The organism is Bacillus sp. CCB-MMP212 (genome assembly GCF_022748145.1).
GTDB lineage: Bacteria > Bacillota > Bacilli > Bacillales > Bacillaceae_G > Bacillus_A > Bacillus_A cereus.
Genome location: NZ_JALDQE010000002.1, coordinates 459,296 through 516,966, shown reverse-complemented (window position 1 = coordinate 516,966; position 57,671 = coordinate 459,296). Strand labels below are relative to the sequence as shown.

The window sequence follows — 57,671 nt, the reverse complement described above, 5'->3', positions numbered from 1 at the left end:
TTCTCTTGTTCACGTTTTATATTGTAAGCAAACGTTACTTCTTCTTCGTTTTGTTTAATCGGTTCTAACTTACCTTGAATTAATAAAGGTACTGTTTTAGATAAAAGGTGTGCTCCAGCTTCACTTAATTTATCAAATAATGAGCCTGTCGTTTCACGCTCTTCAATTTCCACTTCCACTTGCGTTAAGATATCACCAGCATCCAATTTTTCTACCATATACATAATTGTAATACCAGTTTTTTCTTTACCTTCCATAATTGCATAATGAATTGGTGCACCACCACGAAGTTCAGGAAGTAAAGAAGCGTGGACATTAATACATCCATACTTCGGTGCTTCTAAAATTTCATTTGGTACAATCTGACCAAATGCAGCTGTTACAATTAAATCTGGCTCTAATGCCAATACTTTTTCATATTCATCTTTTTCACGAATTTTTAACGGCTGTAACACAGGGATACCATGTTTTTCCGCTTCAACTTTAACAGGTGTAGGTGTTAATACTTTTTTTCTACCTACTGGACGATCGGGTTGCGTCACAACACCTACTACCTCATAGCCATCTTCAATAAGACGACGAAGCACCGGCACTGAAAAGTCCGGTGTTCCCATAAACACTACTTTTATCATTTAAAAACCGCTCCTTTTAACACCTATTCTAGTTCGTTTTCTTCATAATATCTTGTCACTTTCGATGTAAATAAAACACCGTGTAAATGATCGATTTCATGTTGAATTGCACGCGCTAAAAATCCTTCCGCTTCTAATAAAAATACTTTCCCACGGCGATTTTGCGCTCTTACTTTAATATAATCGGCACGTTCTACTTCACCATAAAGTCCCGGGAAGCTTAAACAGCCTTCGGGACCTACTTGTTCACCACGTTTTTCTAATATTGATGGATTGATTAACTCGATTTTCCCAGTATCATCATCGACATCAACAACCGCTACTTGCAAGCTTACACCTACTTGAGGCGCAGCTAAACCGACTCCGTCCGCAATTAACATTGTTTCATGCATATCTTTCAACAATTTCACTAACTTTTTATCAAAGTTAATTACTCTTTCGCATGGTGTTTCTAACACTTCATTTGGATGCTTTATTATTTCTAAAACTGCCATATTTCCCTCCGCTACATTAACATTGTTGGATTAAAATCAATTGAGATTTGTAGCTCTTTTTGCATTTCTGCTTGATAATGTTCATTTACCATTTTGAGCACGTTCTTTAAGTTTGGTTCCCGTTTGTATTTTATCATGCATTGATAACGATATCTATCTTTTATCCTTGGAATTGCTGAAGCAACTGGTCCTAACACCATTGTTTGCTGTGAGCAATGCGTTCGCAAATACGAGGCAATTTTTTCCGTCACTTGCACCGCTTTTAATAATTCTGGATGAGATACGGTTATGAGTACAACATAGTAATATGGGGGATATTGTCTTGTTCGCCTCATTTGCATTTCTTGGTCAAAAAACACATCATATTGTTGGTTCTTCGCTAACTCTATACTGTAATGTTCTGGCGTATACGTTTGAATCACAACTTCCCCTGGCAATTCATGTCTACCCGCTCGTCCACTTACTTGCGTCAATAACTGATATGTCTTTTCACTTGCCCGAAAATCAGGTAAGTGAAGCATCGTATCTGCAGTTAAAACCCCAACAAGCGTTACTTTCGGAAAATCTAATCCTTTAGCAATCATTTGTGTTCCAAGTAGTATATCTGCTTTTTCTTCCCCAAACGCCTTTAATAATTTTTCATGCATTCCTTTTCGACTTGTCGTATCTACATCCATTCGAATGACTCGCGCCTCTGGAAATAGTTTTGTAATTTCTTCTTCTACCTTTTGTGTACCTGTACCAAAGAAACGAATGTATGTACTTTGACAAGCTGGACACTCAGTTGGCATATTCTCTTCGTAACTACAATAATGACATTTTAAACGATGATTCATTTTATGATATGTCAATGAAATATCACAATGCGGACATTGTACAACATACCCACAATCACGGCACATAACAAATGTAGAATGACCTCTTCTATTTAAAAAGAGTACCATTTGTTCTTTCTTTTCTAATCGATCTGCTATTTTTTCATGCAGCGCCTTAGAAAACATTGATCGATTCCCGTCACGAAGTTCTTCTCGCATGTCAACAATCTCTACCGTTGGTAAAGCTTGTTCATTCATACGTTTTTCCATTGTTAGTAGTTTATAAACACCTTTTTTCGCCCTTGCAAACGATTCAAGTGTTGGTGTCGCACTACCAAGAACGATAGGACATTTATGATATTGCCCTCTCCAGACAGCTACATCTCTTGCATGATACCTCGGATTATCTTCTTGTTTGTAACTTGATTCATGCTCTTCATCAATAATAATAATCCCTAAATTCTCAAAAGGCGCAAAAACGGCTGAACGCGCACCAACTACAACTTTCACTTCTTTTCTTAAAATCTTACGCCACTCGTCATACTTTTCTCCAACAGACAACGCACTATGAAGAACTGCAACTTGCGAGCCAAACCTACCTTTAAAACGATCCACCATTTGGGGCGTTAGTGCAATTTCAGGAACAAGAACGATAGCTTCTTTTCCTTTCTCGAGCACTGCTGCTATAGATTGTAAATATACTTCTGTCTTTCCACTTCCTGTAACACCATATAGTAAAAATGGATTATAAGTTTCATTTGTAATTGATGATAAAATCGGTGTAATAACTTGTTTTTGTTCCTCCGTAAGTGGAAATGGTTTCGTTTGTTCAAAATCATCATCGTCATACGGATTTCGGTATACTTCCACATACTTTTCTGAAATGAAGCCCTTTTTAACAAGTGCTTTTATTGGAGCATCTGTTATTTGTAACTCTTCTGTAATTATTTTCAACGGTACACTTTTATAATTTTCCACAAAATAATAAAGTACATCTTGTTGTTTTTTACTTTTCAGTTCAAATGCCGCTAATTCCAATTTATCTTCTGGCAACTCCGGCTGAACAACTCTTTGCTTCTTCTTTTGTACTTTATCTTTCACTTGATAAACGACTTCAACCGTACCATTTTTAATTTCTTGTTGAATAGTCCGGTATAAATGTGGCTGCTGCTCTATTACTTCAAAATCAATTGCTTCTTTATCCTGAAATAAATATAGTATTTCAGATGCTATTTCTTCCTGTTTACAAAGTTGTAGACGTTTTTTATACGTTGCTTTTATCGCAGTTGGAAGCATCACTTGAAAAGCTGAAATCATGTAGCATAACGTTTCACTTGTAAGCCAATATCCAAGCTTTAATAATTCATCATTTAAAACCGGTGTTACATCTAATATTTCATGGATTATCTTTAACTTCTTACTTTCTACATCCACCGAATCTTTAATCCCAATAATAAAACCTTGTAATTTCCTTGGCCCAAACGGAACTACTACACGCATTCCTGTCTGTACAATATCTTCCCATTTTTCAGGGATAATGTAATCAAATGGTCGATCTGTCTGACGGGCAGGTACATCAACAATTACACTTGCAAATTTCATAAACGATCATCTTCTAACATCATTTCAATTTGCTTTAATATTTCACGAGCTACCTCTTTTTTCAGTAAAAGTGGTAACTCAATAACTTTTCCATCTTTTCTATACATTGTTACAATATTCGTATCCGTGCCAAATCCAGCTCCTTGCGCTTTTACATCATTCGCGACAATCATATCTGCATTTTTCTCACGTAGTTTTTTCGTTGCATATTCCTCTACATTTGTCGTTTCAGCAGCAAAACCGATAAGTAACTGTTGATCCTTTTTCTGACCTAACGTTTTTAAAATATCCACCGTTCTTTCGAGTTCAATGACAGCATCACCATTTTGCTTTTTCATTTTATTATCATGAACATATTTCGGACGATAATCTGCAACTGCTGCTGTTTTAATGACAACGTCTATGTTTTGATAATGTTGAAGAACTGCTTCTAACATATCTTGTGCAGATTCCACTTGCACTGTCGTTACATGTAACGGTGGATTTAATGCTGTCGGTCCTGAAACGAGTATAACATCAGCGCCTAAATTCGCCGCCACTTCTGCAATCGCATACCCCATTTTTCCAGAAGAAAAATTCGTCATAAAACGAACTGGATCAACTTTTTCACGTGTTGGGCCAGCAGTTATTAATATTCTTTTTCCCTGCAATGGTTTGTGTTCTGAGAAAGCTTCCTCTAACCGTGCAATAATCGCTTCAGGTTCTTCTAGTCGTCCCTTCGCTACATATCCACATGCTAAAAAGCCTTCCCCAGGCTCAATAAATGTATATCCTAGCGTTTTCAATGTCATCATATTTTTTTGAACAATTTTATTTTCATACATATGCACATTCATAGCAGGCGCAATCCATACCGGGGCTGTAGTAGCTAACAGAGTAGTTGTAATCATATCATCTGCAATACCACCAGCTAACTTTCCAATACAATTGGCAGTAGCAGGTGCGACAAGTACAACATCCGCCCAATCTGCTAAATCAATATGAGCAATAACAGCCGAGTCTTTCTCATCAAACGTATCCGTATATACATCATGGCGAGAAAGCGCTTGGAATGTAAGAGGCGTAACAAACTTCATTGCCGACTCACTCATCATTACTTTTACAATCGCGCCAGATTGTGTCAATTTACTCGTTAACGCAGCTGCTTTAAAAACCGCAATGCCTCCTGTTACACATAGAAGTATCTTTTTCCCTTTTAGCATATGACTCGTCCTCTTTCTTTTTCAAACTTATAATACTGAAATAGAATTCCCAGCTCGTCAGTACCAATATTTCATTCCTTTCGTAAAAAAATAACAACCTACTTGTAAATAGGTTGTTACCGTTACATAGAAAATTATAAAGTCTATGTTTTATTTTGTCGAAGGCAAAGGCTTATTCAGCTACTTTATCTTCACTTGGTACGTAGCTTAATGCTTCTGCATCGATTTCTTCTAATGCTTTACCTACACATTTATGAGAAACAGGTTGCTCTACAACACAGTTATTAGCAAGTTGCATTTCACGTGCGCGTTTTGCAGCCACTGTTACTAATGTGTACTTAGAATCGATTTTTTGTAGTAATGAGTCAATTGATGGATTTAACATAATTATAGACCCTCCGTCATTTCTTTATAATATTTTGCTACCCTTTCGCGGCGGCAATGTTCGCCAACCACAATCGCTTTAATTCTATCACAAGCTAATTCAACTTGATCGTTTTCTACTACATAGTCGTAAGCGTCCATCATCTCGATTTCTTCTTTCGCTACAGTTAAACGATTTTCAATAACATCTTCAGTCTCTGTACCACGTCCGACAATACGGCTCTTTAGTTCAGATAAACTTGGAGGTGCTAAGAAAATAAATACACCTTCTGGGAAAGCTTTCTTAACTTGAATTGCTCCTTGCACTTCAATTTCTAAGAATACATCTTTTCCTTCTTGTAATGTTTTTTCAACATAGTCAATTGGTGTTCCGTAATAATTACCTACGAACTCAGCCCACTCAAGTAATCTTTCATTACGAATCATTTCCTCAAATTCTTCTCTTTCTTTAAAGAAATAATCCACACCATCTACTTCACCTTCACGCGGCTTACGTGTCGTTACTGAAATAGAGTACTGAAAACGTGTATCCTCATGGCTAAACAGCTCTTTACGAACCGTTCCTTTTCCAACCCCAGAAGGCCCTGAAAGAACGATGAGCAATCCTCTTCTACTTCTCATAAATATGTAAAACCTACCCTTCCTCACTTAAATCTTCTTTATTATTCAAACGATGTGCAATCGTCTCTGGTTGAATTGGACTTAATACAACATGCCCATCATCCATAACAATAACCGCCCTTGTTTTTCTCCCATACGTAGCATCAAGCAAAGCATTATGTTCGCGTGCTTCTTGTACTGTTCGTTTAATAGGAGCTGACTCCGGACTTACAATAGCAATAATTCGATGAGCAGATACAATATTTCCGTATCCAATATTTAAAAACCGCATGGCCATAGTTTGCGCCTCCTAGTAAGTCTATCCGATTTCTCCACCACGTATAACTTTATATATTTTTTGAAAGCTACTCAATATTTTGTACTTGTTCACGAATTTTTTCAAGGTTATTTTTCATTTCTACAACATATTTTGAAATTGTTAAGTCATTTGCCTTAGAACCAATCGTATTAATTTCTCTATGCATCTCTTGCACGATGAAATCCATTTTCCTTCCAACAGGCTCTTCAATCTGCAATGTTTCACGAAATTGCTCTAAATGACTTTGCAAACGAACTAACTCTTCATGAATATCACAACGCTCTGCAAAGATTGCGACTTCTGTTAGCAATCTTTGTTCATCTAACTCTTGATTATGTAATTCTTTTAAGCGATTTTCTAATCGTTCACGATATTTTTGTGTAACAATTGGTGCATGTGGAATAATTGCATTTACACAATTGCTAATCTCTTGTAAACGATACGCTATATCTTTATGTAATCGTTCTCCTTCGTCATCTCTCATCGTTTTCAACATATGAGCAGCTTGACGAACAGCCTCATATAAACTGTTCTCAAAATGTTCATTTACATTTTCTATTTCTTCAATTGCTGTTACTTCTGGCATTGCCATTAATTGCTCGAGTGTAATAGAATCTTGTAATTGAAACTTTCCTTTTATATCTTCCATCATCGATTGGTACTGCTCAAGAAGTGACCAATTCACACTTAATTTTCTTTCAACAAGTCCTTCACCTGCTATACTAATAGACACTTCAATGCGTCCACGTCGAACTTGCTGTGCAATTATTTTACGAATTTTGTCCTCAAATACCATCATTTGCTTAGGAAGTCGAATACTCATCTCTAAAAAACGGTGGTTCACCGATTTCATTTCTACTGTAATTTGAAAAGTATCACTTTCTACTTTCGATCTTCCAAACCCTGTCATACTAGAAATCATTTTTATCACATCCAAGCCATAAAATAACTCAATGAAAAAGGTAATAGAGACAAGGCTCTACTACCTTCTGTAAATTATATCACATTTTCATAACATTGACTATTTCAAGTTTAATCCCTTCTTATATAACATTGGCTTTTTCTTTTTCGCCTTTTTCCCTGTTAATAAAGAACCTACTAGTAAGAAAGTCGGAATTGATGACAAACCTCCAATTAATAACCAATCTCTTGCTTGTATCGGCATTGTGCTAAAAATCGGTTGTAACGGTGGATAATATATCACCACTAGCATGAGTAGTAATGAAATGATAACCGCCCCTACTAAATACACGTTCCCAAATGGATTACGATGAAAGACAGAATGCTCACTACGACAATCAAATACATGAATAAGCTGAGCAAGTACCAACGTCGCGAACGCTACAGTTTGTGCATATTTCAGTTCATTTGGATGTTGGTTATACGCAATAATAAACGCTACTAACGTCACTGCCCCAATTAAAAAACCTCGACTTATTATTTTCCACGCAAGCCCTCTAGCGAATACCCCTTCTTTCGGGTGGCGCGGCGTTCTCTTCATCACATCTCCTTCAGCCTTATCCAAACCTAATGCCATCGCTGGTAAACCATCAGTAACTAAGTTCACCCATAAAATTTGAATAGGAACCATCGGCAGGGGTAATGCAAGTAACATCGCAAATAACATAACTAAAATTTCTCCAACATTTGATGCTAATAAATATCGGATGAACTTACGTATGTTCTCGTATATATTTCTTCCTTCTTTAATCGCTGACTTAATTGTAGCAAAATTATCGTCTAGTAAAACAAGTGAAGAGGCTTCTTTTGCAACATCTGTCCCTGTAATCCCCATCGCTATCCCAATATCAGCTGTTTTTATAGCTGGAGCATCGTTCACTCCATCACCTGTCATCGCTACTATATGCCCTTGATTTTGCAGTGCCTTAACAATTTTTAATTTATGTTCAGGTGATACACGAGCGAATACATACGTATCTTCTACAACATTTTCTAATTCCTCCACATCCATATTCGCGAGTTCTACTCCTTCAACAACGCGTCCATCTGGTGGCAAAACTCCTAATTGTTCAGCAATCGCCATTGCTGTCACTTTATGATCACCTGTAATCATTACTGTTCGAATACCAGCTTCTTTACACTCTTTTACCGCCTGCGCCACTTCTGGTCTTGGTGGGTCAATCATACCTTGTATCCCAACTAACATAAAATCTTTTTCAACGTCTCTTTCATGTTCAATAGAATCCGTTATTTTTAAAGGTTTAAACGCAACTGCAATTGTTCGAAGCGCTTGACTACCTAAACTATGAATAGCCGCCTGTACTTCTTTTCTATATAGCTCACTTAACGGCTGTTGCTTATCCCCCCATAAAATCGTTTGACTCATTTGTAAAAGAACATCCGGTGCTCCCTTCGTAACAATAAACTTTTTCCCCTCTCGATCTCGTACAATAACACTCATCATTTTTCGAGTTGAATCAAATGGAAATTCACGAATAACTTCAAATTTCCCTTTCAATGCCTCACGTGTTATCCCAGCTTTCATTGCTGCAGCTACAAGCGCTCCCTCTGTTGGATCTCCATCTAATACGTACGCCTTTTTCTTTTGAATAATATTTGCATTGTTACATAGTGAACCAAATGTAAGTAGCTGATAAAGTGCTTTTGTCTTAGCTGGATTCACTTCTTTTTCACCTTTCATAAAAGAGCCATTAGGTTCATATCCTTGCCCTGTCACTTTCCACAATTCTCCGCCTGACCACATATGTGTTACCATCATTTTGTTTTGCGTCATTGTTCCCGTTTTATCAGAACATATAACGGAAGCACAACCTAACGTTTCTACGGCTGGTAACTTTCGTACAATTGCTCTCTTTTTTATCATACGCTGTACACCAAGTGATAAAGCTACTGTAACAATTGCCGGCAACCCTTCTGGAATAGCCGCAACAGCCAGAGACACACCAGCTAAAAACATATGATATACTTCATTCCCTTGATACACACCAGCTAATACAACGAGTGCTGTCAAAATAAGAGCCACAATAATTAATATTTTTCCGAGCTGTTCTAACCTTCTTTGCAGTGGTGTTTCCATTTGCTCTGCATTTTGTAACATATTTGCAATTTGCCCCATCGCTGTATTCATACCAGTTGCTACAACGACTCCTGTACCAGATCCTCGCGTAATCATTGTCCCCATAAAAGCCATATTTTTTTGATCACCAATTGCAACATCTTGCCCTTGCAATGCTTCTACCTTCTTTTGTACAGGTACGGACTCCCCTGTCAAAGCAGACTCTTCAATATATAAACTTGATGCTTCAACAAGACGCACATCAGCCCCAATACGATCACCACTGGAAAACTTAATAATATCACCTAAAACAAGTGCTTTAGATGGTGCTTTTACCCACTTTCCATTCCGCATTACAGTAACTTGTGGAGCGGCTAGTTCCTTTAAAGCTTCCAATGATTTTTCAGCTTTTCTTTCTTGAAAAAATCCGAGAATACCATTGATAATAACAATGGCAACAATAGCAATAGAATCAATGTATTCACCTAAAAACGCAGAAACAATTGTTGCTCCAAACAAAACGAGTACCATGAAATCTTTAAACTGTGCTAAAAATACCATTAGTGCAGAAGGCCTTTTTGCTTCTTCTAATTCATTAGTACCAAATTTCTTTACGCGCCCTTCTGCTTCTTTCTCTGTAAGTCCAACCTTTACATTCGTATTCGTTCTTTCTTCCACTTCATGTGCCCGCATTCCATACCAGTTCATCCTGCCATCGACCTCCTGATTCCAGACATACTCTATTGAAAGCTTATTCAGCCTCGTCCAAAAAAATGCTATAATTAACTTTTAGTTAGAAAGGAGTGTTCATTTATGGCATTCGATGGATTATTTACAAGAGCAATTACACATGAAATTGCAAATTCTCTTTATACAGGAAGAATTTCCAAAATATATCAACCTTCAAAGTATGAGATTTTATTACATATTCGAGCAAACGGAAAGAACCAAAAACTAATTCTTTCGTCTCACCCTACATATGCGCGTCTGCACTTAACGAATCAAAACTACGATTCACCAGCAATACCGCCAATGTTTTGTATGCTTCTTCGTAAACATTTAGAAGGTGGGTTTATTGAAAAAATTGAACAAATTGACTTAGAACGTATTATTCAAATTACAGTTCGCAGTCGGAATGAAATTGGAGACGAATCATTAAAAACATTAGTAATCGAAATAATGGGCCGACATAGTAACATTATCTTAGTAGATACGAAAACAAATGTTATTTTAGATAGCTTAAAACACATATCTTTAGCGGTAAACCGCCATCGTACTGTATACGCTGGAGCTGAATATATTGCACCACCAGCACAACATAAAATTAACCCACTTCAGATTGAAACAAATGATGAATTTATTAGACCACTAGACTTTCTATCTGGAAACATGGATAAACAGCTTGTCGGCACCTTTACGGGAATATCCCCGTTATTCGCAAAAGAAGTAGTGAAAAAAGCTGGTATGGTAAATGAAAAAGCATTAGCGGATGCATTTTTCTCCATACAAAAACCATTATTAACTCATACATATTCACCAGCGATGACTACTTCAAATGGGAAAGAATTCTTTTATCTTTTCCCTCTTGCACACTTGCAAGGAGAAGATAAGACGTTCTCATCTGTTAGTGAATTGCTTGATCGTTTCTTTTTCGGAAAAGCAGAGCGCGATCGTGTAAAACAACAAGCTCATGATTTAGAACGCTTTATGCAAAATGAAAAAAATAAAAACGAGAAAAAACTCATTAAACTCGAAAAAACACTGCAAGATGCTGGAAAAGCAGATAAATATCAACTATTTGGAGAGCTACTTACAGCTAATATGTACGCTTTGAAAAAAGGCGATAAAGATATTGAGGTTGTTAATTATTACGATGAAAATGGCGGAACTGTAAAAATCACATTAGATCCTTTAAAAACACCATCTGAAAATGCACAACGCTATTTCCAAAAGTATCAAAAAGCAAAAAATTCAGTTGTTGTTGTAGAAGAACAAATCGAAAAAACCAATGAAGAAATTCTTTATTTTGATAGCTTACTTCAACAAATGGAAGCTGCTTCTTCAAAAGATATTGAAGAAATTCGTGAGGAATTAGCTGAAGAAGGTTATGTGCGCAATCGCAAAACGAAAAACGCAAAGAAAAAGCCTACTAAGCCAGTATTAGATAAATATTTAGCAAGTGATGGCACAGAGATTTTCGTTGGTAAAAACAATAAACAAAATGATTATTTAACAACGAAGTTTGCCCGCCGTGATGAAATTTGGTTACATACGAAAGATATACCTGGCTCTCACGTTGTCATTCGTTCTTTAGAGCCTGCTGAAGAAACTTTACTAGAAGCTGCCAAAATTGCCGCTTATTACAGTAAAGCGAAAGAGTCTAGCTCTGTACCTGTTGATTTCACTAAAATACGCCATGTGAAAAAACCGAGTGGTGCAAAACTTGGTTTTGTTACGTACGACAATCAGCAAACCGTATATGTAACACCAGATGCTGATATTGTAATGAAATTAAAAGCGTAAATACAAAAATGCGTTGCTTATAAGCAACGCATTTTTTATATTCGTTCACACTAGTTCATATACCCATTTACTAATTCATAACATCTTGCTTTTGTCATCTTATATTTCTCTTCTGAAGCTTCTATACGCCTCATCGTTCCGTTATTTGTATCAGTACCAATTGCTTTAACTTTACTTTCTTTTTCTTTAACCCACGCAATTTGTTTCGTTTTTAACGACTGAAACGCATCAGGTGACATCGTACTTTTTAATGTACTGTAAATTTCATTTAGTTTATTATCCCACAGTTCATAATTTCCTTCTATTTCATTTACTATATCATTGGTTGACATAGCATTCGTATGTTTTTCTTGTTTATCTATAGCAGCTAATTCACTTAAAACATTTGCTCTATCTATCTTTGAAGAAGATTCTTTTTGCGATTGTTTCTCTTCTTTTGAGCCTGTATACGCACTCGAATCCTTTCTCTGTACTTGTTCTGTTTCTTGAATATTTCTTTCTTTCGTTACCTTTTCATACCTATTTTTATCTACATTGTATGAAATAAGAGATGTTTTCGCATTTACAGTAATTAATCCGTTACTATCTTTGAATATGTATTTCTTATCGCCACTATTTTCTTCACTTACAAATGACACATTCTTATCGTCTGGCATTTTTAAAATTCTATTTGCTTCTTCTTTTGTAAGTTTTAAATCTTCAGGAAAAACGAATGACCATTTATCCATTAACCATTCCCCTTCTTTATACACCAAATGAAATTCCCAATCTTGGGCCGCATGACCTATTTCATCTTCTAAACTTAATGTATGTACCGTTAAATTTTCTTTATCTTGTGAAGAAGAAAATCTTATTTCAGTTTGAAAATAATTTGGGAATGGTAACATATCAGTCTCTCTCGATCTATTAAAGTTAGCAAGCAATTCAGGAAGCTGATTCTCTACAAACTTTTCTGAAACCAATCCTTTAACTCCTTTTTTAGCTGTCTCTAAATCCCCAGGATTATTTCGGCTCCATCCATTTTCTTTTTCCATCTCACTAAACGCATTTGCTATTCCATCTACACTCTTTCTTACAATCTTTTTCGCTTCTTTTTCTGTCACTTCTGGCGCTTCATCAAGCTGTTCAATCGTTTCATTTACTTGAACTTTGTGTTCACTTGTTTCACACCCCGTTATAACAAGCATACTAGCGCCCAAACAAAATGACATTACTTTACTTAATTTCTTCATACACTCACATTCCTTAACCCAGTTTTTTTCGTTACATCTCTTTACCTATAAAAAACGTAACAATCCCTTATTATACCAATTAACTTAATTTATTTATACAAAAAATATAATATTTAAATTAAAAAGATTTTCGTTTGCGAGTTTATATTATTGTTCAGTCACATAAAAACTTACTGTAAAAATTTTATATATATTTATTTTACATTCGTCTAGTTTTTTTGACACACAGCTACCCTCTTCTCTTTTATTCTAAATAAATATACTGGCACAATTCTTGCTTTATTAATGTAAAAAGGAGGAATTAAAATGAATGTAAGAATAACTAACATCCAAAAACAACTACATAATTACGGAATCGACGGGTTACTTATTACAAAAAAAGAAAACCGTCAATACGCAACAAACTTTACAGGTAGCGCAGGCGTTGTCTTAATCGCTGCGCATAAAGCTATTTTCATTACTGATTTCCGTTACGTAGATCAAGCAAAAAAGGAAATAAAAGCAGCAGAAATTATTATGCATAAAGGAAATTTAGAAGAAGAAGTTGCAAATCAAGTATCAAAATTAAACATTCAAAAACTTGGTATAGAAGACAATAATATGACTTTGCAACAATTTAAGAAACTACAAAAATATATACATACAGAAATGGTTCCAGTGTGTGAGATTATTGAAGATATTCGACTTATTAAAGACACATCTGAAATAGAAACAATGAAAATCGCAGCTACAATCGCTGACGAAGCATTTCACCATATTGTTACATTTCTAAAGCCTGGAATAAGCGAGACTGACGTTCGAGATGAGTTAGAATTTTTCATGCGAAAAAAAGGGGCTACATCTTCTTCATTCCAAATCATTGTAGCCTCAGGCGTTCGTTCTTCACTTCCCCATGGAGTTGCATCAAATAAAATAATCGAACGAGGCGATATCGTTACATTAGACTTCGGTGCACTTTACGACGGATATTGTTCCGATATAACACGTACCGTAGCAATCGGGGAACCATCGGAAGAATTCCAAAAAATATACAATGTTGTACGAGAAGCGTTAAAGCGTGGGACTGAAGCAATTAAGCCTGGAGAAACTGCGAAAAGTATCGATGATATAACGAGGAATTACATTACAGAACATGGATACGGTCAATACTTTGGCCACTCTACCGGGCACGGTCTTGGGTTAGAAATACATGAACCACTTCGCTTATCCCAAGAAAGCAAGGCAACTTTACAAGAAGGTATGGTTGTTACAGTTGAGCCGGGCATTTACATACCGAACTGGGGCGGTTGTAGAATCGAAGATGATATTGTCATCACCAAAGATGGTTATGACGTTATTACAAAATCAAATAGAGAACTAATTATAATCCCTTGTTAATATTATGAAGGTTTAAACAAAACTTTTTTTGCACATAGAATTCCTTCTCTGGAGTATTCATTTAAAGAGGGGGAATTTTAATTGAATTTTGTAATTGATAAATTGGAGGGTTTACATGTAGAATTTTCAAAGCTTGTTTCCATGATGAATTACGCTCGCTATACAACAATGCAAGCAGTGGAAAGTTTAACAATTGAAGAACTTGATTATTTATATGATAAGGAAGCAAATTCAATTGGCATGTTATTGTATCATATGGCTGCTATTGAATTTTACTACCAGATTCATACTTTTGAAGACCGTGAACCAACGGAGGCTGAATTAGAACGCTGGTTACCTGGCATTGAATTAGGCGATCTTGGGCGTGAGAAAATAAAAGGAAACGCTATAGAATTTTACATAAATACATTACAAGAAGTACGTTCCAAAACAATCGAGACTTTTCAATCGTTACCTGATGAATGGTTATTTAAAACGACAGACTTTTGGTATGACAAACCAGCAAATAACTATTTTAAGTGGTTTCACGTTTTTGAAGATGAAATCAATCATCGTGGACAAATTCGTTTAATTAAAAAGATGCAAAAAGCTCATGCAGTAAAATGAGGAAATGCCACCGAATAAGGTGGCATTTTCTTTTATTCATTAACGAATAGCTTTTCGTTTACTATTTTAGTGACTACCACTACCAACATTAAAATGCATATTAAATATAGCATTTTCGCAATAAACAACCACCCTTGAAACATTACAATTCCATCTATTATCTCATTTCCTTTCCATAACAAAAACGGAATTGTGCTGATTATAATGACAAATTCGATGCTGAAAACCATTTTCTTTTTTCGACTATATGCTTTCCATTCATTCCAGCGATACATAGGAGCAAAAATCAATACTCCTATACATAATATAACTGGTACCCATTCACTGTTAAGAAATTGTCCTGAAATAATTGATAATAGTAAACAAACTAGCACACCATAATATCCTATTTTTTCTCTCATTCGTACTCCCCCATTCTACTTCTCCTTTAATATGTAACTTGCTATACTTATAACAATTCTTAGAAAAATAACAACTATTATTACAAGATAAAGACCGTTTGCAGAAGACATCCATTCTTGAAAAATAGACATTTTCTCCATTTGTTTCTGACCCTCTATTAAAATAACCCCTGCGAACAATGAGCAAACAACGATGATACCTATCATAATTCCGATACTTTTTACTGTATTGTTTCATACCATCCCAGTTATATAAAAGTATAAATACAAACCCGAAAACAGGTATAATACTTATCCATTCATTGTTTGTAAATAGCTTTAAAATGATTAATAGACTACAAGATATGATAAATCCCAAAAATCCAATTTTTTTGTGCATAAGCCCTCCTCGAATTCCATTTTTAGGATTAATTGTATTTTAACATCCATTTTTATCCTTACCATTGCAGTACATGAAATTTTACCTTTTTTTCTGTTTCTTATACTCACATACTTTCCCTACTTTCATACAATAAACTACACGATTGCCTAAGGATGTGAATGTTATGGGAGTTGAATTAACGCTATTACACGCTCTCTATGTTATTTGTTTACTCACTATTATTACCTTTTTTATTCTCCGGAAAGATACTACAATTATTTGTATCGTTTTTATCTTTTTATTAGCATTAACTGCTACAAGTTCTATCCCTCTTGCCGTTAGCGGCATTTTTCAAAGTTTTATTTACGCCATTACTGAGCTATTACCAACTATATTAATCATTTCTATTATTGTATCCATGAGCAATTTACTCGTTCATACCGGTATAAATGATACAATGATTTCACCATTTACAAAGATGATCCGTACCCCTACCCTCGCCTACTGGATTATTGGCCTTTTGATGATGACAATTTCTTTCTTCTTTTGGCCTTCTCCCGCTGTCGCCTTAATGGGAGCTATTTTATTACCGGTTGCTGTACGTGTCGGTCTTCCTCCAATTGGAGTAGCAATTGCTATGAACTTATTCGGTCATGGGATTGCTTTATCCGGCGACTTCGTTATACAAGGCGCACCAAAATTAACCGCAGACGCTGCTGATCTCCCTGTTTCCAGCGTCGTATCTGCAAGTGTTCCACTCGTTATCGTTATGGGCGTTGTGACAACTTGCGTCGCTTTTTTCTTCTTACGAAAAGAGTTTCATACAGGCTTAGCTATACAAGAATCTATTCTATCAACTGAGTCTTCTAAAACGCTCACTTCATTATCTCCTCGCACAAAGAAATGGCTCGCTATTTGTATCCCTATCGTATATATCATTGATATCCTTTGCATGATTCAATTTCAACTACAAGGAAGCGACGCAACTGCACTTATCGGCGGAACAACTGTTATTATGATTATCATCATTTCTCTCATCGCCTACAAAGGTAATGGACTGAATAAAACGACCGATTATTTCATAGAAGGGCTCCAATTTGGCTTTAAAATTTTCGGACCAGTTATTCCTATCGCTGCACTCTTTTATTTAGGAGATAGTGGCTTTGTGAAAATTATCGGAGACTATTTACCGAAAGGTTCACACGGAATCATTAACGACTTAGGCATCGCTTTATCTCAAACTGTTCCTTTAAATCAATATGTATCGGCAGGGACATTAACCATCGTGGGTGTCATTACCGGCTTAGATGGATCAGGTTTTTCAGGTATATCACTTGCTGGTTCCATTGCCAATCTTTTTGGAACAGCACTTGGCCATGGAACAGCTACATTAACAGCACTCGGGCAAATTGCAGCTATATGGACCGGGGGCGGGACGTTAATTCCTTGGGCACTTATTCCTGCTGCTGCGATTTGTAAAGTCGATCCATTTGAACTTGCACGCCGAAACTTTTTACCGGTTGTTATCGGTTTAATTGTCACCACGATCGTTGCGATGTTTATCCTATAACGTAAGCAAGTGTTCTCTTGCTTACGTTTTTTGCTTGTAAAATTCATCATGAATTATCAGTTTTCAAGAGGGATTCGTTATTACTTAGCGAAATTATATTAGGAGAGTAATTATTTCAAAACGTTTACGAGAAACAGATTACTGCAATTAGAAAAGGGGACATACCTATGAATGAATTGATTTTCGTCTTATTAATTTGTCCATTATTTATCTTTATCGTATCTGTTATTGGAACACGCAAAACGAAAACGTATTACGTAATGCCGATTGTAACGTTTGCTAGTTTTTTAATAATAGGTGTTATCGCCTTTACTCCAAAATTTTTCTTTTGGGTTGGCATGTACAGCATCTTCTCGTTTATCGTTTCTTATATGACGCTATTGTTTGTGAAAGGATATGAGGTTGCTGAAAACGCTAAATAGTTGTTAGCAAGGAGACAGCAATATGATTTTCTTTGATATTGATGGAACTTTACTTGATTATGAGGCTGCTGAAAGAAATGGTATTATAGATTTTTTTCAAATATATATTTACTTCTAGTGAACTTGGTATATCGAAACCAGATCCTGAAATTTTTCACAGAACCGTATTACAATCGAACCTTGAAATGAAAGATTGCTATTATATTGGCGATCGATTAGAGACTGATGCGATTAATAGTACAGCAGCTGGGATGCAAGGGATATGGTTAAATCGAGATAACTCACAACTCAAGTACGATATTCCTACTATCTGTTCTTTACATGAAGTTTTAACAATAATATAAAAAACGACCGCGTTCCCCCGCGGTCGTTTTTTTCATGTTACGCTGTGATCCAAGCTTCGTTAGCTGGATTTTTACGCCACTCTTGTAATTTTTTCGTTTCAGCTTGTCCGATCATACCTTTTTCTGCTGCAACTTCAGTTAATGCACTGTAATCACTTAAAGAATATGATGCTACGTTAGCTGCTTCTAGCTTTTCTTTTCCTGCTTCTAGCTCGTATGTGAAGATTGATACGATTCCTAATACTTCACAGCCAGCTTCGCGAAGTGCTTCTACACATGTAATTGCACTTCCGCCAGTTGAAATTAAGTCTTCTACTACTACAACTTTTTGACCTTTTTCAGCTTTTCCTTCAATTTGATTCCCTTTACCGTGGCCTTTTGCTTTACTACGTACGTAGCACATTGGTAAATCCATACGATCGCTTACCCATGCAGCGTGCGCGATACCAGCAGTTGCTGTTCCTGCAATAACTTCTACAGTTGGGAAGTGCTCTTTAATTAACTCTTCTAATCCAGCTGCAATCGCTTGACGTACTTTTGGATAAGATAAAGTTAAACGGTTATCACAATAAATTGGTGATTTCATACCTGAAGACCATGTGAATGGATCATTCGGTTGTAAAAATACTGCTCCAATTTCTAATAAATGCGATGCGATTTCTTTTTTCATACTGTTACACCTTCCCACTGTTGTTTTACTGTTTTATACGCTTCAAGCGGATTTTCTGCTTTTGTAATACTACGTCCAACTACGATGTAGCTTGAGCCAAGTTCCCTCGCACGTTTCGGTGTTGCTACGCGCACCTGGTCATTTACATCATCGCTTGCAAGACGAATCCCCGGTGTTACTGTTACAAATTCATTCCCGCATACTTCACGTAATTTTGGAACTTCAAGCGTTGAGCAAACTACGCCATCAAGTCCACTTTCTTTCGTTAGTTTTGCATAATGAGCAACCGCTTCTTCTAACGTCTTCTCAATGCCAATCTCTTTTTTCATCATAGCTTCCGAAGTGCTTGTTAGTTGTGTAACTGCAATACAAATCGGTCTCTCTTTTCCTTCTTGCTTACCTTCCTCTAATCCCTCAATCGCAGCTTTCATCATGCTGCTTCCCCCAGCAGCATGAACATTTACCATATCAACATCTAGACTAGCTAGGCTACGCATAGCGCTTTTTACTGTATTCGGAATATCATGAAGTTTTAAATCTAGAAAAATCTTATGTCCTTTTTCTTTTAAGTACGTAATAATTGCAGGGCCTTCTTTGTAAAATAACTCCATACCAACTTTGACAAATAACTCTTCCCCTTCAAAGTGGCGCAAGAATTGTTCTACATCTTGTTTCCCTGGAAAATCTAGTGCAACGATTAACGACTGTGACATGTTTGCTTCCAGCTCCTTCCTTGACATTCCGAAATGTGATCAAATCCTAATTCATCTAGTAATGCTGGTAACTCTTCAATAATTGTCGGACATACGAACGGATCGATAAAGTTCGCTGTACCTACTGCAACTGCGCTTGCGCCAGCGTAGAAGAATTCAATTACATCTTCCGCTGTTTCAATACCACCCATTCCGATAATTGGAATGTTAACCGCTTGGCTTACTTCATGTACCATACGAATTGCTACTGGCTTAATCGCAGGACCTGATAATCCGCCTGTACGGTTTGCTAAAATTGGTTTAGCTGTTTTTAAATCTAAACGCATACCAAGCAATGTATTAATCATCGTTAAACCATCTGCACCTGCATTTTCAATCGCTTTTGCAATTTCCACTATGTTTGCCACGTTTGGTGACAACTTCACGTATACAGGTACTTCAGAAACCTCTTTTACTCGCTTCGTTAAATCAGCAGCAATTTCAGGATTTGTACCAAAGGCGATACCACCTGTTTTTACGTTCGGACAAGAAATATTTAATTCTAGTGCATGGACATTAGGCGCTTTAGAAATTTCCTTTGCAACCGCTACATAATCCTCAGCTTGTGAGCCTGCAACGTTCGCAATGATTGGAAGGTCAAATTGTTCTAACCATGGTAATTCAGAATTCATTACTTTTTCTAACCCTGGGTTTTGAAGTCCGATCGCATTTAACATGCCGCCCGGTGTTTCAGCAACACGAGGCGTTGGATTTCCATAGCGTGGTTGTTCTGTCGTCGCTTTAATCATGATTGATCCTAGTACACTTAAATCGTAAAACTGTGCATATTCACGACCAAATCCAAAGCATCCAGATGCCGGTATAATTGGATTTTTTAATGATAATCCTGGTAATTCAACTTGCAATCTGTTCATAGTACAACCTCCCCGATTGGAAATACTGGTCCGTCGCTACACACCTTCTTGTAAGAATGTCCACTTGGATCTTCTTGTAAGTGGCATACACATGCGAAACAAGCTCCAATACCGCAGCCCATACGTTCTTCTAATGAAATATAGGCTTTTTTCTCTTTGTAACGTCCTTCTAATGCACGAAGCATCGCTAACGGACCACATGAATAAAGAATATCAAAGTCAATTCCGTAATTATCAATTACATCTGTGACAAATCCTTTTGTACCGTGTGTACCATCTACTGTCGCAACGTACGTATCACCAAGTTCTGCAAATTTTTCTTCATAGAAAACTACATCTTTCGTTTGAAAACCTAAGATGTGAATTACACGTACACCTTTTGCAACGAGGCGCTGTGATAGTTCATAAAGTGGTGGTACACCAATCCCCCCGCCTACTAGTAAAGCTGTTTGACCAGCTTCTGCTTCTTCTACAGGAAAACCGTGTCCTAGTGGTCCTAGTACGTCTACCATTTCACCTTGTTTTCTAGTTGCTAATGTTTTTGTCCCTTGTCCTTCCGCACGATATAGCATTGTAAATTCGTTCTTCTCTTGATCTACATTACAAATACTAATCGGGCGGCGCAGAAGGGGCGCAATGCCCTCTGCTACCTTAATGTGTACAAACTGCCCTGGTTCGTTCATTTGCTGTACTAAAGTTCCTTGAAGCACTAACTCGTAAATGTTTTTTGCGATTTCTTTTTGATTAACGACGATCATATTTTGCTTTTGCATCATGCATGTACCACCTCGTGACGCTTTGTTTGCGTAATTTCTTTCATTGAATGAGCTGAGAATGTCATAGATTCTAATACTCGTAAGATTGCTCTTGTTGTATCAAGTGATGTTAAGCAAGCCACACCATTTTCTACTGATTCACGGCGAATGCGGAAACCATCACGCGCTGGTTGTTTACCTTTTGTTAATGTGTTAATTACAAACTGTGCTTTTCCTTGACGGATGATATCTAGTAAGTTGTAGTCTTCAGAATCAATTTTGTTTACAACTTGTACTGGGATATTTTGCTCTTCTAATGATTGTGCTGTTCCAGCTGTTGCTAATAAGTTATAGCCGATTTCGTGGAAACGTTTTGCAATTTCCATCGCCTCTTCTTTATCTTTATCCGCTACAGTAATGATTACTGATCCGTGCGTTGGGATGTTAATTCCTGAAGCAACTAATCCTTTATATAATGCTTTTTCAAGCGTTAAGTCTTTACCCATTACTTCCCCTGTTGATTTCATTTCAGGTCCTAATGTTGTATCAACTGAACGTAGTTTCGCGAATGAGAATACCGGAGCTTTTACATATACTTCTTTCTCTTCTGGGTGATAGCCCGTTCCGTATCCTTGCTCTACTAGGTCTTGCCCTAAAATAACTTTCGTTGCAACATTCGCCATCGGTACGCCTGTAATTTTACTTAAGAACGGTACTGTACGGCTTGCACGTGGGTTTACTTCAATTACGTACACTTGATCTTTGAATACTACAAACTGGATATTTAGTAATCCAACAATGTTTAATCCTTTTCCAAGTGCAATTGTATGTTCAATGATTTGTTCTTTTAGTTTTTCAGATAAACTTTGTGGTGGATATACTCCAATTGAGTCACCAGAGTGAACTCCAGCGCGTTCAATATGTTCCATAATACCTGGAATGAATACATTCTCACCATCTGAAATTGCATCTACTTCAATTTCTTTACCAACCATGTAACGGTCGATTAATACTGGGTGATCTGCATGAACTTTAACTGCATTTTTCATGTAGTGCAGCAGTTCTTCTTGACGATATACGATTTCCATCGCACGTCCACCTAGTACGTAAGATGGTCTTACTAATACTGGATAACCAATTTCTTCTGCGATTGCTACCGCTTGTTCTACAGTCGTTGCTGTTTTACCAACTGGTTGCGGGATACCAAGTTTTGTTAAAGCAGCTTCAAATTTATCACGATCTTCTGCACGGTCTAAGTCTTCAAGTGATGTTCCTAAGATTTTCACACCGTGAGCCTCTAATTTCGCCGCTAAGTTAATTGCCGTTTGTCCACCGAACTGAACAATAACGCCTTCTGGTTTTTCTAAATCAATGATGTGCATTACATCTTCAATTGTTAATGGTTCAAAGTATAATTTGTCAGAAATACTGAAGTCTGTTGAAACTGTTTCTGGATTGTTATTAACAATGATTGCCTCATATCCAGCTTCTTTAATTGCCCATACAGAGTGAACTGTTGCATAGTCAAACTCAACCCCTTGACCGATACGGATTGGACCAGACCCTAGTACAACAACACTCTTACGATCTGTTATCACCGATTCATTCTCATCACCATATGTGCTGTAGTAGTATGGTGTTGCAGATTCAAACTCTGCCGCACAAGTATCTACCATTTTATAAACAGGAGTTATATTGCTTTCTTTACGCATATCGTAAATTTCACGCTCCGTTTTGTTCCAAGCAGCTGCAATGTAGTGATCACTGAAGCCCATTTCTTTCGCAGCTTGTAGTACTTCCATATTTCCTACATTCGCTTTTACTTCGCGTTCCATATTTACGATGTTTTCAATTTTTTGTAAGAAGAAGAAGTCCATTTCACACCATTCGTTGATTTCTTCTTTCGTTACACCTTGACGAATTGCTTCTGCTACAATAAACAGTCGCTCATCGTCTGCTTTAATAATGCGTTTTTTCATTGTTTCTTTATCAAGTTCTTTTAAGTGGTCTAATTCTAAGTGATAAATGCCAAGCTCTAAAGAACGAACCGCTTTTAATAATGATTGCTCTAAGTTACGTCCGATTGACATAACTTCACCAGTTGCCTTCATTTGTGTACCAAGTGTTCTGTTTGCTGATTCAAACTTATCAAATGGCCAGCGTGGAATTTTTGAAACAACATAGTCTAATGCTGGCTCGAAGCAAGCGTAAGTTTTTTGTGTTACTGGGTTTATGATTTCATCTAATGTTAAGCCGACTGCAATTTTCGCTGCTAATTTTGCAATTGGATATCCAGTCGCTTTAGATGCTAGTGCAGATGAACGACTTACACGTGGGTTTACTTCGATTACATAGTATTGGAAGCTATGTGGATCTAGTGCAAGCTGAACGTTACATCCACCTTCAATTCCTAATGCACGAATAATTCGTAATGAAGTGTTTCGTAACATTTGATATTCACGGTCGCTTAATGTTTGGCTTGGTGCTACTACGATAGAATCACCTGTGTGAACCCCAACTGGATCGATGTTTTCCATGTTACATACTACAATCGCGTTATCATTCGAATCACGCATTACTTCATATTCAATTTCCTTACAACCAGCAATGCTCTTTTCTAATAAACATTGTGTTACTGGACTATGTTTTAATCCACCGGATACGATTTCAATTAGTTCTTCTTCATTACTACAAATTCCGCCACCTGTTCCTCCCATTGTAAATGCTGGGCGAACAATAACTGGATAACCAATTTCTTTTACAAATTCATGTGCTTCTTCCAGCGTATGAATGATCGTACTAGATGGAATTGGTTCATTTAAATCCTGCATTAATGTACGGAATAAATCGCGATCCTCCGCTTGCTCGATGGCTGATAATTTCGTTCCTAAAATTTCAACTCCGCATTCTTCAAGTATGCCTGATTTCGCAAGTTCAACAGCCATATTTAACCCTGTTTGACCACCTAATGTTGGTAAGATTGCATCTGGACGTTCTTTACGAATAATACGGCTTACGAATTCTAATGTTAATGGTTCGATATATACTTTATCTGCTGTTGCAGTATCTGTCATAATTGTTGCTGGGTTAGAGTTAACAAGGATTACTTTGTAACCTTCTTCTCTTAGAGATTGACAAGCTTGTGTACCAGAGTAGTCAAACTCCGCTGCTTGCCCAATTACAATTGGTCCTGATCCGATTACTAAAATTGTGTTAATGTCTAGGCGTTTTGGCATAACTCTTCCCCTTCTTTCTTGAAGTTTTCAATCATTGCTAAGAAATCTTCGAATAAATCATTTGCATCTTCAGGTCCTGCTGAAGCTTCTGGATGGTATTGTACTGTAAATGCTGGGAACTTCTTATGACGAAGACCTTCTACTGTTCCATCATTTAAAGCAACATGTGTAATTTCAAGCTCTGTATTTTCAACTGATTCTTCTTCTACTGCGTAACCATGGTTTTGAGATGTAATTGCTACTTTTCCAGTTGCAAGATTTTTTACTGGATGGTTTAAACCACGGTGACCGAATTTCAACTTACTTGTATTTGCACCAGATGCTAGAGCGAACAATTGATGTCCTAGGCAAATTCCGAATAAAGGAACTTTACCGATAATGTCTTTTAACATTTCAATTGCTTCTGGTACATCTTTTGGATCCCCAGGTCCGTTACTTAACATAATTCCATCTGGGCTAAGGCGTAAAATTTCTTCTGCTGTTGTGTTGTAAGGAACTACAATTACATCACAGTCACGCTTATTTAATTCTCGTAAAATACCATGTTTCATTCCGAAGTCTACAAGTACAACTCGGTGTCCGCGTCCTGGACTTGGGTATGGATCTTTCGTTGATACGCGTTTCACGTGATCTGTAAATACTGTCGCTTTTAATTGGCTCACGATGTATTCTACATCTGCATCCATGTTACAAAGGCGTCCGCGTAATGTACCGTATTGACGAATTTTTCTCGTTAATTTTCTCGTATCAATTCCTGCTAATCCCGGGATGTTTCTTTCTTTTAAGTAATCATTTAACGAAATTTCATTACGGAAGTTTGATGGATGATCACAAATTTCGTTTACGATTAAACCATTTACAGATGGGTGAATCGATTCGAAATCGTCACGGTTAATGCCGTAGTTTCCGATTAATGGGTACGTGAATGTTACGATTTGACCGCAATATGATGGATCAGATAATGTTTCTTGATATCCAGTCATTCCTGTTGTAAATACAACCTCACCTGACTTTTCGATTTCTCCTCCGAAACCTTTTCCAATTAATACTGTTCCATCTTCTAAGATAAGTTGTCTTTTCATACTAATGCACTCTCCTTTTGCCATGCGATCTTACCACCAACGATTGTCATTACCGGCCATCCTTGGCATTTCCAACCTGCGAATGGTGTATTTTTTCCTTTTGATAAGAATGTTGTTGGATCAATCTCTTCTTCTTGTTCTAAATCAATGATTGTAATATCAGCTGTTCTACCTTCTTTCAGGCGACCTGCTTCTAAGCCGAATGTATCAGCTGGCTTTTCTGTTAAATATTGAATTAATTGTTCTAGCGTAATAACTCCTTTTTTCACAAGGTTTGTGTATAGAAGCGGGAATGCTGTTTCAAAACCAGTAATTCCGAATGGTGCTCTTTCAATTCCTTGTGCTTTCTCTTCCGCTGTATGCGGTGCATGGTCAGTTGCGATCATATCGATCGTTCCATCTAATAAACCTTCAATTAATGCTGCATGGTCTTCTTTTCCACGAAGCGGTGGGTTCATTTTAAAATTAGGATCAGCTGATGGGATATCATCTTCACATAACACTAGGTGATGTGGTGTTACTTCTGCTGTTACTTTAATTCCAGCGCGTTTCGCATCACGGATTACACGTACTGAACCTTTCGTACTTACGTGACATACGTGATAGTGACAATCTGCTGCTTCCGCAAGCAATATATCCCTTGCAATATGTACAGATTCACATACTGATGGGATACCGTTTAATCCGTGTTTCTCAGAAAACTTCCCTTCATGTACACAACCTTTATTAATAAGCGTATTCTCTTCACAGTGCGCAACTACTGCCATATCTAATTTTGCTGCACGTTTCATAGCCGCTAACATCATGCTCGCATCTTGTACGCCTACGCCGTCATCTGTGAAAGCAAATGCTCCAAGTTCTTTTAATGTTTCGAAATCTGTCATTTCAGAACCAGCTTGACGTACTGTAATTGCTCCGTATGGTAGTACGTTGACATGCGCTTTTTCTTTAATACGATTTTGCAAGTCTTCCATATGTTCTCTGCAATCTGGTACTGGACGTGTATTTGGCATTGCACAAATTGTAGTGAATCCACCTTTTGCCGCTGCTAGTGTACCTGTTTCAATTGTTTCTTTATGTTCACCACCTGGTTCACGAAGATGTACGTGTACATCTACTAATCCAGGTGCGATTAACTTTCCGTTCACATCGATTACTTCAGCATTATCTGCCGTAATATTTTCTGCTACCTTAGCGATTTTACCGTCTTGTACGAGAAGATCTGTTGCTACAATTTTTCCTTCTTCATTCATATAACGACCATTTTTAAACAAGTAATTCATGTTTCATTCCTCCTAATACATTTGGTAAGGCGCGTTTTAGTACAGCCATTCTTACGTAAACTCCATTTTCCATTTGTTTAAATATGCGTGAACGCTCACACTCAACAAGTTCACTTGCAATTTCAACATCACGGTTTACGGGAGCTGGATGCATAATAATGCTTCCTTCTTTCATACGCTTTTCTCTTTCTGCTGTTAATCCGTGTTTCTCATGATATTCTTTCATAATGTCTGTTTCATAATGATCATGACGCTCATGTTGTACACGGAGTAACATCATTACATCCACTTCTGGAACAAGTTCATCTAATGGTTTGTATGTTCCAAATGTGTTGTCTTCACCTTTCCACTCTTCTGGACTTGCAAAGTAAATTGTTGCACCAAGCTTCGTTAATGCTTCTGCATTAGAACGTGCTACTCGGCTATGACGAACATCTCCTACTATTGCAATCTTCAAACCTTCAAATCTTCCAAACTCTTGTTTAATTGTAAGAAGGTCGAGTAGGCACTGTGTTGGGTGGTTTCCACATCCATCTCCAGCGTTTAAGATCGGGATATTCACCTGATCTTTTAGTTCATCGAAGTAGCGATCTTGCTCATGGCGGATGACCACTGCTTTTGTTCCGATTGATTCTAGTGTTCTTATCGTATCGTATAAAGTTTCTCCTTTTTGTACGCTAGATGCATCAGCTGAAAAGTTTAAAACATCTAGTCCTAATCTCTTCTCAGCAACTTCAAAGCTAAATCTCGTTCTCGTACTATTCTCAAAGAACAAGTTTGCAACAAAAGTTTGCTCTGTCGTTTTGCTCTCTTTTCCATTCGCAAAATCTTCTGCGTCTTTTAGGATTTCTGAAATTTCTACTTCCGATAATTCACTCATCGTTAACAAATGGCTCATCGTCATCCCTCATCTTTCTGATTTTTATGTTACCACTTTTGTATTTTTATAACAACCTTTGCATAAAAATACCCTAGTCATGTAAGACTAGGGTGCAAGGAAGAAGCCACCCTTTTCTGTCTCACAGGACTGAATTAAAAGGTTATTTTTATGAAGCAATCTGCTTAGATTGTTTTGTATGTTTTTCTTGTTTTGTTTCTGGTAGTAGTAGATTTAACAGTACACCTACAATTGCTGCAAGCGCCATTCCTTCGACTTGGAATGAATCCCCTACGTGAAGTACCGCTCCACCAATACCGATTACTAGTATTACTGATGCAATCATTAAGTTTCGTTTGTCACTTAAATCTGTTTTATCATCTACCATCATGCGTAATCCGCTTGATGCGATTACACCGAATAGTAAGATTGATACCCCGCCCATAACTGGTGTTGGGATCGAATGAATCAGTGCAGAAATCTTACCGATAAATCCGAACATGATTGCGAATACTGCTGAACCGATGAATAAGTATACACTGTATGCTCTCGTAATTGCTAGCACACCGATGTTTTCACCATACGTTGTATTCGGTGGCCCACCGATTAGTGATGCAATTAATGTTGCTACTCCGTCACCGAAGATCGAACGGTGTAAACCTGGTTTTTCAATTAAATCTCTTTTAATAACATTTCCAAGTACAATTTGATGTCCGATATGTTCTGATATTGTTACTAGTGCAACTGGTACCATCAAGAGTACAATCTTCCATGTAAACTCTGGTGTGTATGTTACAAATGGTACTGTGAAATCTGGTACAACAAACCATTTTGCCTCAGCTACCGGCTTTAAGTCTACTAGCCCTTGGAAGTAAGCGAAGATATATCCGCCGATAATGCCAAGTAACACTGGTATGATACTGAAAAATCCTCTTCCGAATATCGAGCAAATGATTGTAATTGCTAATGTTACTAATGCTACTGAAAAATGTGTAAAGCTGTATTTGCCATCCGCACCGTTCATCGCCATGTTAACCGCTGTATGTGCTAAAGCTAGACCGATTACCATTACTACTGGACCAACTACGATTGGTGGTAGTAGTTTCATAATCCACTCTGATCCTGATTTCTTAATTCCGAGTGAGATTAAGATGTACACAAGCCCTGCTAGTAAACCACCAAGCATTGCTGCTCCCGGCCCACCTGCCGTTTTCGCTGTTATAATCGGTGCGATAAAGGCGAATGATGATCCTAAATATGCTGGTACTTGACCTTTCGTTATAAGAAGAAACGCTAGCGTTCCTAATCCACTTGATATTAATGCTACTGATGGATTCAATCCTGTTAAAAACGGAACAAGCACTGTTGATCCAAACATCGCGAACAAATGTTGTATACTTAAAAATAACCATTTTCCCGGTTTCGGTATTTCATTAACGTCTAACACTGGCTTTTGTTCCATTGTTACATCCTCCTTCAGTTTAAATCTTTGCAATAAAAAAACTCTTTGTGCCTGTGCACAAAGAGTCCTATACTTTCGTATGCCAAATTTGACATATGAAAGCCAAGACCCTTTGGCAGCCTCACAGGACTACATTTAAAAGGGCTTTACTTATCGTATATGCTTACTCGATCTTGTTGATCTGTCTCTTGCAAATCAACTTCGATACGCTCTTCACTTGATGTTGGAATGTTCTTTCCTACATAATCAGCGCGAATTGGTAATTCACGATGACCTCTATCAACAAGAACCGCCAATTGAATTTGAGATGGTCTACCTAAATCCATAAGAGCATCCATTGCTGCTCGAACTGTTCTTCCTGTATATAATACGTCATCAACGAGGATAACTTTTTTCTTCGTAATATCTACAGGGATATCAGAACCTTTTACAAGTGGTTCTTTATTTTTGGATTGTAGTGTTAAATCATCACGATATAACGTAATGTCTAACTCTCCAACTTCCATTTCTTTTCCTTCAATTTGACCAATTCGTTCTGCCAAACGTTGTGCGATAAAAATTCCACGAGTTTTAATTCCGACAAGAACACAATTATCGACACCTTTATTTCGTTCCACGATTTCATGACTAATTCGTGTTAAAGCGCGGCGAATCATTTGGTCATCTAAAACGACAGCTTTCTCTTGCATGCTCTACACCTCCAAGCTTTTTTTCTTGCGTGAGAGTAATGGTATAAAAAAAGTCCTCTCAGCGTGTGCGAGAGGACTTTTGAAAAAAGGGTACAACATACCCTAAGTATTTCAAACCGTTACCTTCTCAACCTCACGGGGCTGTGTTAAAGGATCATTATTTAACTGTTGTCAGTATCTCAGTTTTCTTATGATTTGTCAATACTATTTTCGTAAAATATTTAATGCGTCTTCAAACACTTCTGGAATCGGTGCCTCAAACTGAATATATTCACCAGTACGAGGATGATCAAAGCCTAAAATACCCGCATGAAGTGCTTGTCCATTCATATCTAACGTTTTCTTCGGACCATACTTCGGATCTCCTGCAAGTGGATAGCCAATATATTTCATATGAACACGAATTTGGTGCGTACGTCCCGTTTCTAAGCGACATTCTACAAGTGTAAAGTCTTTAAAACGTTCTAACACTTGGAAGTGTGTAACAGCGTTCTTACCATTTTCATCAACTGTCATACTTTGACGCTCTTTCTTATCACGACCAATTGGTGCATCGATAGTTCCCTTATCATGCGGAATCACACCGTGTACAATCGCTTTGTAACGTCTCGTTACTGTTTTGGCTACAAGCTGATTTACAAGCGATTCATGTGCCATATCATTTTTAGCAACCATTAATAGTCCAGATGTATCTTTATCAATACGATGCACGATACCTGGACGCATTACACCGTTAATGCCTGATAAGTCTGTACAATGGTGCATAAGGCCGTTTACAAGTGTACCACTTGTATGCCCTGGTGCTGGATGTACAACCATGCCACGTGGCTTATTTACAACAAGCACATCTGCATCTTCATAATAAATTTCTAAATTTAAATCCTCTGGTTGAATATCTAGCGCTTCTGGCTCAGGAATCGTTACTGTAATTTCATCTTCTTCTTTTACTTTATAATTCACTTTTACTGCTTTCCCGTTCACTGTCACAACATCATCTTTAATCCATTGCTGTACTTGTGAACGTGACCATTCGTTATTTATCCCTGTAACGAATTTATCAATTCGCTCGTTTTTTTGCTCTGCTGCAACTGTTACTTGTACTACTTCACTCATTCAATTACTCCTTCGCTTTCTTGCCTTCTAATAATGTTTGAATAATAATTAATACAACACCAATACATAATGCTGAATCAGCTATATTGAATACTGGATAGTTGTACGAGAAAATATACACGTGAATGAAATCCACTACTTCTTGTCTAAATACACGATCAATAAAGTTACCAATTGCCCCGCCCAAAATTAGACCTAACGAAATACCTAGAAGCTTGTCTGTTTTCGCATACTTTTTCATATAAAATACGATAAACACTACAAAAACAACTGTAATAATGTAGAAGAACCACATTTTATTTTCTAAAATACCCCAAGCAGCGCCTCTATTTCGATGTGATGTTATGTATAATACATTGTCGATAATCGGAATACTCGTACCCAATTCCATGTTCTTTACAATTAACCACTTCGATATTTGATCGATAGCAATGACAAATAACGCTATTACATAATATATCATTTTCATTTCCCCCACAAAGACAGTGTACCTCAAAATTTTAGCATAGCTGCTACCTTTTCACAATGAACCTTTATAGAAGAATAAAATAAATTTAAAAAAGGTAATATAATATCGTTGTGCGTATTCATACATTTACCTTTTCATAGAAGAATTCATGAATCGTACGAGCAGTCGGCATTGTCTTCATTTGCTTTGTCGAAATTAATCTCCCCGTCTCTTCACAAATACCGTACATGTCTATTTCCATTTTAAATAATGCGCGTTCTACATCCTTTAAATCCTCTTTTATATCATGTAATAGCAATTTTTTCTTTATCTCTTCCTTAATTTCATATCCAAGCTCTTGGCTGAACTCGACATCATATTTGTGCATTACTTCTTTAGCTAGTCTCTCTTGCAACTCTTTTCTCATCAATTGCAATTCTTCTTTTATTTCCATGTAAATTTCATTCACGTGTACATTCCTCCTAGCTGTAATGTACAGTTAGTGTGTCCGAAATTTATTTGCTTACCTCACACACATTTTTCCTTCACAGGAAAGAGTCTGAAAAGTTTTTTTGATATGCCATCAACAAAAAAACTGACTGCATGAATAGCAGTCAGTTTTTTATTATTTTACATAGTTTTCTTTAACAACTGTTGCACAACGCTCACATAATGTTTCATGTTCAGCATCTTTACCAATTGTTTCTGAAACTACCCAACAACGTTCACATGTTTCACCAGTTGCTTGAGCAACAACAACCGCTGTATGTTCATACTTCGGTGCATCTGCTGGCGCTTCATCCATCATACCACCAAGTTTATACTCAGAAACGATGAATAATTGCTTTAAGTCTTCGCTAATAGACTCTAACATAGCTTTCATTTCTGCAGTTGGATATAGCGTAATGCTTGCATTTAATGACTTACCGATTACTTTTTCATTACGAGCTACTTCTAGTGCTTTTAACACGTCATCACGTAATGTCATAAATGCATCCCATTTTGTTTTTAACGCTTCCGCGTCATCTAATTGTACAGCTTCTGGCATATCAGTTAATTGTACACTTTCTTCTGTTACGCCTGGAATGTATGGCCATACTTCATCAGCTGTATGCGGTAAGATTGGTGTTACAAGTTTTGTTAACGCAACAAGAACATCATATAATACAGTTTGAATTGCACGACGATCTTCGTGATTTGCACCTTCAATGTATAAAATGTCTTTTGCAAAGTCTAAGTAGAATGAACTTAAATCAATTGTACAGAAGTTATGAATTGCATGATACACAGCAGCGAAGTCGTATGTCTCATATGCTTCTTTAACTTTTGTAATTAAGTCATTTAATTTCACTAACATGTAACGATCTACTTCACGAAGTTCAGCTACAGCTACTGCATTTTCACTTGGCTTAAAGTCGTCTAAGTTTCCTAATAAGAAACGGAATGTGTTACGGATTTTACGATACACTTCTGCTACTTGTTTTAAAATATCATCTGAAATACGTACGTCAGATTGATAGTCAACAGAAGATACCCATAAGCGTAAAATGTCTCCGCCTAATTGATCCATAATTTTCTTCGGTACGACGATGTTTCCAATCGACTTACTCATTTTACGTCCTTCACCATCTAGTACGAAACCGTGACTTAATACGCCTTTATATGGAGCTTTACCTGTTACAGCAACTGCTGTTGATAATGAAGAGTTAAACCAACCACGATACTGGTCAGATCCTTCTAAATATAAATCAGCTGGACGCTGTAAATCTTCGCGCTCTTCTAATACCGCTTGGTGAGAAGAACCTGAATCGAACCATACATCCATGATGTCTGTTTCTTTACGGAATTCGCCATTTGGGCTACCCGGATGTGTAAATCCTTCTGGTAATAGATCTTTCGCTTCACGCTCGAACCATACGTTAGAACCGTGTTCACGGAATAAATCTGCTACATGGTTAATTGTTTCATCCGTAATAATTGGATCACCATTCTCAGCATAGAATACCGGAATTGGCACACCCCATGCACGCTGACGAGAAATACACCAGTCACCACGGTCACGAACCATATTATGAAGACGAGTTTCTCCCCATGCTGGTACCCATTTCGTTTCCGCTACAGCTTCTATTAATTCTTTACGGAATGCTTCAATAGATGCAAACCACTGTGCTGTCGCACGGAAAATAATTGGTTTTTTCGTTCTCCAATCATGTGGGTATGAATGTGTAATGAATGTTAGTTTCAGTAACGCGCCTACTTCTTCTAATTTTTCTGTAATTGGCTTGTTAGCTTTATCATAGAATAAGCCTTCAAATCCAGGTGCTTCATTTGTTAATACACCTTTATCATCGACTGGGCAAAGTACTTCTAATCCATACTTTTTACCAACAACAAAGTCATCTTCCCCGTGTCCTGGTGCTGTATGAACACAACCTGTACCTGCATCTGTTGTTACGTGATCTCCTAGCATAACTAATGAATCACGATCGTAGAATGGATGTTTTGCAACTGTGTACTCAAGTTCGCTACCTTTTACTGTTTTCACAACTTCAGCATTTTCCCACTCTAACGTTTTTGCAACTGTCTCAAACAGCTCAGAAGCAATGATATATTTCTCATCATTTACTTTTACAATACTATATTCAAGCTCTGGGTGAACAGAAATACCTAAGTTTGCAGGTAATGTCCAAGGTGTTGTTGTCCAAATGATGTACTTTTCATCACCTTCTAATACATTCTTTCCATCTTTTACAGGGAATGCTACGTAAATAGATGCTGATTTTTTATCTTGATATTCAATTTCAGCTTCTGCTAAAGCAGATTCACTCGTTGGAGACCAGTAAACTGGTTTTTGACCTTTATAGATATAACCTTTTTTCGCCATGTCACCAAACACTTTAATTTGTTGTGCTTCATAAGCTGGCTCTAAAGTAATATATGGATTATCCCAATCTGCACGTACACCTAAACGCTTAAATTGTTCACGTTGACGTTCTACTTGTTCATATGCATACTCTGCACATAACTTACGGAACTCAGCAACTGTCATTTCTTTACGTTTTACGCCTTTATTTGTTAAAGCTTGTTCAATTGGTAAACCGTGCGTATCCCATCCTGGAACATATGGCGCACTAAAACCAGTCATTGATTTATAACGAACAATAAAGTCTTTTAATACTTTATTTAATGCATGTCCCATATGAATGTCACCATTCGCATATGGAGGTCCATCATGCAATACAAATAAAGGACGACCTTTTGTATGTTCTTGTACTTTTTCGTAAATATTCATTTCAGCCCATTTTTCTTGCATTGCAGGCTCACGTTTTGGTAAGTTCCCACGCATTGGGAACTCTGTTTTCGGCATCAGTAATGTATTTTTGTACTCCATGCTCAATTCCTCCTTACATGTATAAAAGAAATACTTAAAAAACGGAATAAAAAAGAGACTTTCTCATCCCAAAAAGGGACGAGAAAGTCTCCCGCGGTACCACCCTAGTAGATCATATACATATGTATAGAATCCTCTTTATATTCTTAACGCGAATACACGCCTACGCTTACTCTATTTGTTCAGCGCGGAACTCCAGGGTGATATTCCCACTATCTCCTTATCCTGAGCTTACACCATCCTCAGTTCGCTATATAAGGTTTGAAAAGGTACTTATCCCTATCTTCGTTTTTCTTAATAAATATGTTGTTTAAAATTATATGTAATAATGAGAAAAACGTCAAGCTTACACTGTTTCTTCTTTTTTCAACAGTTCATCTACTTCGTCTTCTAACTCAATTAGTTTATCCCAATCATCGTTGTTTAACATTTCAAGCTGTGTTTCTAATAACATACGGAAACGAGTTCGGAATACTTTCGCTTGTTTCTTTAGCTCTTCAATATCAAAAGCAACTTTTCTTGATTTTACTAATGCTTCGTTAATAATACGATCAGCATTCTTTTCAGCTTCACGCACAATTAATTTCGCTTCTTTTTGCGCATTACGTTTTACTTCTTCCGCTGCTTCTTGCGCAACAACGATAGATTTGTTTAACGTATCTTCAATATTAGAGAAATGATCTAACTTCCCTTCTAACTGCGCAACTTTTTCTTCTAAAGCTTTTTTCTCACGAATGACCAATTCATAATCTTTGATAATTTGATCAAGAAACTCATTTACTTGATCTTCATCATAGCCACGGAATCCGCGACCAAATTCTTTGTTATGAATATCTAATGGTGTTAACGGCACAACGCCACCTCCAAGTAGTTATCTAAATTTCCTCTTTCAATTATATCTTTTCTTCGACAAAATAGGAGGATTTCCTTCTAAAAAACCAATCATTTTAGTATACCATACAAAATTCTCCATTTGTCGCGTTTTGTTCTACCTTCCACAGAAAATAATTTACTTCGGCCATATCCTCTAACAGAAAAAACGTCTCCTGGATAACATTCATAAGAAGTTTGCTCCACTGTTTTCCAATTGACTTTTACTAAACCATTTTTTATGAAAGGTTGTACTTTCTGTCTAGATAAATGTAACATTTCAGCTAACATAACATCTAAACGAAGTGAAGAAACCGTTCCAGATTTCTCCCCCCACGTTTCATGTATTTGTAGAATTTGTTCTCCTTGTACTGCTGATAAGGAGACTTTTACTTTTCCTATTGCTTGTAAGTTCATCTCAATGTACGATACGATTTCTTTCGCAACTACAATTTGGGCACGATTTTCTTGCAGCAAAATATCACCACATTTTTCTCTCGTTAAACCAAGAGACATAAATGTACCTAATATTTGCCTATGTTCTAGCGTATAAAACTTGGAAGGATAGTCAATTTCTAATACTTCTACTTGAAATTCTTCTTCATTTAATTCTAGATAGTCTGGATAAATGAGTGCTCTTTTACGCTCTGCATTAGGCGTTGCACCACCAAATTGCACAGCGACATCTCCTTGTCCAATTACCATAGAAACAATTTGTTGCTGTCTTGGATCAAGGAAATCTGTTAATTTCACTTGATGGTACTCCGCTGTTCGCTTCCACTCCAGCACTTTATCTACAAAGACCTCTTCATCAGGCCTAAAATGTTCGTAAATGCTCATGTATTTAACCTCTTACTATAAGAAATAACTGAACAAACTGAACAAACCACTTTTAGCAAGTTTTAACGCAAAAATCGCAACGAGTGGAGAAATATCAATCATACCAAGCGGCGGAATAAATCTGCGGAATGGTTCTAAATACGGTTCACAAATTCGCGCCAAGAACTCTCCAAAAGATGATTCCTTTGCACCAGGAAACCATGATAGGAGAATGTAAATAATCAGTGCCCACGAGTAAATCTCGATAGCAGAACTTAACACCATTAAAACTGTTGTCATGGCGTATTACCACCTCTTTATATTTGTTTCTTCTTCTTCACCGAATAACTCTGAAATTGCACCAACAATATCAACATTTTCAGGTGTACACATAAATGTTTTCGGTCCTATTTTTTGAATGTCCCCGCCTATAGCGTATACAGTACCACTTAAAAAGTCAACGATACGTACCGCTTGATCAGTAGACATTCTCTGCAAATTAATTACAACAGCTCGTCTACCTTTTAAGTGGTCCGCAATCCCTTGTGCTTCCGAATATGTGCGTGGTTCTAATAAAACAACTTTTGAAGATTGTTTTGCTGTTTCAATACTCACAACATTTTGCTTCGGTTGCGCTTTTGGAAACGTAACATCTTGTTGTTCTGGTGGATCTTGCTGCTTTTTCATGTCTGTTTGCTCCTTTTCATAACCATATTGAGCTGCTTCTTTTTCTTCCGGTGTATCAAAAAAGAAGTATTTTACTTTTGACCAACTCATAATAAGATTCTCCTTCCTTTTACGCTTTTCCTACTAAAATCGTTCCCAAACGAATATATGTAGCCCCTTCTTCAATTGCAATCGTGTAATCGTTGGACATTCCCATTGATAATTCTTTACATGGCGCATGTAATAACTCTAGCTCCTGCACCTTTGTTTGCAACATACGTAATTCCTTAAAACAGCGTCTGATTTCTTCCTCTTCTTCTGTAAATGGAGCCATCGTCATTAGTCCAACCACTTCAATTTTATCGAATTCTTGCAAACTTTGAATAAAAGAAACAACCTCTTCTATTGCTAATCCTTGCTTCGATTCTTCAGATGAGGTTTTCACTTGAATAAAGCATTTCACTTTCTTATCAGCACGTTTCTGAATTTCTTTCGCCAGGGAAAGACGATCTAACGAATGTAAATAATCAATTTCATTAATGATTTCTTTTACTTTTCTCGTTTGTAATGAGCCAATAAAGTGCCAATTAACTTTTGAACCGAAATGCTCATATTTCTGTAAGAAACCTTCATTTCTATTTTCACCTAAATCGATAATTCCAGTTTCAATTACTTCGTTTGTTTTTTCAATCCCTACAGTTTTTGTCACTGCAACAAGTTTAATATCTTGCAACGAACGTCCAGCTCGAACGCAAGATTCTTTAATAGCTTCGTTTACAATTACTAAATTTTCTTGTACTGTCACTTGCTTCCTTCCTCCTTAAAACCTATGAAACTCAACATTCTTCCTGTCTTACCTTGATCACGACGATGAGAGAAAAATAGTTGCTCTTCACAGCTTGTACAAAGAGATGACATTACAATATGCTCTTCTTTTATGCCTGCTTGTACACATAATATACGATTAATTTCTTTTAAATTAATTGCGTACTGCCCGTCAGAAATTTTTTGATGAGGAACAGCACCGTTAATTACTTTCTGTGCTGCTGTTAATACACGATCATCCACAACATAACAACAAGATCCAATCGACGGTCCAATTGCAACATGAATTTCATCACTTGAAATACCTTCTGCATTCCACTTTTGAATCATTTCCTTTGCAATCTCTTGTACAGTGCCTTTCCATCCAGCATGCGCAAGTCCTATCATACCATGTGATGGTGCATAAAAATAGAGCGGAACACAATCCGCGTAACAAGACGTTAACAGAACATCTTCATTACTCGTATAAATGCCATCTGTTTTTGAAATGCCGTCCTCATATGAATAAACGCCACTTCCTTTTTCCTGTTGCCCTACTTTTTCAACATGATGATCATGAACTTGTTCAGAGCAAATCCAGTTTTCTAATGGTTTTTGTAACTTATTTGCTAAAATGCGTCTGTTTTCATGAACGTTCTCCACGATATCATTCACATGTAATCCTAAATTCATCGCATGAAAGGAGCCCGTACTTATCCCACCATCTTTTGTCGTAAATCCAGCAGTAATGTTTCCAAGTTCTTTCCACGCTTGTAAATACAGTATACCGTCCACATATTCAAATGGTTCTCTCATAATAAAGCGGCTCCTTTTAATTAAAATAACAGAAAAAAGCATGGTACTTCCTGTCTATTTTACCATACTTTTATTTTTTCATAATCCTAACAGAAAAAAAAGAGGAATTTGTAATATTCTTTATGAAATTGTCGGTGTTTGTATTGATTCTGTTACAGTATTAACAGGATCTACTCTTACAAGTATGACATCCTCCCCAATTTTCACAATTTCCTTCCAAGGAATTACAATCTCAACATCTTTTCCAAAAATACCTAGCATACGTGTCTGTTTGGAAATAATAACAGAACAAACTTGCCCTGTGTTCATATCAATTTCAATATCTCCAATATTCCCAATCCTTTTTCCATCTGAAATATTTATAACATCCTTCATCTGTAACTCTGAAATTCGTATCACCATTTTTACCCTCTCCCTTATATGACGAATTGGAAGCTGTTTCTCATATTTACAGGAAGCCACCTATACGAAACACCATGCTAGTTTCATTATATGAACACTAATCCCCTACTATGAGCACAAACCATATTACATATAAAAAGGTCTCACCATAATTGGTGAGACCTTATCCTTGAATCGTTTTATTCATTTGTTTAATGGCTGACTTCTCTAAACGTGATACTTGAGCTTGGGAAATCCCAATTTCTTCTGCAACTTCCATCTGTGTCTTTCCTTGGAAGAAACGTTTTCTAATAATCATTTTCTCTCGATCATTTAAACGCTTCATTCCTTCTTTCAATGCTAGTTCTTCAACCCACTGCTCGTCCTTTTGTTTTTCATCACTTAACTGATCCATAACAAAGATAGGATCTCCTCCATCATTATAAATCGGTTCAAATAATGAAACTGGATCTTGAATTGCATCTAAAGCAAATACTATCTCTTCATGAGTTACTTCTAGCACTTTTGCAATATCCATTGCTGTTGGTTCTTTTGAATTTTCTGCAATTAACTTCTCTCTTACTTGCAAAGCTTTATACGCAATATCTCGCAATGAGCGCGATACGCGAATCGGATTATTATCACGCAAATATCTGCGTATTTCCCCAATAATCATCGGCACAGCATACGTTGAAAATTTTACATTTTGGCCTAAATCAAAATTATCAATTGATTTCATAAGTCCGATGCAACCAACTTGGAATAAATCGTCAACATATTCTCCTCTGTTATTAAATCTTTGGATGACGCTCAGTACAAGACGTAAGTTTCCATTCACTAATTTTTCTCTTGCGCTTATCTCTCCACTTTGCATTTCACGAAATAATTTACGCATCTCTTCATTTTTTAATACTGGAAGTTTAGCTGTATCAACACCGCAAATTTCTACTTTGTTTCTCGTCAAAGTGTTCCCTCCTATCGGGAGTTGCTGTACAGTGTAAAGTATTTCCTTTGAAGGGGATTTTATGCATATGGTTTTTTCACGATTTTTCATTTAAATTATCTTTCCTAATACAACTAAATAGAATAAGACCAGCCTACATAACGGCTGGTCCTATTCTTCACACCATTTTATTAAATTCTTTTCGTAATCTTTTTATAATTCTTTTTTCTAAACGCGAAATGTATGACTGTGAAATCCCAAGCATATCCGCCACATCTTTTTGCGTCTTTTCCTCTCCTCCAGCAAGCCCAAACCGAAGTTCCATAATTTGTTTTTCACGATCATTTAATTGGTGTAATGCTTTCATTAAAAGGTGACGATCTACAGTAGCTTCTAAATCTTTTGTAATAATATCATCATCTGTACCTAACACGTCAGACAACAATAGTTCATTCCCATCCCAATCAATGTTTAGCGGTTCATCAAAAGAAACTTCCGAACGATTTTTGTTATTCCGACGTAAATGCATTAAAATTTCATTTTCTATACAACGCGATGCATATGTTGCTAATTTTATTTTCTTTTCTGGATTAAATGTATTTACCGCTTTAATAAGGCCGATTGTTCCTATACTAATTAAATCTTCAATATTTATCCCTGTATTTTCAAACTTTCTTGCTATATATACAACGAGCCTTAAGTTGCGTTCAATAAGTAATGACCTTGCTGCCTGATCTCCTTTTGGCAATTTATTCAAAAGAACTTCCTCTTCTTCTTTCGTTAACGGTGGTGGCAACGCTTCACTTCCACCAATATAATAAATTTCATCGGTCTTAATTCCTAATTTCAGCAATACTTTATACCAAAGGTATACTAAATAAAATTTTAATTTCATCATATTATCCCGCCTCTCATTATTAAGCGATCACCATTTTTTGTGAAATCAACATTTTTGGATGCACAATACATTGATACTCCCCATTAGTAGACAGTTGTTGTGTATTTAATCCAATTAATACTTTGTTTACAACAATAGAACTACCTTCATGATCAACTTGCACACTGTCAGGCTTAATTGCCCACAAAAATTGACTTTCTACTCCTACTGCACGGAAAGGAATTAAACGTAATTTTGTCGCCCAACCAGAATCATTTTCTGGTATTTGAGGAATTTCTGTTTTGGAATAAATTTGTTCTGTTAACCAAGATGGTAAGCAATGTTCTAATGATGAAACATGCATAATCATAACGGGTGTTTTTGTTAATGGGTCGTAAAGTTGGTTCCCACTGTCAATAAGACCTGCCAGTTCTAGTTCTTCTTCCGCTAATTGAATTTTTACTTTCACAATTTGGTCATAGTGTATTTTCGTGACCTCTACGCTTTCAATACGCTTTTTAGAAAAATAATAAATTACCGGAAAACCAAAAATAACAAATAACCAACTAATTGGATCGCCGTAAGAAATTGACTGAGATTGAACCAATCCATTTACCATTTCATTCGTTTGCAAAAAGAAATGAGTTCCAATTAATCCTCCGCCAACCATAAAGGTTACAAAGTAAAAAGTAAAAACAGTTTGTGCATAATTTCTAAATGTTGTAAACCCAAATGCTGTATACACAATAAGTAACGAGTACAGTAGTTTCATAATTGGATGTGTCATCATAGAAGCAAAAGGAGTAAAGGCAAAAATAACAATAGTTGAACCTATAAATGCCCCTAACACAAGCCTCCATCTTTTGATCTTCTTTTTTAACACGGTAGCTGTTAATAAAAGCAAAAGAAAATCAATGCAGGCGTTTAACAACCAAACAACGTCGGCGTAAACAACCAAACAATTCACCTCTTTTTTCAAGTTGAGACTAGTATAATGCATATCCAATAGGAAAGTGTGTCAATTTGCGGAGGTGTTTTTTTGTTATTTTGTGATTTCTAGACATAATCTGTCGGTAAAAAATAAAAGTACAAATTCATAGAATGATATACTCTTATTTTCACCAACAAAATATATTGAAATATACGAAATAAAAAAAGACCTGCTTAGCAGGTCTTTTCCATTTAAAAAACAAAAAAGGAGCATGAAAGCTCCTTTTTTTATCGTCTACGACGGTTACGTAAAAATGCTGGAATATCGATATCATCTGAATCTGAATGACGCTCATGTACAACTGGCTCTTCACGCTTCATTTCACGTTTTACTTCACGTTGTTTTGAAGGTTGAGCTACTGGTTGTTGCTGTTGTTGCGTGTGGTTCGCATTCGGACGAATAATTGGTTTTGGTGGTTGAGTTGCAATGCTATCATCAAAACCAGTTGCAATTACAGTTACAACGATATCATCTTTTAATCCTTCGTTAATAACAGAACCGAAGATCATATTTACTTCTGGATCTGAAGCTGAAGCTACGATATCTGCCGCTTCTTGTACTTCATATAAGCTTAAGTTAGCGCCACCCGTAATGTTCATGATAACACCTTGAGCTCCATCAATAGATGTTTCTAGTAATGGACTAGAAATCGCTTTTTTCGCAGCTTCTGCAGCACGATTTTCCCCGTTACCAGAACCAATACCCATTAAAGCAGAACCTCTATTAGACATAATTGTCTTTACGTCTGCAAAGTCTAAGTTAATTAAACCTGGCGTTGCAATTAAATCCGAAATACCTTGAACACCTTGACGTAATACGTTATCAGCTTCACGGAATGCTTCTAACATTGGCGTATTTTTATCAACAATCTCTAATAAGCGATCGTTTGGAATTACAATAAGAGTATCTACATTTTCTTTAAATGCTGCAATACCAGATGCTGCTTGCGTCGCACGCTTACGTCCTTCAAAAGTAAATGGACGTGTTACAACACCAACTGTTAAAGCACCTAATTCTTTTGCAACTTGAGCAACAACTGGAGCTGCACCAGTTCCAGTTCCACCGCCCATACCGGCAGTTACGAAGACCATATCCGCACCACGAAGTGCTTCTTGGATCTGTTCTTTACTTTCTTCTGCAGCTTTTTTCCCTACTTCAGGGTTTGCGCCTGCACCAAGTCCACGCGTTAATTTTCCACCAATTTGCATTTTCGTTTCAGCTTTTGATAGATTTAATGCTTGTGCATCAGTGTTCACAGCGATAAAGTCTACACCTTGTACACCGTGTTCAATCATACGGTTTACAGCATTGTTTCCGCCACCGCCGACACCGATAACTTTTATATTCGCTAATTGATCTTGAGTAGTATCAAACTCTAACATGTCGAAATCCCCCTAGAACCTCATTTTTCGTGTCCAATTTTAATCCCATAAATAACGGAATACACGTTTTACTTTTGACATCATGCGGTCATCATTTTGATTATTATTGTTTTGATTACGAGTTTTTTGTTTTGCAGGTTGCTGTTGTACCGGCGTTGGTGCTGGTGCTGGTACTGGTTCAAAATGCTCTTGCTTTTCCTGCACATTTTTCCCACGTAATTTAGCTTTTTGATAAGAATGTTTAATTAATCCAACTCCACTTGTATATTGGGGCTCACGCACACCAATATAATCAGGAGTTGCTACACGAACATTTTCATGTAAAATATCATATGCAAGGTCAAGAACACCTGGCATAGAAGCAATTCCACCAGTTAGTACATAACCAGAAGCCACTTGCTTTACTCCTAACTTACGCACTTCATCTTGAACAAACATTAAAATTTCCTCTACACGAGCCTCTATTATATCCGATAATTCCAACTGAGAATATTGTTCTGTTTGATCACTTCCCATAATAGGAACCGTAAACATCTCTTCTTCAGATGCTGTATCATAAAAAGCATGTCCATATTTCAACTTAATTTGATCTGCATTTTCTGTTGAAGTTTTCAACCCAATCGCAATATCCTTCGTTATATGGTCTCCACCTAATGGTAATACGCTCGTCGCTTGTAACTCTCCATCTTTAAAAATAGATAAAGTTGTAGATCCTCCCCCCATATCAACAAGGGCTACTCCTCTATTTTTTTCATCTGAAGATATAGCAACTGTTGCAGCCGCTAAAGGTTGAAGACAAATATCAACAATTTCAAGACCTGCTTTTTCTACACAACGAAGTAGGTTATGTAGTAAAGTTCTCGAGCCTGTAATAAGTGTACCTTCCATTTCTAATCTTACACCGATCATCCCGCGTGGATCGTTAATCTCGTCAAGACCGTCTACGATGAACTGTCGAGGTACCACATCAATAAACTCACGTTCTGGAGCAATTGACACAACTTGTGCTGCATCTAGAACGCGTAAGACATCTTCATTCCCGATTTCACGATCTTCATTTGAAACAGCGACTACTCCGTGACAAGGAAGTAGCTGTACCTGGTTTGCATTGACACCTACTACAACTTGCTCAATGTGGATTCCCACCATGCGCTCAGCTTGTTCAATTGCTTTTTTAATTGATCGAACAGTCTCGTCTATATCAACTATCGATCCCTTCTTTAAACCATTTGATTTTACATTTCCAACACCAATAATGTTTAAGCTGTCATTAACCATTTCACCAATGATGACTTTAACATTGGATGTACCGATGTCAAGACTAACATATATTTCATTGCTGTTCATTCTTTGGCACCTCCTTCTTTATTTATACCATACAACTCAATATATGGAACAACAATCGCAACTTTACTATTTATAAGAAAAATATTCAACGTCTTTATACGTTTCCCTTTTTTAACCCTATATTTTTCTTATTTTTATTTAGCATTCAATTAAGAATATCGCAGTAAACTATGAATAACTGCTTATCTTGAAATAATTCTATTTCGAGTGTAAAGTTTACCGCCAAGTATAAGTCTACACTAAGATGTACTCATAGAAAAGTGAAACTTGTACCAATACTAGTATGAATCTAAGAATTTTTACATATTTTTCATCAAATGAACCATTCTTCTAAATTCGTATACATATAATAGAACATTCGTTTCGTTTTTTCTGCTATAATCAACGAAAACTACCATTCTATTCTTTTTTTTCTTCCGCACCTAATTCTTTCGTATATGCACCTACTTCTAAGTCAATTAATACCTTCTTACCTGGCTCAATTGTTTTTAAAATAAGCGGATAGGCTTCCATACGTTTTGCAAAATTTTGAATCGTAGTGCTCACTTCATAACCTTCATTCATATATAAAGTAAGATGATCTTCATTCGCATTCGTTGGTGAATAGCGAATCTCCGAAATAGATTTTAAAATAGCTGGTGTTAATTTTTCTAGTTCAGCGATTAACTCCTTCATTTTCTCTTCTTTAAAAGGTTCGAAAATCGGTGCTGCAACAGGAAGTTTTCCATTAGGTAGTACATCAAGCGTTTTTCCATTTTCTAATAACGGTTGTAATTTTCCCTCTTTATTTATATAGCCAATCGTTAAATATTCTTCGATATGAATATCAATCTTGTTTGGAAAACGTTTTTTTACATTTACTGCTTTAATTTCTTTTCGCTTCGTTAAGTTTTCTTCAGCTTTATGTGCTGTCACTCGGAAATAACTTGTATCATATGTCACGCCTGAATCCTTCATTACTTGCTCATCCGTCATATAGTGATTTCCAAACACACTAATCTTTTTTATATTACTAAGCGGAGACCGAAAATAAATTAAAAAGAGCACTAATAAAAATAAAATTGATATGTATAAAATCAATCGATGATTAACATTTTTTTTGTTTTTTTTCTTTTGATTTTTCAATTTTGGTACACGATCTTGTAGTTTAATCACTTTACTATTATTCATGTACGATCCCCCTATGTAACATAAAGAACGGCATGTTCCTCATGCCGTTCTTATCTTCTTATTATAACATAAATGATAATGAGCGGAACGAATAACCGTTATCTTCCAATGATTTCTACTTCTGTATGCATATCTACATCAAATTTATCCTTAATTGTATGTTTTATTAATTCAATTAAGGACAATACATCTTGCGCTGAAGCTCCCCCGGTATTAACAATAAAATTGCCATGCATTTCAGAAATTTGAGCTCCACCAATCCTATAACCACGAAGCCCTGCTTTTTCTACTAAATCTCCTGCAAAATGTGGGATTGGATTCCGAAATACACTTCCTGCACACGGGTGATTCCATGGTTGCGTTTCACGGCGGTAATCTTTATTATTTTGCATGCTACGTACAATTTCTTCACGTTTTCCCGCCTGTAATTGAAACTCCGCCTCTAAAACAATACCAGGACGTTTCGTTTGCAATACAGATGCCCGATAAGAAAACTCCAGTTCTTTATTCATTAACCAGTCAATTGTACCGTCTTCAAACAGAATGAGAGCCTTCGATAATACACTCGATATATCCGATTTATGTGCACCTGCATTCATATATACTGCACCACCGACACTTCCTGGAATACCGCTTGCAAACTCCAATCCAGCTAACCCTTGACGACTAAGTAAAGTTGACAATTTAATAAGAGGATATCCACTACCAACTCTTACCTTATGTTTTTCGACCTCTAAGTGATCTAATCCTTCTCCTAAACGAATAACAACACCTTCTATGCCTTGATCAGATACAAGAAGGTTTGAACCGCGCCCAATTACAGTCCACTTCGTTTTGTATTGCTTTACTAACTGTAATGTTTTTTCAATACCGGCTACATGCTTTGGCACAATTAAAATATCCGCTGGTCCACCTATTTTCATAGTTGTATAACGTGCTAACGACTCGTTAACTAAAACACGACCAACGTCTGCTTCTATAAGCTCATTTACTAATTGTTCCATAGACAATCTCCCCCATATTAAGTCTCCTTATGACAATAATATGCAGGGCGTTCACCTAACGTTATCCCTCTATTTACGGGCAGTACAGCTCCTAAATCAAAATTCGGCGGTAACAAAGAAGTTAGGCGAGAATCGGGATGCCAGTAAACATACGATTAGTGAAAGGTAATAATCAACGAGAAAGAATCACTCCCCACCGATTAAAGCCTCACTTTATTTTTTTACAAGCTTATTCATTACTTCATACAGCTTATTTGCTGCATCTGGAATACCTAGTTGCTTAGCAGCTAGCTTCATATTTTGTAATGTTTGTGCATCCAATAAAATCTCATCAATATCACGAATAAGCGTTTCAGCTGTTAAATCTTTTTCAAGTAACATTTTTGCCGCTCCTTTATCAACAACTGAACGTGCATTCTTTTCCTGATGATTATTTGTTACGTACGGACTCGGTATTAACACACTTGGTTTTCCTAACGCTGTTAATTCTGCAAGTGTTGTTGCCCCAGCCCTTGAAACAACAAGGTCTACACCAGTTAGTACCTCTGGCATATTATGAATGAACGGCTTAATAATAACATTGTTCGGGTTCCCTTTTTGCTTCACGGCTTCCATCACTTTGTCATAATGTACTTCACCTGTTACATATAGTATTTCGTAGCTTTTGTTCCCAAACTGTTCAATTGCTTCAACGAAGGCATCGTTAATCGGTCTAGCTCCACGACTTCCACCAAATATAAGTACAGACTTTTTAGGAAGAGAAAGCCCAACTGAACGTTTCCCTTTCATTCCATTTTGATCCATTACCTCTGATGCTCGCGGATTACCTGTCATTACCACTTTTGACTCTGGAAAATGCTCTGTAGCTGCTTCAAAACAAACAGCAACTTTATCAACATAACGACTTAAAAATTTGTTCGTTACACCTGGTACACTATTTTGTTCATGTACAATAGTTGGAATACCTAATTTGGCTGCAGCGTATACAACTGGTCCACATACATATCCACCCGTTCCAATTACGATATCCGGATTAAAACGACGAATATATCGTTTACTATCCTGTACACCTTTTAGAAAACGCATTACTGTTTTCACATTATCTAATGATATTTTTCGTTTAAATCCACTTATAACAATAGACTGAAATGGTATACCTGCTTTTGGAACGATTGTACTCTCTAGTCCATTTTCCGTACCAATATATAAAAATCTTGCTTCTGGATTTAACTTTTTTATTTCTCTAATTAAAGCAAGAGCTGGATAAATATGACCACCAGTACCCCCACCACTAACTAATACACGCACTACTAACTCCTCCGCTTCTCTTTTCTTATTTCCATTATATTTATTTCTATATACATATTGCATTTTTACACACATACGAAAAACCCTGTCTTATAAACAGGGTTTAGTAGCGAGAATGGCGACTTATATTTAATAATACACCTACTGCCATTAACATTAATGTCAAACTTGATCCACCATAACTTAAAAACGGCAAGGTAATACCCGTAACAGGCATCAGTCCTGTTACAACACCAACATTAATCATTACTTGAATCGCAATCATCGCCACAATACCTACTGCTAAAAACGTACCATATAAATCTGGCGCTCCTAATGCGATACGAATCCCGCGCCATAATAATAGACTAAATAATAATAACACAAATGAACCACCAATAAAACCTAATTCCTCGGATAAGATCGCAAATATAAAGTCAGTTTGTGGTTCAGGTAAATAAAGAAATTTTTGTCTACTTTGTCCAAGTCCAAGCCCGAATAATCCACCAGGTCCAATTGCGAGTAATGATTGGATAATTTGAAATCCACTTCCAAGCGGATCTGACCACGGATCTAAATATGATGTAATGCGTTTCATTCGATACGGCGCTGATGCAATTAATCCTACAAATCCCGCTACACCAATCAAACCAAACATTGCAAAGTGAAAGACCCTCGCTCCCGAAATAAATATCATAATGATACATGTCCCAACCATTACCGTTCCTGTCCCAAGGTCTGGCTGTAACATAATCATCCCAAAAGCAAGAAACACAAAACTAAGAGCCGGTAATAAACCACGTTTAAAAGATGTGATCAATTTTTGCCGTTCTGCTAAAAACTTTGCCAAGAAAATAATCATCGCAAACTTCATAAATTCTGATGGTTGAATCGAAAATGCTCCGATCCCAATCCAACTTCGTGCTCCTCCTCGAACAAGACCTACTCCAGGAATAAGAACGAGAATAAGAAGAATGAAGCAAACTAGCAAAATTACTTTTGAATACGTACGCCACACCCAATAATCAATTTTCATAATAAAAAACATAGCTACTACACCAAGACCCGCAAACAGTAATTGTCTTTTTGCAAAAAAGAATGAGTCCCCCATTTTATAAGAGGCCCAAACTGCACTCGCACTATAAACCATAATCATTCCGATTGTCAACAATGAAAGTGTTACGATGATGAGCATAAAATCAGGCGTTTTCTTCATTACCCACAAACACCACCTCTTTAGGCAGAACCTTTTGCCCTATGTAACAAAACATCAGTAGGTGTTAGCCTACTGATGTTTTGATTTACTTTATATAAGTTTATGCACAGCTTGTATAAAAATGTCTCCTCTTTCTTCAAATGTTTTAAATTGATCCCAGCTTGCACACGCTGGAGAAAGAAGAACAACATCACCTTCTTTAGAATGAGCATAAGCTTTCACCACTGCTTCATCTAAAGTATCGACACTTTCAATTATATCTAATCCCGCTTTTTCTGCCGCTCTTACTAGTTTGGGAGCTGTTTGTCCAAATGTTACAATCGCTTTTACATTTTTGAAATACGGAATTAAATCATCGAATTCATTTCCGCGGTCAAGCCCACCTGCTAGTAACACAATCGGTTGTGTAAACGCAGATAGTGCTTTCTCAGTCGCTAACATATTCGTTGCTTTTGAGTCATTATAAAACTTACGGTTGTTAATCGTTGTTACATATTCTAAACGATGTTTTACACCCGTAAAACGTTTTAACACGACCGTAATTGCTTCATTAGAAGTACCTAATAATTTCGCAATACTCATCGCAGCTAAAATATTTTCTAGATTATGTTGACCAGGTAAAACGATATCGCTTACTTCAACAACTTTTTCACCTTTGAAATAAAGAGCGTTATCTTTTATACACGCGCCATCTTCAATTTCTTTCGTTGTCGAAAACAAGATTTTTTGACCTTTAGTATCCGCAGATAAAGCCATCACATCTGCATCATCCGCGTTTATTACACTATAATCGTTTTCTGTTTGGTTTTTAAAAACATTTGCTTTTGCTAAACCATATTCCTTCTTCGTCCCATGATAATCTAAGTGGGCTTCAAATAAGTTTAAGAACGCTGCAATTTTAGGCTGGAACGATTCTACTCCCATCAATTGGAACGATGAAAGTTCTGTAACTACAACTTCATTTTCTTTTGCATCCTGTGCTACTTCACAAGCTACAGTTCCTATATTCCCTGCAATAACAGGATGCTTTTGTCCTTCTTTTAACATTTCAAATGTCAGCATTGTTGTCGTCGTTTTACCATTAGATCCTGTAATTCCAACAAATGGCGCTTTTGAAATACGATATGCTAATTCAACTTCCGTAACAATTGGAATTTGCTTTTCTTTCGCAGCAACTAATATTGGATTAGAATACGGGATTCCTGGATTTTTAACGACAAGAGAAATATTTCTCTCTAATAATTCTAAAGGATGGCCACCGCATACAACGTCCATTCCTTTTGCTTGTAATTCTGCAGCAAGTACATTGTCTGCTAAAGGCTTTCCGTCATTTACAATGACATTCGCCCCTAACTTTTGTAACAATGTAGCTGCTGCATAACCACTTTTTGCAATGCCTAATACAAGAATATTCTTATTTTGAAATTCAGTTACAGTTTTCAATTACATCCACACCCCGATATAAATTCCTAACACAGCTAATAAAAATCCTGCAGACCAAAACGTCACAACAACACGCCACTCTGACCAACCACATAATTCATAATGATGGTGTAATGGACTCATTTTAAAGACACGTTTTCCTGTTGTTTTAAATGAAATGACCTGAATAATAACCGATAAAGTTTCCATGACGAATACTCCGCCAATAATTACAAGTAGCAATTCTTGTTTTAATAGAATCGCTACAGCTGCAATGGCTCCACCTAAAGCTAATGAACCTGTATCTCCCATAAACACTTTTGCTGGATTCGCATTGAATACTAAAAATCCAAGTACAGCTCCTACCACTGCCATACAGAATATCGCTACTCCAAATTGCTCTTGTGCCACAGCAATAATACTAAATGCTCCAAATGCAATAGCAGCTGTTCCTGATAATAAACCATCTAAACCGTCAGTTAAGTTAACTGCATTTGATCCACCAATAAGCATAAATAGTACAAGTACAAAATACGCCCAACCTAATTCAAACTTAACATCCGTTCCCGGAATCATGATGTATGTGTGGAACGCTTGCCCTTTTCCAATTAAAAAGAATGCAATAGCAATAACAAGCTGCCCTACTAATTTTTGTTTTGATGTTAAACCAAGATTTCTTTTCTTAACTACCTTTATGTAGTCATCTAAAAATCCGATTAATCCGTAACCAAACGTCACTAATAGTAATAACGAAACCTCTGCACCTAAATAATTAAACTTAATCGCCATAATAAGTGAAGTTACCATCATAGATACGTATATGACGATACCACCCATTGTCGGTGTCCCTGATTTTTTTTGATGTGACTTTGGTCCCTCATCACGAATACTCTGTCCGAACTTTAATTTTCTTAAAAATGGAATAAACAATGGCGAAAGGGCAACAGAAATTAAGAATGCTACCCCAGCCGTTACTAATAAACCTTGCTCAAGCACATGTAGTCCTCCTCTCACGTTGTTACTCTTCGTTGTTTAAACGCCCTGTAATTGCTTCTTTCGCAACTTCTCGATCATCAAAATGATGAACTTCTTTACCAATAATTTGATACGTTTCATGACCCTTACCAGCAATAATAATGATATCATCTGCTTTTACTTTAGTGATTGCATGGTGTATCGCTTCTTTTCTATCAATAATCACTTCATAATTATTTCCACTTGCACCATGTACCATATCATCTAAAATAGCCGCTGGATCTTCACTTCTTGGATTATCTGATGTGTAAATTGCATGAGTTGCATATTTTGTTGCAACACTTGCCATTATCGGTCTCTTCGTTCGGTCCCTATCGCCACCACAACCAACGATACAATACACATCACCTTTTGCAAATTGTTTTGCAGTTTTTAATACATTTTCTAAACTATCCGGCGTATGTGCGTAATCAACAATAACTGTATAATTTTGTCCTCCATCAACAACTTCAAAACGCCCTGGAACCCCAGCTAGTTCCTTTATAACAGCAATGATTGTTTCTAATTTCACACCCGAAACAAGTCCTGCTGCTGTTGCTGCAAGTACGTTATATACATTAAATTTACCTATTAATTTCATCGTAACATTTACACTTTCATACGGTGTGACAAGGGTAAATGTAGTTCCGCCACTCGTCATAACGATATTTTTTGCCATAATGTCACTTGTTGTATCAATACCATATGTTACAACAGTTGCTGCAGTACTTCTCATATACTCTTCTGTTACATTATCATCGCTATTCAGCACAGCGTACTTTTCACGATTATGATTATAACTATTGCCAAGCTGTGCAAATAGTAACCCTTTTGCATGTTTATATTCTTCCATCGTTTTATGATAGTCTAAATGATCTTGTGTTAAGTTCGTAAACACCGCTACATCGTAATCACATCCGTGTACACGACCAAGATCTAACGCATGTGACGAAACTTCCATTACCGTGCTGTCCACACCTTGTTCAACCATTTTTGAAAACGTCTGTTGAAGTGTTAGTGCATCTGGTGTTGTATTTTTCACCTCAAATGTTTCATCACCGATTTTCATATTAATCGTTCCAATTAGCCCTGTTTTATGACCATGTGCTCGCATAATCTCATCCATAATATGCGATGTTGTTGTCTTTCCATTTGTACCTGTAATTCCGATTAAATGTAACTTGTGTGTCGGTTGACCATAAAAATAATCAGCTAAAACCGCTAACGAACGAAAAGTATTTTTCACAAGTACAACTGGAACGTCAACATCAATTGGTCTTTCCGCAACAATAGCAGCCGCTCCTTGTGCCGCTGCTTGCTTAGCAAAATCATGGCTATCAACCGTATATCCTTTCATACATACAAATAAGCTTCCTTCTTTCACTTTACGTGAATCAGCTTCTATAGATGTGATTTCTGGATTTTCTTTTGGAACAACTGGAAAATCATGCAAACATGATAAAAGTGTATGCAACTTCATTTCACTAAACCCTCTCTACATTGTTTATTTATCTTTTTTTCAGTAAGCAACACATTACCTCCTATATAAGGAGGTAAGTGCTACTGGCCTATTTATGACTGAGACACTTATTGTCTCAAGTTAAGTAACTGTTCTATAAAGAACTCACTTCCACCAATTGTACCATAAAACGTACTATGTTACCTTTAATTCCCGAAGTAAATTCTAATTTTTGAGCCTTCTTTTACTTTAGCTCCCGCTTCTGGTGATTGCTTAATTACTTTCTCTCCATCTCCACTTATATCAAGCTGCAAATCGACGAGTTGTGTTTGTAAATCTTTCTTTTTCATTCCAATTAAATTCGGAACTTCCACAGTTGGTGTATCGCCCCATTTATATTCTTTTTCAACTTGTTCTTTTCTCGGTTTCACTCCCATAACAGGAAGCGCATCTCGAAGGATATTCCCGACAATTGGAGCTGCTACCACCCCACCAAACTGTGTAACCCCTTTTGGATTATCAACAGCAACATACACAACAATCTCTGGATCATCCGCTGGAGCAAATCCGATAAAAGATACAATATAATTATTCTCTAAATATTTACCATCTTTCACCTTTTGAGCAGTACCCGTTTTTCCACCTACACGATATCCATCAATATAAGCACCTTTACCAGAACCTTTCGCTACAACATTCTCTAATGCATAACGAACTTTTTCTGAAGTTTCCTTGGAAATAACTTTTCTTTTCTCAACAGGTGTCTTTTTACTAACAACTTGATTATTTTTCGGATCAATAAACTCCTTAGCTATATACGGCTGATACAATGTTCCACCATTTACAGCCGCCGCTACAGCTGCTACTTGTTGAATTGGTGTAACAGAAACCCCTTGGCCGAATGAAGTTGTCGCTTGCTCTACTGGACCAACTTTATCTAAATTAAATAAAATCCCACTGCCTTCACCTTGCAAGTCAATCCCAGTCTTCTGTCCAAAACCAAAATTACGAATGTATTTAAATAATCGGTCTTTACCAAGGCGATCACCAAGTTCAATAAATCCCGGGTTACATGAGTTTTGAACGACTTCTAAAAACGTTTGACTGCCATGACCTCCTGCTTTCCAGCATTTCAATCTAGCTCCACCGACTTCAGCTGCTCCATCATCATAAAACGTATCCTTCTCTAAGTCTACTAAATTTTCATTCAATGCTGCAGCTAGTGTAATGATCTTAAATGTTGAACCAGGCTCATACGTACTCCACACAGGTAGATTTCTGTTATACACTTCTGGAGAGACACTTTGAAAATCCGCTGGATCAAAACTCGGCCGACTAGACATCCCTAAAATTTCACCATTTTTAGGGTTCATTGCAATTGCAATCATACCGTCTGGATTATAAGTTGACTCCGCAATATTCATTTCTCTTTCCATAATCCTTGTAATACGCGCATCGATTGTTAATCCTAAATTTAAACCGGCTTCTGGTTTTTTGAAATCATCACCAACATTAGGCATCCTTTGCCCTTTCGCATCTGCAAAAAAACGCACATGACCTTTGTCTCCATTTAGCTCTTTATCATAATATTTTTCTAGTCCCATAAGACCTTGGTTATCGCTACCAGCAAAACCTAATACATGTGATAAAAAGTTTCCAAATGGATAGTACCGGATAGAATCCTCTGCGATATACACGCCCTTCAAACTTAATCCTCGTACTTCTTTCGCTTTGTCATGTGATATTTTCCTTCCGCCTTTATCTAACCTTACAATCGATTCTTTTTTTGTAATTCTTTTATAAATCTCATCTTTTTCCACACCTAATACTGCAGCTAACTTCTCTGCAGTCTCTGCTGGTTTTTCAATTTGCCTTGGTACAACAAAGACAGTTGGAGCACTTTTATTCGTGGCAAGTTCCACACCATTTCGGTCTAAAATTTTCCCACGTTCGGGTTCAAAAGTAATATTACGACTCCATGAATCTTTCGCACGATCCGTTAACATATTCCCAAGAAAAAATTGCACATATCCAAGACGAATATCGATAATAGTGAAAATAAGTATACCTGATATAAGTATAAAAATAAGTCGTTTTCTAACTGTTACATTTGATACACGCATATCGGAACAAGCCTCCCTTACGCCTAGCTTGTTCCAATATATGCTTGTACTTATTTAATTAGAACTTCTTCTCTTTTACCATTACGGCTTTTCTGCTTCTTGTTGTGGTTGGAGTGGCGGTACGAGTGTGACACCTAATTCTGTACCAGGTTGTAATAATGTTCCTTCCGCCACACTTTGCTCTGTTACGTATCCTGTACCAGAAGGCTTCAAGTTAAGCTGTAATGTCTTCGCTAAATTCATAACATCACGCAGTGCCCATCCTTGTATATTTGGCATTGTAGGCTTATCTCCTACCAAGAAGACTCGGTCGCCTTTCAATGTTTGTTCAGTCGCTTTTGGTACTTGTTGCTGTACTTTCCCTTCACCTAGTACGATTGGACGAAGTTTTGCTTTATCAATCGCTTTCCCCGCTTCAGCCATCGTTTTACCAGTTACATCTGGAACAGTAGTTTGTTGTTCTTTCAGATGTTTTTTCGGATCTTTCACTTCATTTGGCTTAATCTTTAAATACTCTAAACTATTTTTTGTTACATATTTAAAAATATCAGCTAAAGGTTGTGCGCCGTTCTCATCATCTTTTAATTTCGGCTGTTTAACAGCTACATACACAACAAGTTGTGGATCGTCCATTGGTGCCATACCTAAGAATGAGAATATATAATTCTGTCTTCCTGTCATATAGCCGCCTTTTCCATCCGGAATTTGCGCTGTACCTGTTTTACCACCAACTGAATATCCATCAATTTTATAAGCTGTCCCTGTACCTTTCGGAGATGTAACAACACGTTCTAATAACTGTCTTACTTGCGCTGCTGTTTCCTTTGTAACAGGTTTTCCTACTTCTTCTGGCTTATGTTCTAATTTTACTTTGTCTGTTATCGGATCTACAATTTTATCAATTGCATAAGGTTTCATCATTTTCCCATCATTTGCAATGGCCGTTGCAGCTTGTACAAGCTGAATTGGTGTTACAGTGGAACCTTGTCCAAAAGCTGTTGTCACTTGTTGTATTTGCTGATCAAATAAAATTGTATTCGATCCTTCACCTGATAAATCAATGTTCGTTTTTTCATCTAATCCAAAACTATGAATATATTTTCGGAAACGTTCTGGACCAAGTTTTTGATCTCCTAAAATTGCAAACGCTACGTTTGAAGAACGCTCTACCCCTTCATCAAACGTGATAGAGCCCCAACCAGCACCGCCGTTATGGTCTTTTATTTTCCTATCTCCGACTTGATATGTCCCTGACTGATAATAATCTTGCCCTTTGTACACACCTTCATTAATAGCTGCCGCTAACGTGAAAATTTTCATTGTTGATCCAGGTTCAAATGCATTGGCAATTGCGTCATTGAAGAAATATTTAATTTGACGATCATTAGGGTCATAACTAGGTTTAGTAGACATCGCTAATATTTTTCCGGTTTTCGGATCTGCAACAATCCCTATTAAACTTTCTGGCTCATATTGCTTACTTGCTGCTTTCATCGCGTCTTCTAAATAACTTTGGACACGTTGATCAATCGTTAAATAAACGTTATCTCCATTTTTCGGTGCCTTTACATTAACTTTTCCACCATCAAGGGATACACCTTTACGATCACCTGTATATGCTACTTCTCCATTAGAAGCACTTAAGTATTTATCTAAGCTTTTTTCTATGCCAAATTGACCTACCGAGGTTCCATTCTCATCTGGTTTTGCATGACCTATAACATAAGATGCAAAATCACCATTTGGATACACCCTTGCATTTTCTGTAATAAAAGATATTCCCGGCAACTTCAACGCCTCTATTTGTTCCTTCTTTTCTTTCGTCAAATCCTTGCCTAACGTTCCGAATTCGACTTGACTTCTACCTTCCTTATTTAAAGAAGCTAAAATATCCTCTTCGCCTTTTCCAAGTACTCCTGCAATTTTCTTTGCAGTATCTTCTTTATTCTCAACAGAGTTAGCGCCTTTTAGCGCAGCTACTATTTTATAAGAGTTTGCGTCTTGTGCTAACACATGACCGTTTTGATCATAAATGGTTCCTCGGTTCGCTTCAAGAACTCCTTTTTTACTATGCTTTTGTTTAGCAAGCGCATCTAAATCCTGATTATGAACTGTTCCTGTTGATTGTATGTAAAAAAATCGGGCTAATAACAGCAAAAAGAGCAGGAGGAAAAATATCATAAAATAACCTGCTCCCTTATTGGTATGAAATTTAGTCATATTCTTCTTCATCGTTCCTTCACACCTATTGCCTTATTTGAGGCCTTTCACATTATTCGCATTAATTTCTAGCCCGTGTTTTTTTGCAACTTCAGCGATTCGTTCATAGCGACTTAACTTCTCTACTTCAGCTTGTAATTCTTGATTTTCTTTTTGCTGCTGTACAATTTTTTCTTCTATCGTCGCTGCTTCTACATTAACTTGATAAAGGCCTGCTTTATTTCCAATAAACGCGACACAGGCATACAATAAAAAGCCAATAAACGCTACATACAACAGTTTTTCGATTCTTGTAATTTTCGCTTT

The 57,671-nt window shown here is 36.9% G+C and carries 52 protein-coding genes, 2 pseudogenes and 1 other annotated feature (2 of these 55 running past the window's edge); of the genes and pseudogenes, 6 read left to right on the top strand and 48 right to left on the bottom strand.

Going from position 1 to position 57,671, the window contains the following annotated elements; genetic code table 11:
- The 9 genes from fmt to MRP26_RS07495 all read right to left on the bottom strand — a co-directional run.
- A protein-coding gene (fmt, locus tag MRP26_RS07535) for a methionyl-tRNA formyltransferase (RefSeq protein ID WP_000598805.1) crosses the window boundary here: on the bottom strand, positions 1 to 632 show its 5' portion. Its footprint begins 313 nt before the window's first position; 632 of the gene's 945 nt are visible here — the first part of the coding sequence; it begins with the start codon at positions 630 to 632; its stop codon lies off the left edge, out of view.
- 23 nt (positions 633 to 655) lie between these two features.
- Positions 656 to 1,126, bottom strand: coding sequence for a peptide deformylase (gene def, locus MRP26_RS07530; RefSeq protein ID WP_000279455.1), 471 nt, complete (start codon positions 1,124 to 1,126; stop codon positions 656 to 658).
- An 11-nt stretch (positions 1,127 to 1,137) separates the two neighbouring features.
- Complete coding sequence (gene priA / locus MRP26_RS07525) at positions 1,138 to 3,543, bottom strand: primosomal protein N' (protein ID WP_197242681.1); 2,406 nt, start codon at positions 3,541 to 3,543, stop codon at positions 1,138 to 1,140.
- Entirely contained in the window at positions 3,540 to 4,745 is a 1,206-nt protein-coding gene (gene coaBC, locus MRP26_RS07520) for a bifunctional phosphopantothenoylcysteine decarboxylase/phosphopantothenate--cysteine ligase CoaBC (protein ID WP_197242682.1), read from the bottom strand. Before coaBC ends, priA begins: the two co-directional genes overlap by 4 nt.
- 172 nt (positions 4,746 to 4,917) lie before the next feature.
- Positions 4,918 to 5,130 carry a DNA-directed RNA polymerase subunit omega gene (rpoZ, locus tag MRP26_RS07515; protein ID WP_000933961.1) on the bottom strand — a complete coding sequence of 71 codons (213 nt, stop codon included), beginning with the start codon at positions 5,128 to 5,130 and terminating at the stop codon, positions 4,918 to 4,920.
- A 2-nt stretch (positions 5,131 to 5,132) separates the two neighbouring features.
- Complete coding sequence (gene gmk, locus MRP26_RS07510) at positions 5,133 to 5,750, bottom strand: guanylate kinase (RefSeq protein WP_001257742.1); 618 nt, start codon at positions 5,748 to 5,750, stop codon at positions 5,133 to 5,135.
- Between the two features lie 13 nt (positions 5,751 to 5,763).
- Positions 5,764 to 6,027 (bottom strand): extracellular matrix/biofilm regulator RemA, encoded by a 264-nt coding sequence (remA, locus tag MRP26_RS07505; protein ID WP_001251456.1) that lies wholly within the window; start codon positions 6,025 to 6,027, stop codon positions 5,764 to 5,766.
- Positions 6,028 to 6,094: 67 nt separating this feature from the next.
- On the bottom strand, positions 6,095 to 6,970 hold the full coding sequence (locus MRP26_RS07500; protein ID WP_000625865.1) for a YicC/YloC family endoribonuclease: 876 nt from the start codon (positions 6,968 to 6,970) through the stop codon (positions 6,095 to 6,097).
- A gap of 99 nt (positions 6,971 to 7,069) precedes the next feature.
- Positions 7,070 to 9,793 carry a calcium-translocating P-type ATPase, SERCA-type gene (locus MRP26_RS07495; RefSeq protein WP_001104774.1) on the bottom strand — a complete coding sequence of 908 codons (2,724 nt, stop codon included), beginning with the start codon at positions 9,791 to 9,793 and terminating at the stop codon, positions 7,070 to 7,072.
- Positions 9,794 to 9,898: 105 nt separating this feature from the next.
- On the opposite strand from MRP26_RS07495, the gene MRP26_RS07490 reads away from it, so the two are divergent.
- Positions 9,899 to 11,608, top strand: a complete 1,710-nt coding sequence (locus MRP26_RS07490; RefSeq protein WP_000863271.1) for an Rqc2 family fibronectin-binding protein — start codon at positions 9,899 to 9,901, stop codon at positions 11,606 to 11,608.
- Between the two features lie 50 nt (positions 11,609 to 11,658).
- Here MRP26_RS07490 and MRP26_RS07485 read toward each other — a convergent pair whose 3' ends face one another.
- On the bottom strand, positions 11,659 to 12,840 hold the full coding sequence (locus tag MRP26_RS07485; RefSeq protein WP_197242684.1) for a lysozyme inhibitor LprI family protein: 1,182 nt from the start codon (positions 12,838 to 12,840) through the stop codon (positions 11,659 to 11,661).
- Between the two features lie 306 nt (positions 12,841 to 13,146).
- Here MRP26_RS07485 and MRP26_RS07480 point away from each other — a divergent pair, with 306 nt between their 5' ends.
- Both MRP26_RS07480 and MRP26_RS07475 read left to right on the top strand, forming a co-directional pair.
- Positions 13,147 to 14,217 carry a M24 family metallopeptidase gene (locus MRP26_RS07480; RefSeq protein ID WP_197242685.1) on the top strand — a complete coding sequence of 357 codons (1,071 nt, stop codon included), beginning with the start codon at positions 13,147 to 13,149 and terminating at the stop codon, positions 14,215 to 14,217.
- A gap of 81 nt (positions 14,218 to 14,298) precedes the next feature.
- Entirely contained in the window at positions 14,299 to 14,823 is a 525-nt protein-coding gene (locus MRP26_RS07475) for a DinB family protein (RefSeq protein ID WP_001012056.1), read from the top strand.
- A 32-nt stretch (positions 14,824 to 14,855) separates the two neighbouring features.
- Here MRP26_RS07475 and MRP26_RS07470 read toward each other — a convergent pair whose 3' ends face one another.
- Positions 14,856 to 15,224, bottom strand: a complete 369-nt coding sequence (locus MRP26_RS07470) for a YoqO family protein (protein ID WP_001208250.1) — start codon at positions 15,222 to 15,224, stop codon at positions 14,856 to 14,858.
- A gap of 15 nt (positions 15,225 to 15,239) precedes the next feature.
- Positions 15,240 to 15,603 (bottom strand): annotated as a pseudogene (locus tag MRP26_RS07465) (YoqO family protein).
- Positions 15,604 to 15,769: 166 nt separating this feature from the next.
- Between MRP26_RS07465 and MRP26_RS07460 the strand changes: the two are divergent.
- The 3 genes and pseudogenes from MRP26_RS07460 to MRP26_RS07450 form a co-directional block, all read left to right on the top strand.
- Positions 15,770 to 17,155, top strand: coding sequence for a hypothetical protein (locus tag MRP26_RS07460; RefSeq protein ID WP_197242687.1), 1,386 nt, complete (start codon positions 15,770 to 15,772; stop codon positions 17,153 to 17,155).
- Positions 17,156 to 17,322: 167 nt separating this feature from the next.
- The gene (locus tag MRP26_RS07455) at positions 17,323 to 17,577 is read left to right on the top strand and encodes a YbeF family protein (RefSeq protein WP_001003915.1); all 255 of its coding nucleotides are present in this window, start codon (positions 17,323 to 17,325) and stop codon (positions 17,575 to 17,577) included.
- 92 nt (positions 17,578 to 17,669) lie between these two features.
- Positions 17,670 to 17,921, top strand: a pseudogene (locus MRP26_RS07450) (HAD family hydrolase); the annotation flags it as partial.
- Between the two features lie 37 nt (positions 17,922 to 17,958).
- On the opposite strand, the gene pyrE reads toward MRP26_RS07450, so the two are convergent.
- The 36 genes from pyrE to ftsL form a co-directional block, all read right to left on the bottom strand.
- The gene (pyrE, locus tag MRP26_RS07445; RefSeq protein ID WP_000711449.1) at positions 17,959 to 18,591 is read right to left on the bottom strand and encodes an orotate phosphoribosyltransferase; all 633 of its coding nucleotides are present in this window, start codon (positions 18,589 to 18,591) and stop codon (positions 17,959 to 17,961) included.
- A complete protein-coding gene (gene pyrF / locus MRP26_RS07440) occupies positions 18,588 to 19,304 on the bottom strand; it encodes an orotidine-5'-phosphate decarboxylase (RefSeq protein WP_000083496.1) in 717 nt (238 codons plus the stop codon). The genes pyrE and pyrF overlap by 4 nt, the downstream gene beginning before the upstream one ends.
- On the bottom strand, positions 19,289 to 20,218 hold the full coding sequence (gene pyrD / locus MRP26_RS07435; protein ID WP_001081057.1) for a dihydroorotate oxidase B catalytic subunit: 930 nt from the start codon (positions 20,216 to 20,218) through the stop codon (positions 19,289 to 19,291). The genes pyrF and pyrD overlap by 16 nt, the downstream gene beginning before the upstream one ends.
- Positions 20,215 to 20,994, bottom strand: a complete 780-nt coding sequence (gene pyrK, locus MRP26_RS07430) for a dihydroorotate oxidase B electron transfer subunit (RefSeq protein ID WP_000983359.1) — start codon at positions 20,992 to 20,994, stop codon at positions 20,215 to 20,217. The genes pyrD and pyrK overlap by 4 nt, the downstream gene beginning before the upstream one ends.
- Complete coding sequence (gene carB, locus MRP26_RS07425; RefSeq protein ID WP_001126128.1) at positions 20,991 to 24,209, bottom strand: carbamoyl-phosphate synthase large subunit; 3,219 nt, start codon at positions 24,207 to 24,209, stop codon at positions 20,991 to 20,993. The genes pyrK and carB overlap by 4 nt, the downstream gene beginning before the upstream one ends.
- Entirely contained in the window at positions 24,194 to 25,291 is a 1,098-nt protein-coding gene (locus MRP26_RS07420) for a carbamoyl phosphate synthase small subunit (RefSeq protein ID WP_000828670.1), read from the bottom strand. Before MRP26_RS07420 ends, carB begins: the two co-directional genes overlap by 16 nt.
- Positions 25,288 to 26,574 (bottom strand): dihydroorotase, encoded by a 1,287-nt coding sequence (gene pyrC / locus MRP26_RS07415; RefSeq protein WP_001108371.1) that lies wholly within the window; start codon positions 26,572 to 26,574, stop codon positions 25,288 to 25,290. Before pyrC ends, MRP26_RS07420 begins: the two co-directional genes overlap by 4 nt.
- On the bottom strand, positions 26,558 to 27,472 hold the full coding sequence (gene pyrB, locus MRP26_RS07410; protein WP_242806067.1) for an aspartate carbamoyltransferase: 915 nt from the start codon (positions 27,470 to 27,472) through the stop codon (positions 26,558 to 26,560). The genes pyrC and pyrB overlap by 17 nt, the downstream gene beginning before the upstream one ends.
- A gap of 148 nt (positions 27,473 to 27,620) precedes the next feature.
- A complete protein-coding gene (uraA, locus tag MRP26_RS07405) occupies positions 27,621 to 28,913 on the bottom strand; it encodes a uracil permease (RefSeq protein WP_242806065.1) in 1,293 nt (430 codons plus the stop codon).
- A gap of 146 nt (positions 28,914 to 29,059) precedes the next feature.
- Positions 29,060 to 29,602 (bottom strand): bifunctional pyrimidine operon transcriptional regulator/uracil phosphoribosyltransferase, encoded by a 543-nt coding sequence (gene pyrR, locus MRP26_RS07400; protein WP_001156491.1) that lies wholly within the window; start codon positions 29,600 to 29,602, stop codon positions 29,060 to 29,062.
- A gap of 204 nt (positions 29,603 to 29,806) precedes the next feature.
- The gene (locus MRP26_RS07395; protein WP_000005832.1) at positions 29,807 to 30,715 is read right to left on the bottom strand and encodes an RluA family pseudouridine synthase; all 909 of its coding nucleotides are present in this window, start codon (positions 30,713 to 30,715) and stop codon (positions 29,807 to 29,809) included.
- A 4-nt stretch (positions 30,716 to 30,719) separates the two neighbouring features.
- On the bottom strand, positions 30,720 to 31,178 hold the full coding sequence (lspA, locus tag MRP26_RS07390) for a lipoprotein signal peptidase LspA (RefSeq protein WP_000642180.1): 459 nt from the start codon (positions 31,176 to 31,178) through the stop codon (positions 30,720 to 30,722).
- Between the two features lie 124 nt (positions 31,179 to 31,302).
- Positions 31,303 to 31,632 carry a TraR/DksA C4-type zinc finger protein gene (locus MRP26_RS07385; protein ID WP_001002956.1) on the bottom strand — a complete coding sequence of 110 codons (330 nt, stop codon included), beginning with the start codon at positions 31,630 to 31,632 and terminating at the stop codon, positions 31,303 to 31,305.
- 156 nt (positions 31,633 to 31,788) lie between these two features.
- On the bottom strand, positions 31,789 to 34,554 hold the full coding sequence (gene ileS2 / locus MRP26_RS07380; protein WP_000455951.1) for an isoleucine--tRNA ligase: 2,766 nt from the start codon (positions 34,552 to 34,554) through the stop codon (positions 31,789 to 31,791).
- Positions 34,555 to 34,625: 71 nt separating this feature from the next.
- Positions 34,626 to 34,849: a binding site (T-box leader), on the bottom strand.
- A gap of 51 nt (positions 34,850 to 34,900) precedes the next feature.
- Positions 34,901 to 35,407, bottom strand: a complete 507-nt coding sequence (divIVA, locus tag MRP26_RS07375) for a septum site-determining protein DivIVA (RefSeq protein WP_001131611.1) — start codon at positions 35,405 to 35,407, stop codon at positions 34,901 to 34,903.
- 89 nt (positions 35,408 to 35,496) lie between these two features.
- Complete coding sequence (locus MRP26_RS07370; protein ID WP_000029713.1) at positions 35,497 to 36,264, bottom strand: YlmH family RNA-binding protein; 768 nt, start codon at positions 36,262 to 36,264, stop codon at positions 35,497 to 35,499.
- A 15-nt stretch (positions 36,265 to 36,279) separates the two neighbouring features.
- Positions 36,280 to 36,543, bottom strand: coding sequence for a YggT family protein (locus tag MRP26_RS07365; RefSeq protein WP_000214324.1), 264 nt, complete (start codon positions 36,541 to 36,543; stop codon positions 36,280 to 36,282).
- Between the two features lie 6 nt (positions 36,544 to 36,549).
- A complete protein-coding gene (locus tag MRP26_RS07360; protein ID WP_000119129.1) occupies positions 36,550 to 37,020 on the bottom strand; it encodes a cell division protein SepF in 471 nt (156 codons plus the stop codon).
- Between the two features lie 19 nt (positions 37,021 to 37,039).
- Positions 37,040 to 37,714 carry a YggS family pyridoxal phosphate-dependent enzyme gene (locus MRP26_RS07355; protein ID WP_000218011.1) on the bottom strand — a complete coding sequence of 225 codons (675 nt, stop codon included), beginning with the start codon at positions 37,712 to 37,714 and terminating at the stop codon, positions 37,040 to 37,042.
- The gene (gene pgeF / locus MRP26_RS07350; protein WP_053563747.1) at positions 37,711 to 38,529 is read right to left on the bottom strand and encodes a peptidoglycan editing factor PgeF; all 819 of its coding nucleotides are present in this window, start codon (positions 38,527 to 38,529) and stop codon (positions 37,711 to 37,713) included. Before pgeF ends, MRP26_RS07355 begins: the two co-directional genes overlap by 4 nt.
- Positions 38,530 to 38,649: 120 nt before the next feature.
- Positions 38,650 to 38,931 carry a YlmC/YmxH family sporulation protein gene (locus tag MRP26_RS07345; RefSeq protein ID WP_000236749.1) on the bottom strand — a complete coding sequence of 94 codons (282 nt, stop codon included), beginning with the start codon at positions 38,929 to 38,931 and terminating at the stop codon, positions 38,650 to 38,652.
- Positions 38,932 to 39,094: 163 nt separating this feature from the next.
- Positions 39,095 to 39,874, bottom strand: coding sequence for an RNA polymerase sporulation sigma factor SigG (sigG, locus tag MRP26_RS07340; RefSeq protein ID WP_000197755.1), 780 nt, complete (start codon positions 39,872 to 39,874; stop codon positions 39,095 to 39,097).
- 157 nt (positions 39,875 to 40,031) lie between these two features.
- Positions 40,032 to 40,751, bottom strand: a complete 720-nt coding sequence (gene sigE, locus MRP26_RS07335) for an RNA polymerase sporulation sigma factor SigE (protein ID WP_000976948.1) — start codon at positions 40,749 to 40,751, stop codon at positions 40,032 to 40,034.
- 19 nt (positions 40,752 to 40,770) lie between these two features.
- A complete protein-coding gene (spoIIGA, locus tag MRP26_RS07330) occupies positions 40,771 to 41,688 on the bottom strand; it encodes a sigma-E processing peptidase SpoIIGA (RefSeq protein ID WP_000261975.1) in 918 nt (305 codons plus the stop codon).
- A 260-nt stretch (positions 41,689 to 41,948) separates the two neighbouring features.
- Positions 41,949 to 43,103, bottom strand: a complete 1,155-nt coding sequence (gene ftsZ / locus MRP26_RS07325; protein ID WP_000888984.1) for a cell division protein FtsZ — start codon at positions 43,101 to 43,103, stop codon at positions 41,949 to 41,951.
- A gap of 39 nt (positions 43,104 to 43,142) precedes the next feature.
- The gene (gene ftsA / locus MRP26_RS07320) at positions 43,143 to 44,450 is read right to left on the bottom strand and encodes a cell division protein FtsA (RefSeq protein ID WP_001087557.1); all 1,308 of its coding nucleotides are present in this window, start codon (positions 44,448 to 44,450) and stop codon (positions 43,143 to 43,145) included.
- A gap of 399 nt (positions 44,451 to 44,849) precedes the next feature.
- Positions 44,850 to 45,620, bottom strand: a complete 771-nt coding sequence (gene divIB, locus MRP26_RS07315) for a cell division protein DivIB (RefSeq protein WP_001065789.1) — start codon at positions 45,618 to 45,620, stop codon at positions 44,850 to 44,852.
- A 98-nt stretch (positions 45,621 to 45,718) separates the two neighbouring features.
- Positions 45,719 to 46,624: a UDP-N-acetylmuramate dehydrogenase gene (gene murB / locus MRP26_RS07310; RefSeq protein ID WP_000437027.1), complete on the bottom strand. Its 906-nt coding sequence runs from the start codon at positions 46,622 to 46,624 to the stop codon at positions 45,719 to 45,721.
- A gap of 213 nt (positions 46,625 to 46,837) precedes the next feature.
- Positions 46,838 to 47,932 carry an undecaprenyldiphospho-muramoylpentapeptide beta-N-acetylglucosaminyltransferase gene (murG, locus tag MRP26_RS07305; protein ID WP_024927913.1) on the bottom strand — a complete coding sequence of 365 codons (1,095 nt, stop codon included), beginning with the start codon at positions 47,930 to 47,932 and terminating at the stop codon, positions 46,838 to 46,840.
- Between the two features lie 103 nt (positions 47,933 to 48,035).
- Positions 48,036 to 49,127, bottom strand: a complete 1,092-nt coding sequence (gene spoVE / locus MRP26_RS07300; RefSeq protein ID WP_000753524.1) for a stage V sporulation protein E — start codon at positions 49,125 to 49,127, stop codon at positions 48,036 to 48,038.
- A 90-nt stretch (positions 49,128 to 49,217) separates the two neighbouring features.
- Positions 49,218 to 50,570 carry a UDP-N-acetylmuramoyl-L-alanine--D-glutamate ligase gene (gene murD / locus MRP26_RS07295; RefSeq protein WP_000860103.1) on the bottom strand — a complete coding sequence of 451 codons (1,353 nt, stop codon included), beginning with the start codon at positions 50,568 to 50,570 and terminating at the stop codon, positions 49,218 to 49,220.
- Positions 50,571 to 51,545 carry a phospho-N-acetylmuramoyl-pentapeptide-transferase gene (mraY, locus tag MRP26_RS07290; RefSeq protein WP_000893060.1) on the bottom strand — a complete coding sequence of 325 codons (975 nt, stop codon included), beginning with the start codon at positions 51,543 to 51,545 and terminating at the stop codon, positions 50,571 to 50,573.
- Positions 51,546 to 51,567: 22 nt separating this feature from the next.
- On the bottom strand, positions 51,568 to 53,043 hold the full coding sequence (murE, locus tag MRP26_RS07285) for a UDP-N-acetylmuramoyl-L-alanyl-D-glutamate--2,6-diaminopimelate ligase (RefSeq protein WP_000766289.1): 1,476 nt from the start codon (positions 53,041 to 53,043) through the stop codon (positions 51,568 to 51,570).
- 185 nt (positions 53,044 to 53,228) lie between these two features.
- Positions 53,229 to 55,145 (bottom strand): stage V sporulation protein D, encoded by a 1,917-nt coding sequence (locus MRP26_RS07280; RefSeq protein WP_001266235.1) that lies wholly within the window; start codon positions 55,143 to 55,145, stop codon positions 53,229 to 53,231.
- Positions 55,146 to 55,226: 81 nt separating this feature from the next.
- Entirely contained in the window at positions 55,227 to 57,377 is a 2,151-nt protein-coding gene (locus MRP26_RS07275; RefSeq protein WP_081366257.1) for a penicillin-binding protein, read from the bottom strand.
- A gap of 21 nt (positions 57,378 to 57,398) precedes the next feature.
- Positions 57,399 to 57,671: the 3' portion of a cell division protein FtsL gene (gene ftsL / locus MRP26_RS07270; RefSeq protein ID WP_000182804.1), read on the bottom strand. 90 nt of this gene lie beyond the right edge of the window; only the last 273 of its 363 coding nucleotides appear in the window; its start codon lies beyond the right edge, outside the window; it ends in the stop codon at positions 57,399 to 57,401.

Bases quoted from the DNA above. Each gene is read 5' to 3' on its own strand.
- def (WP_000279455.1), bottom strand. From the start codon at position 1,126: ATGGCAGTTTTAGAAATAATAAAGCATCCAAATGAAGTGTTAGAAACA.
- priA (WP_197242681.1), bottom strand. From the start codon at position 3,543: ATGAAATTTGCAAGTGTAATTGTTGATGTACCTGCCCGTCAGACAGAT.
- coaBC (WP_197242682.1), bottom strand. From the start codon at position 4,745: ATGCTAAAAGGGAAAAAGATACTTCTATGTGTAACAGGAGGCATTGCG.
- rpoZ (WP_000933961.1), bottom strand. From the start codon at position 5,130: ATGTTAAATCCATCAATTGACTCATTACTACAAAAAATCGATTCTAAG.
- gmk (WP_001257742.1), bottom strand. From the start codon at position 5,750: ATGAGAAGTAGAAGAGGATTGCTCATCGTTCTTTCAGGGCCTTCTGGG.
- remA (WP_001251456.1), bottom strand. From the start codon at position 6,027: ATGGCCATGCGGTTTTTAAATATTGGATACGGAAATATTGTATCTGCT.
- MRP26_RS07500 (WP_000625865.1), bottom strand. From the start codon at position 6,970: ATGATTTCTAGTATGACAGGGTTTGGAAGATCGAAAGTAGAAAGTGAT.
- MRP26_RS07495 (WP_001104774.1), bottom strand. From the start codon at position 9,793: ATGAACTGGTATGGAATGCGGGCACATGAAGTGGAAGAAAGAACGAAT.
- MRP26_RS07490 (WP_000863271.1), top strand. From the start codon at position 9,899: ATGGCATTCGATGGATTATTTACAAGAGCAATTACACATGAAATTGCA.
- MRP26_RS07485 (WP_197242684.1), bottom strand. From the start codon at position 12,840: ATGAAGAAATTAAGTAAAGTAATGTCATTTTGTTTGGGCGCTAGTATG.
- MRP26_RS07480 (WP_197242685.1), top strand. From the start codon at position 13,147: ATGAATGTAAGAATAACTAACATCCAAAAACAACTACATAATTACGGA.
- MRP26_RS07470 (WP_001208250.1), bottom strand. From the start codon at position 15,224: ATGAGAGAAAAAATAGGATATTATGGTGTGCTAGTTTGTTTACTATTA.
- MRP26_RS07460 (WP_197242687.1), top strand. From the start codon at position 15,770: ATGGGAGTTGAATTAACGCTATTACACGCTCTCTATGTTATTTGTTTA.
- MRP26_RS07455 (WP_001003915.1), top strand. From the start codon at position 17,323: ATGAATGAATTGATTTTCGTCTTATTAATTTGTCCATTATTTATCTTT.
- pyrE (WP_000711449.1), bottom strand. From the start codon at position 18,591: ATGAAAAAAGAAATCGCATCGCATTTATTAGAAATTGGAGCAGTATTT.
- pyrF (WP_000083496.1), bottom strand. From the start codon at position 19,304: ATGTCACAGTCGTTAATCGTTGCACTAGATTTTCCAGGGAAACAAGAT.
- pyrD (WP_001081057.1), bottom strand. From the start codon at position 20,218: ATGAACAGATTGCAAGTTGAATTACCAGGATTATCATTAAAAAATCCA.
- pyrK (WP_000983359.1), bottom strand. From the start codon at position 20,994: ATGATGCAAAAGCAAAATATGATCGTCGTTAATCAAAAAGAAATCGCA.
- carB (WP_001126128.1), bottom strand. From the start codon at position 24,209: ATGCCAAAACGCCTAGACATTAACACAATTTTAGTAATCGGATCAGGA.
- MRP26_RS07420 (WP_000828670.1), bottom strand. From the start codon at position 25,291: ATGAAAAGACAACTTATCTTAGAAGATGGAACAGTATTAATTGGAAAA.
- pyrC (WP_001108371.1), bottom strand. From the start codon at position 26,574: ATGAATTACTTGTTTAAAAATGGTCGTTATATGAATGAAGAAGGAAAA.
- pyrB (WP_242806067.1), bottom strand. From the start codon at position 27,472: ATGAGCCATTTGTTAACGATGAGTGAATTATCGGAAGTAGAAATTTCA.
- uraA (WP_242806065.1), bottom strand. From the start codon at position 28,913: ATGGAACAAAAGCCAGTGTTAGACGTTAATGAAATACCGAAACCGGGA.
- pyrR (WP_001156491.1), bottom strand. From the start codon at position 29,602: ATGCAAGAGAAAGCTGTCGTTTTAGATGACCAAATGATTCGCCGCGCT.
- MRP26_RS07395 (WP_000005832.1), bottom strand. From the start codon at position 30,715: ATGAGTGAAGTAGTACAAGTAACAGTTGCAGCAGAGCAAAAAAACGAG.
- lspA (WP_000642180.1), bottom strand. From the start codon at position 31,178: ATGATATATTATGTAATAGCGTTATTTGTCATTGCTATCGATCAAATA.
- ileS2 (WP_000455951.1), bottom strand. From the start codon at position 34,554: ATGGAGTACAAAAATACATTACTGATGCCGAAAACAGAGTTCCCAATG.
- MRP26_RS07370 (WP_000029713.1), bottom strand. From the start codon at position 36,264: ATGAGCATTTACGAACATTTTAGGCCTGATGAAGAGGTCTTTGTAGAT.
- MRP26_RS07365 (WP_000214324.1), bottom strand. From the start codon at position 36,543: ATGACAACAGTTTTAATGGTGTTAAGTTCTGCTATCGAGATTTACTCG.
- MRP26_RS07360 (WP_000119129.1), bottom strand. From the start codon at position 37,020: ATGAGTTGGTCAAAAGTAAAATACTTCTTTTTTGATACACCGGAAGAA.
- pgeF (WP_053563747.1), bottom strand. From the start codon at position 38,529: ATGAGAGAACCATTTGAATATGTGGACGGTATACTGTATTTACAAGCG.
- MRP26_RS07345 (WP_000236749.1), bottom strand. From the start codon at position 38,931: ATGGTGATACGAATTTCAGAGTTACAGATGAAGGATGTTATAAATATT.
- sigE (WP_000976948.1), bottom strand. From the start codon at position 40,751: ATGATGAAATTAAAATTTTATTTAGTATACCTTTGGTATAAAGTATTG.
- ftsZ (WP_000888984.1), bottom strand. From the start codon at position 43,103: ATGTTAGAGTTTGATACTACTCAAGATCAATTAGCGAATATAAAAGTT.
- ftsA (WP_001087557.1), bottom strand. From the start codon at position 44,450: ATGAACAGCAATGAAATATATGTTAGTCTTGACATCGGTACATCCAAT.
- divIB (WP_001065789.1), bottom strand. From the start codon at position 45,620: ATGAATAATAGTAAAGTGATTAAACTACAAGATCGTGTACCAAAATTG.
- murB (WP_000437027.1), bottom strand. From the start codon at position 46,624: ATGGAACAATTAGTAAATGAGCTTATAGAAGCAGACGTTGGTCGTGTT.
- spoVE (WP_000753524.1), bottom strand. From the start codon at position 49,127: ATGAAGAAAACGCCTGATTTTATGCTCATCATCGTAACACTTTCATTG.
- murE (WP_000766289.1), bottom strand. From the start codon at position 53,043: ATGAAGTTGCATACACTTTTATCATGTTTGCATGATTTTCCAGTTGTT.
- MRP26_RS07280 (WP_001266235.1), bottom strand. From the start codon at position 55,145: ATGCGTGTATCAAATGTAACAGTTAGAAAACGACTTATTTTTATACTT.
- MRP26_RS07275 (WP_081366257.1), bottom strand. From the start codon at position 57,377: ATGAAGAAGAATATGACTAAATTTCATACCAATAAGGGAGCAGGTTAT.